Source organism: Bacillus sp. FJAT-29790, from assembly GCF_019039215.1.
In the GTDB taxonomy this organism is placed as follows: domain Bacteria; phylum Bacillota; class Bacilli; order Bacillales; family Cytobacillaceae; genus Cytobacillus.
The window spans coordinates 903,543-949,638 of sequence record NZ_JAHNZZ010000001.1; the positions used below are offsets into that span (position 1 = coordinate 903,543).

Sequence of the window (46,096 nt, forward strand, 5' to 3'; positions counted from 1 at the left end):
GCTATCATAAGACCTCATGAAAAAAGGTCAACCAGAAAAAACTGGCTGACCTTATATTACGAACGGGGTGTGATTGCTGAACAAGAGCAGTCGCTTTTTACTAACGAAGCAGGTTCGATAGTTTTCTATTGATAAGTCAATTTGAAGAGGGGGTAATTTGGAATAAAGAGCGGTCACAAATTTGGAACTGAATCGATTTAGTAAAAGGGGCATTAGTTGTGCCTAGCTTTATGGGCTTGTACTACTCCATATTATATATCAACGGTTACTCAAGAATATTTTACAGCCTTTTTTAAAAAAATAATATCAGTTTATTTTAAATTTTCTAATTTCATATTGCGGATTAAATAGAGCTAATGCTATATTATTCATAACAACTTGTCTGATGAGTTTATGAGTTTGTTGAAAAGGAGGTGGATGTAGGTAAGGAAGATGTTATCACGCTTTACAAAAGTAAAAGAGTTGGAGGTGAAAAAATAATGAAAGACTCTCATCAAGTTGATGAAGGTCAAAAAGGACTACAGGAATTAGGCTATATATAAGAACTTGACAGACATTTGTCATTAACAGGAAATGTAGTTCTATCCCTCTAATGTTGCTCTAGCGATGGCAGTGTTTCTTTTTGCATTAGCTCCAATCGCTCTAACGGGAACTACATCTGCATTTGGGTTAGTTATTCTAAAGCTTTGTTGTAATCAGTGTTGCCTTTATCATCCCGATCAAATCCAAGAACTCCTTATGGTGTATCAAAAGCGACTCCAGAAATGATGGCTACGGCATACAACAAATGTATGGCATGAATACAATAGCCTTGCGAGTTTGTCAACTTGGGGGGACGGGACAGGTCATGCAGGAATATTTCCAAGATGCTATAAAAGCTGCTGTAAATGATAAAACGTTTAAATTAGCCACGGCAAGTGATAAAAAGTGTCAGTTGGTTTATGTAACGTACGTAGTAAGAGCCTTATTAGCGGCTTGTTTTACAGAAAAGAAAAATGTGTTGGCCGTATATAACATTACAGGAGGCTAGCAGCAAACATTTAGGGAAGTAAATAGTTGTTGCAAGAGATTATCCCTGGTGCAAATTTGATGTTGGGCCGGGCGATTTGGGCTATGATCATCATGGCTTATTTGATATCCGTGTGCGGCCAAAAATGATTTAGGTTTTGTCCCTCAGGTGAACTTATTGGATGGACTAGAAATATATGTCAATTGGCTAAGATAAAATGAATTTTTCATTTTCTTTAATGGCCCATTTTAAATAGGTTGGAGAGAGGATTAGGAAATGAAAAAATATGCAGTTAATAATACCCCACTTTACCTGACCGTGAAAAATACTTTACTTGAAGCAATAAAGAATAAAGAAATTGGCGATAATGGAAGACTACCATCTGAGCAAGCCCTTTCAGAAAAATTTGGTGTAAGCCGAGCTACCATTCGTAGTGCATTGCAGTCACTGGAAACCGAGGGTGTAATTAATAAGAGGCATGGCAGCTCGACGGTAATTAATACTGAGGGTTTACAGGTAAAGATGCGTATTGACGAATTTAAAGGATTTTTCCACCTTATTAAGGAAAGCGGGCATCAACCATCTATTGCGCAAAAAAATCTAGTTACAGTTTCCCACGATTCGAGAATTGCAAATTTTTTAGGTATAGATTATAAAGAAGAGGTTTTACTAATCCAACGGTTGTTCACGGGAGACGATATACCTGTCATTTTGGCTTCCGAGTACATCCCACAACGTCTTCTTACTCAAGAACTAAAAATAGACGATATTCCTGAATCCATTTTTGACCTAGCAGATATGTTTTGCATAGACACAATTGCACACACCATTACTGAAATTCGTTCATCTATGGCAAATCCTGATCAGAAAAAAAAGTTGGGAATGGAAAAAAATGAAACACTTATTAAACTAGAAGAGACCCACTATGGCAAACAAGGAAAACCCCTTATATTTTCGGATATACTCGTAAGGGATAAAATAATCCGTTTTCATTCCATTAGGAAAAGATAAATTACTCTTATTAAGGATTGAACCTGAAAGTATTTGACAAGAACGACCCAGTACAGATGACTTTACTATTGAGGAGGGATACAACGATAACACAGCTATATAGAACCTTGAGGTAAGACAATACTAGTATCCTCTAAAGAACGAATTTAGATGTCCATGGGTAGCTGTATCCCAATTTTGTATGAGTCGCTAAATCCGAATACTTAATTCATTTCGAGAGAAAGCAAAAGTTAGAAGATTGCTCGGTTATTCATTACTCCTAAAATAGATGGTCAATAAAGAGTCATTTGGTAAGTTACAAGGGTTCTCACAGATAATCCTGATATCTAGGTTTGAACTTTCCGGATTATGTGGAAGAGAGAGTAAAAGAAACAATTGTGGTAACCAGTTTTCTCAATCGATGCGCAAATGGTAGGAAGAAATCTTTATTTACTTTAGCTGGTTCTGGGCATAGGATGCTGAGAACCGAGTTGAAGCTTTTCAATAACGACACTATTTATGGCATAACAGAAGCTGAGTTATTAATAGAATTTGCTCAAGTAATATTGAAACCGCTTACTCATTGAGATCATTTAGTAATTAATTTTGAAAAATTTAATGATAGCTAATTACAACCAAAATTATCTGACTATTATTAATAGGGGGACTATAATGTCTAATCAAAATATAAAGAAAAGCGGAAACTCAAATAATACCTTAAAGAGAAAGCTCAGTAGCTGGCACGTCCTTGGTATATCAATGGCAGACGCATCACCTGCCATGGCTGTACTCCTATTGAGTACAGGAGTATTTTCTATCGGAGGTACATTTGCCATCGGTGCATCCTTAATTTTAGCAGCTGTTATAATCATGATTTCATTGACTCTTGCAGAACTATCCTCTATGTACCCTTATAGCGGAGGTATGTACTCCATAATCAGTAATGTGCTTCCCAAACCTCTCGCATGGATAGCCATGTTTAACTTCCTTATTCAGGGAGTTATTCTGCCAGCAAGTTTTGTACTAGGGGTAGGCCAATTTCTTAAGGATTTGATTCCGAGTATACCAGTTTCAAGCCAGATAATAGGGCTGATTGCTTTGACTCTAATAATGGTTATAGCAATCATGAGTGTAGAATTAGGTGCTTGGGTTGTAATAGCCATGATTATTATACAGGCAGTTGTGGTGTTAGCTGTGGTAGGGGCTGCCATTGTTAATCCAAATCAGGCATTCATTGATATGACATTCAATCCCACTATGCTAAAGGATGGTGTTCTTGTTCCTGTTACTTTAGGAGTTATGATAACCACTTTAGCGCCAGCCTTTAGTGTAATTAACGGTTATGATGCTGTGTTAGGGTTTGCAGAAGAACTAAAGGGTGGTCCAAAGGTTTTGGCACATTCAGTGATTAAGGCTGCAATACTAGCATGTGTTTTCATTATAGTGCCACTCATTGCAGGCATAATTGCTGCCCCAAACTTAGTGGAATTCTTTAGTTCAAATTCCCCGATCGTATATTCGGTACAACAAGCCTTTGGATCTCAGATAGGAGGTTTGATCACTATTGGAGTAATCTTTGCCCTATTTAATGCTGGATTATCTATTTTTATGTACTTTAGCCGTGTTCTCTATTCTACAGGCCGTGATAAAGTCTGGACACCTAGCATTAATAAAGCATTATCAAGATTAAATAAGCATAGTGTTCCAGGATTAGGAGTTTTGGTATTATTTGTTCCCGCTACAGTTTTAATTTTTGTTTCACATCTTAACTGGCTTATTATTTTCGCTGGAACGATAATATCCTGTGTATATTTCTTTATCGGATTATCTGGTATTTTGAGTAGAATTAAAAATAAGGATGCAGAAAGGCCATTTAAAATGCCATTGTGGCCGTTGCCAAGTGTAATTGTTGTTCTTTTTGTTGGTTTTGCTATTGTGTCTCAAGAAACTCAATATTTGATAGGTGAATTAATTCTTGCAGCGGTAGCTTTTATATCTTATTTTGTCTTTTCAAAAATTAGTCAGAACAATCTTGTTAGTAAGAATAGTATTGAAAATGACAAATCAGTCTGAAATAGGAGGAGAAAATATGTCTAAAAAAGTTGTAGTTATTACTGGTGCAGGAAAAGGGATTGGTTTGGCAACTGCCAAAAGGTTCGCCTTAAGTGGAGATTTTCTTGCACTCAATTTCCACAAAACGGGTGATGAACTAGCTGAAATAGTAAAAATTGCAAAAGAAAATGGTGGGGACGGAATAATAATACAAGCAGATTTGAGTGAACATGATCAGGCTGTAAATTTTATTAAGAAAACGGAAGAATATTACGGAAGAATAGATGTGTTGATTAATAATGCTGGCATTCTTCAATCCAAAAGTGCTCACACGATTCAATGGCAGGAATGGCAGAAAATGATGGATACAAATTTAGGGAGTACATGGTCCTGTATCAGTACTACACTGCCTGGGATGATTGAACGAAAAAAAGGAAGGATTATAAATATTAGCTCGGAACTAGGGTTAGTTGGATTCCCAACATATGCATCTTACTGTGCTTCTAAAGGGGCAATCATTGCTTTAACCAAAGCTTTAGCTAAAGAATATGCTCCCCTTGGCATTCTTGTAAATTCTGTTGCACCTGGTCCAGTGGAAACGGATATGTTAATTCATGACACAATTGAATACAATGATGAGACTAGGGAACAAATTCCTTTAAAACGCTTTGGACAGCCAGATGAAATTGCATCCGTCATTGAATTCTTAGCCGGATCGGGTGGAACATTCCTAGTGGGGCAAATCATCAGCCCTAATGGAGGAACAGCAATATAATATTGGGAGAAGGGAAGGGGATAGATAGAATGAGAACTCGTATTATGGCAAACTTAACTTGGCCGGAGATTAAAGAAGCAGTTGATCGGAATACCGGAATAATCTTGCCCATAGGATCAACTGAACAACATGGATACCATTTACCTATTTGTACAGATACCGTTTTACCCTTTGAACTAGGAATGGCGATATCGGAAGAACTGGACATGATTGTCGCACCTCCACTAAGTTATGGGTATAGATCAAGGCCAACAACCGGTGGGGGACAAACATTTATTGCTACAACTTCAATTAAAGGTCAAACCTTGATGAACGTGGTAGAAGATATCCTACATGAATTTATTCGTCATGGCTTTAAGCGAATCGTCCTGTTGAATTGGCACTTTGAGAATGCTAACTTCATTTACGAGTCTGCTTTTCTTACAATGGAAAGAATTAAAAAAGAAAATCCTGATGTCAAAATCATGGTAATGGAATTGCCATTCCAATCCCTTTCGGAGGAAACCATGAATTTCATTTTTCCTGACGAATTCCCAGGGTGGGGAATCGAACACGCTTCTATTTTTGAAACCTCATTGATGCTGCATTTACATCCAGAGTTAGTGCTATTCGATAGAGCAGTGGATGACAAAGCCGAGGTTTACCCTTTCTACGATGTATTGCCTATTCCAGAGAAGATGGTAGCTAAAAGTGGAACTTTATGGAAAGCCACTCAAGCTAGTGCAGAAAAAGGGAGAGTCGCATGGGAAGAATTAGTCCCAATGCTTGAAGATATTATCCTAACGGAGCTTCCAAAAAAATAGGTTCAAAAAATGATACAAGAACACCATGGCGGGTGTATTCAGCACTCTCACCATTGATTATTCTCAATTACAGCCAAAGTAGGAGGAAAAATGAGCAACAATTTGTCTTTTTCTTTACCCAACGAAAGTAGAATTACCTTTAACGTTAAAAATGTATATTGTCTAGGTAATTCCGGACGAACCCAAGTAGACATTCAAAATCATATACTAGAACTAGAAAAACAGGGGATTTCAGCTCCAATGAACACTGACGCGACGATTCATCCAATCAGTGATTATTTAGTAACCCAAGATGGGAATATTCAAGTTTTGGGAAATAATACAACTGGCGAAATTGAATATTTATTACTCATAAATGAAGAAGGATCTTTCATTACTGTAGGCTCAGATCATGCTGATAGAGTATTAGAGGCACAATCTAGTAAATACTTTAAACAAATTTGTCAGAAGCCAATTGCAAAAGTATTATGGCCCCTGGAGGAAGTAATCGGGCATTGGGACGAGATTAAGTTAACGTGTGAGATCATGGTTCATGATCATTGGGAACTTTACCAAGAAGGAACCGTTGCTTCTCTTCTAGGGGTTGAGAAGGTTATAGAATTACTTCAAAAAAATAATGTGTATAGTACCGAGGGTATTGTTGTATACTGTGGAACAATCTGTCTATACAAAGGGAAATTTATGTATCCTACATGGTATAGAATGACAATGCATGATCCTATATTAAACCGTTCTATTATTCTTTGCTATAATATCGAAATTTTAAATGATATAAAGGATAAAATCGAAATTAGTACTTGACTGGGTGATTGATAAAAAAGGAACTCCCCTTCTAAAAGTGATAGGTGCGACTGTTCATCACAATGCCTGGCTTCAAAAAGAGCCAGCCGGATCTTAACATTGATATTGAATCGGTTTTAATTGCGTTAGCTCAATACCATGTTAATGAATTTGAGGGAAGTGGGAAAATAAATCAGGTTTTAGTGGAGGAATTCACAAAAGATGTAACAGTTACAGATAATCATCAAATTTTAGCTCAATTATCCATAAATACTTATTGGACAACTAACTATGATAAGCTAATTGAAACAAACTTAGAGGCTAAAAATAAAAGGGTTGACACAAAAATATTACCGGAAAGTTTAAGCCATAAAATGCCTAATACTGATGTCATTGTTTACAAAATGCATGGCGATAGTTCCTTATCACACGAAGCAGTTTTAACTAAAGATGATTACGAGGGATATTACCTTAAACGAAAATTATTTAGTACAGCACTTCAAGGTGATTTGGTTTCTAAAACCTTTCTATTTATTGGTTTTAGTTTCGATGATCCGAATTTATCATATGTTCTAAGCAGAATAAGAATCTTATTAGGCGAAAACTCGCGAAATCATAACTGTTTTATGAAAAAAGTTGATAAAATTGATTACAATACAGATGATGAGTTTCGTTATGCTGTGATAAAACAAGAGTTGAGAATTAAAGATTTGAAGAGATATAGAATTAATGTACTTTTAGTTGATAGTTATAGACAAATTACAGAAATACTTATCCGAATAACAAACATTGTGAAGCGAAGAAATGTTTTTATATCTGGAAGTGCTACTGATTTTGGAAAATGGGGAGAAACTACATCATTTAAATTTAGTACGGATCTGAGTAAAGAAGTTATTAAAAATAAAAATAATATAGTTTCAGGGTTTGGACTAAGAATAGGAAGTTGTATTATAGCAGGTGCGTTAGAAGAACTATATAAAAGTAAGGAAAGAAAAGTCGAAGATAGGCTGAAATCAAGACCGTTTCCACAGAATACATCAGGAGAAATGCACCTTAACGAATTATGGACTAAATATCGAAAAGTGATGCTTTTTAATGTTAGCATTTCAATTTTTATTTTTGGAAATAAAAAAGACGACAACGGTAATATAGTTTCAGCTAATGGTATGCTAGAGGAATTTGAAATTTCAATAGCTAGTGGTGCAATCCCTGTTCCAGTAGGGGCAACAGGTTTTATAGCCCAACATATTTGGGAAACAGTAATGGCGGATTTTGACAAGTTCGTTGTAAAACATAGGGACGGTTCTTGCGTTTTGGAAGGGGAAATCGATTAGCTACCATAAAATAATGGTGGAATATAAGGGGACAGCAGAGTCGTCCTAGTATATCTTGATTCATTCAAACTCAAATTCCTGATTTAAGAAGAACAGTCGCTCTTTTGACCTTTGAGGAGCATAAAGTGTTTTTTTCTATTCATTCCTAGCAATTTTAAAGAACAATTGTACTGTAAGTCTCTTCAAGTCTTGGGATTGGGTAGTACCTAGGTAACATTAGAACCGTCCCGTGATTTTACGGATATACATTGTAAAAGAAAACAAAATGAAAAAAGCCTAATTTCCAGCATACAGTACCTAGAAATTAGGTTTTAGTTCCAGAAGAAAAGCAATTTTTAGTAATAAAGATAAAGTTGGGTTATTACCTTTTGAAAAAGTCTCTCTTAAAAAACTACTTTTTTACTCTGCTACACGGTACGCTTTTTTTAGCCCTTTAATTATTCCCACGTGCAATCCTTCGTGATACATCGAGAAATTCAGAAGCTCACCTATTGTTGATAGTGATTTAAATGGTTCTGCCGCTTTTTCATCCAGATGTCCAGCTAAAGCTTCCTTTATTTTTGCTGGCTGTTCTTCTAGAAGTTGTTTCAACTCATCAAGTGTCGGTATCTCACCTTCCCAATCGTCTGGCTTTGTACCTGGGGCGAATAGTTCAAGGTATCGAGTTGGCGTTTCGAAATGTTTCCCTCCAAATTTTGAAAGTAAAATATTTTGAAACGTGTAAATGTGACCTAGATTCCAACGGATCGTATTGCGGAATCCTCTTGGCATTAGATCTGCCTGTTCTTCTAATAGATCTTCCATTTCATTTAATGTTTTTTCCCTGATTAAATCGATTTGCTGGAAAATCATTTCTTCATTCATTTTCACATCATGCCCCTTTCCTTTGTTTTCCATCATGCCTACAGTCCTCAACAATTTTAATCAGATAGTTGAATAATAAATATTTACAAAATAGCTTTATTTCAAGAATTTTTAGCTTATGATTTCTGCTTTTTGCTGGTGGGACCCCCAATAAGGAAGTTATATTCGCCCTTTTTCCCTAAATTGAGAAATATGAGCAATTTGGTTGAAATCTTTTATTCTCCATTGCTCTTGTTGAAAGCAAATATTGCTAATACTAGCATTTATTAGTTTTGTTTTTCCGGTTCCTATCTTGCCATTTGAAAATGAAAATAAAATAGCATTTCAACTCCTCCTTGAAAATTAATTTTCTACATTTGATTTAGAATTTCTTATTCTATTCTTCAGGTAGTTTAAGAGTGTGCTAAAATTTATCCTGGACATATAATATGACTATAAATAACACTAAATGTGTATATTCATATATTTAAAAGAGATAAGAAAATACCACAGTTTTAACTTTCTACTAATTATTATATTTTCACTGTTCTTTCTATAGTTGATTGACTTGAGTGTTGTTTTTTTATAAGAATGACAAATAAGCTTGCTAATAAACAGAAAACCCCTGCCCAGAAGAATGCCAATGTGTAAGTGTTGAAAAATTTATAGATCAGACCCCCGCCAAAAGCAGCTACTGCAGCACCTGCCTGATGAGATGCAAAAATCCAACCATAAATTATTCCACTTTTTTTAGTGCCGAAAATTTGTCTGGAGATGCTAATCGTTGGTGGAACAGTTGCAATCCAATCTAATCCATAGAATACAGTAAAGATCATTAGCATAGTAGTGGAACCTTCCATTAATGCATAAGGAAGTAGGACCAGTGAAGCCCCTCTCAAACCGTAGTACCAAAATAACAACCATCGATTATCGAAACGATCGGATAGCCAACCAGATAGAGTTGTTCCTACTAGATTAAAGATTCCCATAAACGAAAGAAACGAGGCTGCTGTAACTAAAGGTATTCCAAAACTTATACAAAAAGAAACAAAATGTGTACCAATTAAACCGCTAGTTGAAAGCCCACAAATAAAGAAACTACCAGATAATAACCAAAATTCCTTCACTTTCACAGCTTCGAGTAAACCTTTGAAGGCTATAATAATAGGGTTTTCCTTTTGTTCCTTATAGCTATCTTGTATTTCTTCTTCAAGTCCATATGGAAGAATACCAACATCCTTTGGTGTGTTTTTCATAAATAAAAGGATTATGATAAGCATGATGATACAAAGGATCATTATTAAACCAATTGCAGGGCGCCATGAATAATTTTCTATAATAGCTGCTAAGATAGGAAGTAGAATTAACTGACCTGTCGCTGTAGCTGCCATTAATATTCCTACAGCCAGACCTCTTCTTTTCTCAAACCAATGATTCGCTACATATGGACTTAATACCGTTAAAAAAAGGCTTGATCCCAGCCCAATAATAAAGCCCCAAATGATGATCATCTGCCATGATTGATTCATAATGAAGGTTAGCATGATACCTGTCAGCAAAGTTGCCATAGAAACGACCATCATTTTCTTTAAGCCAATCACATTAAGTAATGCTGCCATAAATGGGCCTGATATACCAAATAAGAACATACTTATGCCAAAACCGAGTGCAATAACAGATCGATCCCACCCAAATTCCTTTTCGAAAGGATCTATGAAAACCCCTGATGATGACATGACAATTCCGGCTGCAATAATGGAGAAAAATGTAATGGCAAGAATAAACCAGCTATAGTGTATACGTTTCAAGTCTAAATACCTCCGATGTTTTAATTAATCCCAAAAGTATATTTTCTTAATATTAACCCTTCGCGAATTATTAGTAAAATTGAAATATATGAAGTTATCCATTGATTTTTTTGATACTATTGAATTAAGAGAAAATAAAAGTGGGTGAAATAATGGAGATACGCCATTTTGTTACGTTTAAAAAGGTTATTGAAACGGGCAGCTTCACACAAGCTGCAGAACATTTAGGTTACACTCAATCCACGGTTACTTCTCATATTCAGGCGCTCGAAGAACATTTAGGCGGACCTCTGTTTGATCGGATGGGTCGCAAGGTAAGATTGACTGAAATTGGTAAGAAGCTGTTGCCCTATACTCAGGAAATTTTAGATATTTATGGAAAAATCGAAAGCGTTACAATTAATGGAAAGGAAATCAGAGGGGAAATAAAGATTGCAGCTCCAGAATCATTAACGGTATACCGTCTAGAACCAATATTGAGAGAATATAGAGAAAAATTTCCTCATGTAAGCATCAGTTTAAGTAATGCCCCATGCAGCGATAACAAGAAGGCAATAGTTGATGGTAGGGCAGATGTTGCGTTTGTCATGTTGCCACAGTTTGAGGATTCAGATTTAGTCATCCATCCGTTAATGAACGAACCAATTGTTCTCGTTGGAAGTCCTGAGTGTTCACTGAATATTTTACCTGGAAACTACGAAAATCAGAAGCTAAGTGAGTGTTTCATTACGAACGAGAAAGAGGGCAGTTATCAAAGAATTTTTGGAGAGTTTCTAAGCAATAGTGGGATAGTACCCTCTAACATCATGGAACTTTGGAGTATTGAGGCGATAAAGCGTTCTGTAATGAGTGGGCTTGGTATTGCTTATTTACCCATAATGACGGTGCAAGAAGAAATCAAAGCGGGAAAATTAAAAATGATTCCTTGTGAGGCTGATTTAAAACAGATATGCTCCCAAGTCGTTTATCATAAAAATAAATGGATTTCCCCTGCTTTATCAGGGTTTCTAGATATTACGTTAAGGCAATCAAGAGACTGGTCTTGTGCGGAGACTACTTTTTGATTAAATATGTTAAATTCCTTAAAAAGAGTTTTTAATAATGGAGTAGATTCTAAAATTAAATTTGTACTTAACCTATCGAGTGCTAGAGTTCAAAAAGTGCTAGCAATCTTCAGCAGCCACTGATCTTCTACAATCGGGGCGCTTTAATTGAACAACAAATTTCTTGTTTTATCGTAGTAAATCTTAATGCTGTGGTATTATATGAGGTCATTTGTTGTACAAAAAAAGGATAGATAGAGCATATTTTCAACTGCTCACCTATCCTTTTTCATTTACCCTTATAATCTCTGACATTACATATGAATTCAATGTTGATAAGAGCTTTAAGAAATATCTTGACTTTTAATAAAACAATTGAGTGGTTTTTTAATCGCGCATTGCTCCTGCTTCCCGGGAAGTCATCGCACCTTGTCCTTCACTTACATCTTTTATAATTTCTTGTTTTACTTTTTGTGGATCAGTTCCAGCAAATCCTGATTTCATATTAGAACTAGAACCCAAATTCACTTTTGCTTGTTGCTCCTGTTGCATACAAATCCTCCTCAATTTATGGTTTAACAATCATATTATTTACAAATACACCTAGTATATTCCAAGGATTTACGCTTTCACTCAAGTTACAGGTAAATTAAGATGGATGCATGCGCGAAAAGTGGATGCTGTTTTTCCGGAAATGAGATCGGCAAAGTCATCGATTACCATCTCTTTGCCAAAGGGAAGCAAGTTATCAGAAGATTGGACTCAGCAGTTATTAAATAGAGGAAAGCGAGTAAAATTAACCGTTATTTCGAATCAAAAATGTAGCCAGTGCGATGTCTGGCTGGATGAGAGCTTTCCCTTTCCGTTTGTGATCATTGACGAGAAAGTTTTGTGGCTCGGACTTTCGCTCGAAGGCGCTAGAGGAGTCCAGCCCCCGTATGTAGCGGCTAGGCTTCGTTCGAATAAAATGTGTGAATACTTTTTAAACAGATTTAGTGAAGCTGTTTGGCGATAAGGATAAGGTGCTTGTCCCCTAATGTTTTAAAACACTAGGGGGCGGGCACCTTTTTTCATGTGATTCAAACCTGCAGTTAACTTTTAATTGGAGGCTAGCCATTGCACTACTTGAGGTGATTGATTATGTAGTCGTTCACGAAATGTAACATATGTTTATCTGAATCATGACCGCTCTTTGTGGCGCCTTGTTGGAAAAATAGTGTCCGATTATAAGGAAAAGGGAAACGGGTTAGTAATCTGTGTTTCTATCATTTACACAATATTAACAAACATCTACATTATCCCCATATTTACTTAATATTGGGAATGTACCATTTACTCATTGATATGAATAAGAAATTATAGAAAGATAGGCTTTAATCTTTTGAATCCCTGTTTTTTATGGTTTTTTCGTTTGTATTATTTTTGAACGTATCAAGAAGATGTGGTATACCCGCGGAAAAATATAGCCTAATGCTTAGTAGAGTGTTAATTAAGTAGTAAGGGCGAAAGGGGAATATGTAGCTTGAAACGTGTTGAACTTGTTGGTGTAAGTAAATCTTATGATGGAAAATCCAGCGTCATTCAAGAGATTAATTTCGCAATAGAACCAGGTGAGTTTTTTGTATTAGTTGGTCCATCAGGATGTGGGAAAAGTACAATGCTCCGCATCATTGCTGGACTTGAAGAAGTTAGCGGTGGGTCACTATTCATAGGTGATGCAAAAGCAAATCATCTGCCACCTAGTCAACGCGACTTATCAATGGTTTTTCAAAACTATGCACTCTATCCGCATTTAACTGTTGAACAGAACATCCTATTTGGTCTACATACGAGAAAAGTATCCAAAAAGGAACAAAAAGAAAGATGTATAGAAGCAGCTGGCATGTTAGGTCTATCAGAGTTACTTAAGCGTAAACCTCGCGAGCTTTCAGGTGGACAGCGCCAAAGGGTAGCGTTAGCGCGAGCTATCGTTACGCAATCACCTATCTGTCTCATGGATGAGCCATTATCAAATTTAGATGCGAAATTACGTGCCAAAATGCGTTCTGAAATACGCCAACTCCAAAGGAAATTAGGAATAACGATGATCTATGTCACGCATGACCAGGTAGAAGCAATGACAATGTCGGACCGTATGATGATTCTTAATGAAGGAATTGTTCAACAAATTGGTCGTCCTCTTGAGATTTATAATCAACCTGAAAATTCATTTGTTGCCTCATTTATCGGTTCTCCACCTATGAATTTTGGGGATGGAGAAGTCGTTCGTCAGTTCTTAGAATTGGCATGTGAGCGATCAAATAAAACTAAAATACTTTTAAATCATAAAGAAATCACGGTAGGAGTGCGCCCTGAGCATATTCAGCTTACGAAAGCGGATCAGGCGGGATTCTCTGCAGAAGTTCTAAATGTAGAAGTCTTAGGGACAGAAACATTGTTAACTTTCGGCATTGGAAAGGGAGAGCAATGGATCGCAAAATGGAATGGTCAGTGGGATATACAAGTTGGTGAGAAGGTATCGATTTGTATAGACGAAAATGACCTTTGTTTTTTTGATATGAACGGTGGAAAGCGTATCAATAATAGAGTCACATTGACGGAAATGCAAGCTCCACTTAAAGGGGTTTCGGTATGAGTAGTTTACCAGAAACATACGCAAAGATCTTACCCGTGACTGTAAAAACAACGGGTATGAAACGTAGACGATTACATCATACAATTACTGGTCTGCTTTATTTGTTGCCATCGATCATTTTATTTGCCGTATTTCTTTTCTACCCCATGCTACGGACACTTTATTTAAGTTTTTATATAACAGATGGACAAGGTGTACCAATCACCTATGTGGGATTGGAAAACTTTATATACTTACTAGATTCATCTGCTTTTCACACAAGTATAAAAGCAACACTTTTATTTGTTTTTTATACAGTGCCAGTAGGAATTATTCTTGCCCTCATGTTAGCCTTACTTGCAAATGAAAAGCTGAACGGGATAGGCTTTTTCCGCACAATGTTCTCATCTACGATGGGGATGAGTGTAGCTGCCTCTTCTGTTATTTGGATGTTTATGTACAACCCATCAATCGGTATTTTAAGCAAAATTGCTGAATCTGTAGGACTCCCAGATATTCAATGGTTGTTAGATCCTAAATATGCACTTATGTCTGTATCAGTTGCAACAATTTGGATGAACGCAGGCTTTGCCTTTTTGATTTTGCTAGGAGGGCTTCAAAATATCGATGAGCAACTGTATGAGAATGCACGAATTGCTGGTGTGAGCTATTGGTACCAACTTCGAAAGATTACCCTGCCAATGCTTTCTCCAACATTGTTTTTTATCATTACGGTTTCATTCATCAATGCCTTCCAGACATTTGGTCAAATTGATATTTTAACGAAGGGTGGACCGATTGAATCAACCAATGTGATTGTTTATTCCATTTATAAGGATGCCTTCATTAACTATAATGTCGGTTCAGCAAGTGCCCAAGCGACAATTCTATTCTTCTGTATATTAATTGTTACTATTCTTCAATTTAAGCTAGGGGAAAGGAAGGTACATTATCAATGAGTATGACAAAAAAGGCCTTTCTCTACGGTTTGCTCATTATTTTCACGATTATAATGATGTTCCCAATCCTTTATGCGTTCATGATTAGTTTCATGAAAGGTGGGGAAGTGTTACAAGGAAATTTAATACCTGAATCGTTTACTCTAGATAATTATAAGTCAGCATTTATTAAAGTACCTCTCCTAAATTATTTATTTAATAGCTTTTTCGTTTCAATGGTCGTTATGCTTGGTCAACTTATTATTTCGAGCCTCGCAGCTTTTGCGTTTGTCTTTATTCCTTTTAAGGGCAGGGATGTTCTCTTTTTTATCTTCATTTCGACAATGATGATTCCCTGGGAGGCAACGATGGTCCCGAATTTCCTAACCGTGCAAAAACTAGGTTGGATCAATAATTATTTTGGATTAACCATTCCATTCTTTGCTCTTGCATTCGGGACATTTTTATTACGACAGCAATTTAAAACGATTCCTAAGGAACTTTTTGAAGCATCACAAGTTGCTGGGATCAGCCGATTTCGTTTTTTCTGGAACATTGTGTTGCCTGTCTCCAAAACTAGTTTAGTTACTTTAGGGATTTATAGTTTTCTCACAACATGGAATATGTATCTTTGGCCACTGTTAGTTACAAATAATGAGCGTGTTCGAACTGTGCAAATTGGCTTAAAGCAGATGCAAACGCAAGAAGTTTCAACCGAATGGGGGGTGGTCATGGCAGCGGTCATTGTTGTTATCCTCCCGACATTAATTCTCTTATTTTTAGGACAAAAACATCTGCAAAAAGGGTTAACTCAAGGTGCGATTAAATAGCAAAGGAGAGTTCGCAAAAATGAAGAAATTATTAGTTATCATATCGGGTCTATTTTTACTTATCATGAGTGCATGCTCCAGTTCAGGTACAACGTCAACAGATTCAAAAACAGAGGGAGATGCCTCTAAGAAGGATTCAAGTGGAAAGACAGAGGTTGTATTCTGGCATGCGATGAGTGGGGAACTAGAGACGGCATTAAATGAACTTGCAAAGGAATTTAATGAGTCACAGGATGAAATTGAAGTAAAACCAATATTTCAAGGTACATATGAAGAATCATTAACGAAATTTAATACAGTTGCAGGAACAGAAGATGCCCCTACTATTATGCAAGTCTTTGAAGTTGGAACAAAATATATGATTGATAGCGGGAAAATTCAACCTGTTCAAAAGTTCATCGATGAAGAAAATTACGACACTTCTCAATGGGAGAAAAATATCTCAAACTACTATTCTGTAGATGGAACACAGTATTCAATGCCGTTTAACTCATCAACCCCAGTGGTTGTTTACAATAAGGATGCTTTTAAAGAAGCGGGTCTAGATCCGGAAAAAGCTCCGATGACATATAGTGAGTTAAAGGAAACTGCAAAAAAGTTAACAAAAAAAGATGGGGACAAAACGACGCAATATGGATTCTCCATTCTTAATTATGGATGGTTCTTTGAAGAATTGCTAGCATCTCAAGGCGGACTATATGTTGATCAAGAAAACGGCCGTAAAGGCGATGCAGCAAAAGCAACATATAATGAAGAAAAAGGGTTAAAAGTATTTTCATTAATTAGTGATATGTACGAAGAGGGTACGTTTTATAATGTAGGGCAAAACTGGGATGATATGAGAGCTGCATTCCAATCTGGAAAAATTGCGATGTACTTAGACTCATCCGCGGGTGTTAGAGCGCTAGTTGATAATGCACCATTTGAAGTAGGTGTTTCTTATTTACCAGTTCCAGATGATGCAGAGCGTCAAGGGGTAATCATAGGTGGTGCATCTGTTTGGATGTCAAATGGAATTAGCGAGGAAAAACAAAAAGGTGCATGGGAGTTCATGAAATACTTAACTACTCCAGACGTGCAGGCAATGTGGCATGTTAAATCAGGTTATTTTGCCATTAACCCAGCAGCTTATGAAGAGGAGATTGTTAAACAAGAATGGGAAAAGTACCCACAATTAAAAGTAACAGTCGATCAGCTACGTGAAACAAAAGCGAATAAAGCTACCCAAGGTGCATTAATCTCTGTCTTCCCAGAATCAAGACAGAAGGTAGTAACGGCAATGGAAAGCCTCTATCAAGGTATGGACCCTAAGAAAGCTCTTGATCAAGCAGCAGAAGAAACCAATCGCGCTCTTGAAATGGCAAACAAGAAAAAAGGGAAGTAAGATTTAACTCAACTGACCCAAATCCAGAATGCGGGTCAGTTTTTTTATTTTGCTCTTTTCTAAAAGATTGTTGCTATTAAAAGAAAAACTGTTGAAGGTTGATTGGAGCGGAAGTGCGAGACTCCTGCGGGAGCAGCGGGACAGGTGAGACCCCACAGGCGTTTACGCCGAGGAGGCTCACCGCCCGCCCCGCGGAAAGCGAGCAACTGGAGCGGAAATCAACCACTTCGCACTACTTGGTAAATAACAACAAAGTTTGCGAAAACAGCCTATTATTTATACTTATAAGGAAGGATGGGATTAAATTGAGAAGTAATATGGGGATTTATGGGCACCGTGGTTTCAGTGGGTGTTATCCTGAAAATACGATGATTGCCTTTGAGGAAGCTGAATCCATTGGGGTAGATGGGATAGAGCTAGATGTGCAAATGACGAAGGATGGAGAACTGGTTGTCATTCATGATGAAAAGGTTGATCGTACGACAAATGGTACTGGTTATGTAAAAGATCTTTCCTATGAACAAATCCGCTTATTAGATGCAGGGAGCTGGTTCGATCCTAAATTTTCTAATCAGATCATCCCTTCTCTTTCAGAGGTGTTAGAGTGGGTAAAAGGATTAGATCGAAAATTAACCGTTAATATTGAATTAAAAACGGACCGATTCGATTACACAAACATAGAGAAGAATGTATTATCAAAGGTTTATGAATATCAATTGAACGATCAAGTGATTATCTCATCTTTTAATCAAAATAGTTTAAAACGGGTTAGAGAGATCGACCCATACATTCAGACTGCCCTACTATTTATAGGTGTTCCGTCAAATGTACTGGAAGACGCGAGAACTTTGAGAGTCAATGGTATTCATTGTGAACCACAATTTGCAAGTTCGATTGAAGGACAAAAAATGAGGGAAAACGGTTATCCCATTCGCGTATATACAGTCAATGATCAAAGCTATGTAAACGCATTAAAAAAAGCTAAAGCTTCAATTATTATGACAGATTTTCCAAATCGGTTTCTTTCACTTTAAAGAGCTAATTCGTGCTTGTTGTAAAGAATAGCGTTTTTGGGCATTTCCTTATTACTTGGAATGTTGAAGCTTACAGTTTGGAATATAGGGAGAGAAAGGCAACTACCCACCGCGCGTTGCCTTTTTATAATGGATGATGCGAATGATTTGAAACATATGAAGTCACACTTAAATGTCTAAAAATCCATATTCGAAAATATATGAACCCTTCACGTTTGGTAAATCGAGGCATTCATGGTTAAATAGAATGTAAGAAAATATCTGATAATTGCAAATCCATTCAAGGAAAGCACCCAAGCAGGAGGAAGTATATGATTAAGGAAAGGCTTTGGACGAAGGACTTTATTATCGTTTACTTGATCAATTTTTTATTAACGCTTGTATTTTTTTCATTGATTGTGACGATTGCTCCTTATGCTGTTGAAAAATTCGATGCCTCAACGAGTGTAGCAGGGCTAGTATCAAGCATTTTTATTATTGGCGTTTTGATTGGCCGGTTAGTAACAGGGCGTAAGATTCAAGATGCAGGAAGTAAGAAAATTTTATTTACGGGTTTGATATTATTTATTATCACAACCGCTTTATATTTTGTTGCCATTCATTTACCGATATTGTTACTGAATCGATTCCTTCATGGGTTCGCTCTTGGGGTTGCTAGTACTGCTACAGGAACAATTATTGCCCAAATTATTCCAAAAAATAGGCGTGGTGAGGGGATTGGCTATTATAGCTTAAGTGTTATTTTAGCTTCTGCAATTGGCCCGTTAGTGGGAATTCAACTTACACAAAATGGGGATTATTCAATAGTTTTTATATTTAATTTAATACTATCAATCCTTTGTCTATTAATATCCTTCACTTTGAAAATACCGGTTTTTCAATCAAAGAAGGAAAATCTCGAAAAAGCTGATCATGGCTTTAAAATTTCTAATTTCCTTGAACCAATGGCTATACCCATTTCTATTGTTGCCCTTGTAATTGGTTTTTGTTATTCAAGTGTTATGTCATTTCTAACTTTTTACACGAAGGAAATTCAATTAGTTGAGGCTGGGAGCTTCTTCTTTCTTGTATATGCCATAATTATTATTATTTCAAGACCTTTTACGGGACGATTAATGGATCTAAAAGGGGCAAATATTGTTGTCTATCCTTGTCTCATCATTTTTTCAGCAGGAATGGTTCTATTTAGTCAAGCGCACAGTGGATTCGTTTTACTATTGGCGGGTGCACTTATTGGCATAGGTTATGGAAACTTTAATTCTATTGCTCAAGCAACAGCTATAAAAGTCACTGCGTCTCATCGTTTAGGTTTAGCGACATCAACCTATTTTATTTTATTTGATTTAGGGCTTGGAGCAGGACCTTATTTGCTTGGATTACTTGTTCCGATAATTGGCTACCGTGGTCTTTTTTTGGCGATTGCCTTCGTAGCCTTATTATCTATTGTTCTTTATTACTATCTATATGGAAGAAAGGAAAGAGAGATCTACCAAAGCAATGCAGATAGAACTGCTTTGTGAGACTTCACTATTTAGAATCGACATAAAAGCTTTTAACTTTGTTTCCAGAACTTTCATTGTTAGTATAGTATTGAAAACTTCCAGAAGAAAGGATCATCTGAATGGCAAATATACAAATACCTGTCTCTGTTTTAAATCTTGCTCCGATTCGCGAAGGGCAAGTAGCGAAGGATGCTATAGATTCAATGATTGATTTGGCCCAAGCAACAGAAAAAATGGGTTATACACGATATTGGATTGCTGAACATCATAATACGCCGACGCTTGTCAGTTCAGCCACCTCAATATTAATAAAACATACATTAGAACATACAGAACATATACGTGTAGGGTCTGGGGGAATCATGTTACCAAACCATTCTCCTTTAGTTGTTGCTGAACAATTTGGAACGATGGCGGCTATTTATCCTGATCGGCTTGATTTGGGTCTTGGCAGGGCGCCGGGTACAGATATGATGACCGCGAGCGCATTAAGAAGATCCAAAAATGATTCGGTCTATACTTTTCCTGAGGACGTTAATGCATTGCTTACGTATTTTGGGCCGGAGGAGCGTCAAAGTTATGTGAAAGCATATCCTGGTGTTAATACGAATATCCCGATTTATATACTTGGTTCCTCCACTGATTCCGCTTATTTAGCGGCAAAATTAGGATTGCCATATGTGTTTGCTTCTCATTTTGCCCCTCGATTTATGGAAGAGGCCATTTCAATTTATCGAAATCGATTCCAACCATCTGAATACCTCGACTCTCCATATATGATGGTTTGCTTAAATGTCATTGCCGCTGAAAGTGATGAAGAGGCAAAATTCGAATCAACAACGATGCAGCAATTTTTCTTAAACGTCGTTCGCGGTACTCGAAACCCGTTAAGGCCACCAGTTGAAAGCATGGAACATATCTGGAGCCCGGAAGAAAAACATGCAGCTGCCTCTATGTCCAGTGTTACTTTATTAGGAAATAAAGCTTCCATTCGAAAGCAATTAACGAGTTTTCAGGAGAAATATAATGTAGATGAAATTATGGCTGTATCATATATTTTCGATCCTGACAAACAAAAGCGTTCTTATGAAATCTTCAAAGAAGTTGTTGATGGGAAATGAATCTCCTAATGCCACAATAGACTCGTGTAAACGAGATTTAATATATGAAAATGGAGCCTGAAGTATGGCTCCATTTGTCATTTTAACTAATATTTAATTAACAACAATGCATGAAAGAATATGAAAATTGTTAATTCAATGGGGGAGTTCAGCCATAATATTTTAAAAATTGGAGTGATTCTCTGTTTGCAATCTGTATAGACATGGGAACCGCCCCTTTGTTATTTAAAAAGAGTTCGTTTTAATACACTTATCAAAATGCGTGGCTCCATCAGGATAGTGATCGGTTGAACGAGATTCATGACTTTAATAAAAGTGTTATAGGCATGTTGATGATAACAGATAAATTTGCTTGGCATTCGATTGCTGAATTTTTAAGCCTGGAGGTTTCTTTCCCATTACTTGTTTATATTGCATGATAAGGTTCCTTTATCACGCAACCATTCAGTTGCTTATACTTGACAAGCAACCGTAGAGTTGCTTATACTCGAAATATGAATTGGGACAAAGACGCTATATTTAAAGCACTTGGCGACTCGACTCGGCGGCTTATTTTAGACGAACTTTCCGAACGCAACGAGCTGACGTTGTACGAACTTACGGTACGTCTTATTATGAAGCACAACCTTTCCATTTCGCGACAAGCGATAGCTAAACATCTTTCTGCATTGGAGGATGCAGGACTCGTAATATCAAAACGAAAGGGAAAATATCGAGTACTTATATTCAACAACGAACCACTTAAAAATTTGCTGAATAGATGGATAGAGTAATTTTATAAAATCGGAACAGGACTACTGACAAATGTGTGGGTTGTTTTGCTTGCAGCCAGATTGATAGCACAGCACCATGCGTCACAAATATCAAAGGAGGCAAAACAGTATGAAAATCATTGTTACCAGTATATTCGTACAAGATCAAGACAAGGCACTTGAGTTTTATTCAGAAAAGCTGGGGTTTGTAAAAAAGCTTGACGTTCCCATGGGGAAATTTAGGTGGATTACGCTTGTTTCTCCCGATGATCATGACGGTACCGAGCTTTTACTCGAACCGAATGAGCATCCTGCCGCAAAGGAGTATCAAAAGAAGATATTTGCCGATGGCATCCCAGCAACAATGTTTGGCGTTGCAGATATTCATAAAGAGTACCTACGATTATTGGAAAACGGCGTGAAGTTTACTATGGAGCCGACTAAAATGGGCGAAGTCACAATAGCTGTCTTCGACGATACATGCGGCAACCTTATTCAGATTGCGCAGAAGTAATTTCATGACGAAGTAACTTAGTTCTTAACGACTTAATTAGTAAGTTTTAAGTTTGGTGAAGTGTTTTTTATCAAGAATTAATCAACTTTATGTTAACCCTGTCCTAATTTTAGGACGAGGTTTTACATTTTTAAGGTTTGGAAATAAAAGACTTTGTTGTCATTCTCCAATAGAACTATAACAATGTGAATAACTTCAATCAAATTAACGGTACGTTAATTGAACAAGAATTATGTAGCTTAGAATTGGGGGAATATTTAAGTTATTCCATTAAAGGGCACTTTCCTGTAGCAAGGATCGGCGCTTATTTCGATTTTTGGGCCAGTTTGTTGAAAACTACCTAAACTATCGAGGCAGTTGAGGTGAAGATGATATTATTAAATAAAACTGATTTGAATTAAGGAGACTTATAATTTTGGATACAAAATGTATTAAATTTTATGAATTCGGTAGCCCTAAAGATGTGTTAAGAGTTGAGTCTAAAAGTATTGAACCGCCAAAAGATAATGAAGTCCTTGTTCGAATGTTAGCTCGCCCTATCAATCCCTCTGACTTAATACCGATTAGAGGGGCATATTCTCAGCGTATTTCTTTACCAAATATTCCAGGATATGAAGGAGTTGGTATAGTAGAAGATGTCGGTCCTTTAGTTTCTCAACATTTTATTGGTAAACGTGTTTTACCTTTGCGTGGGGAAGGTACATGGCAAGAGTTAGTTAAGACATCTTCAGAATTTGCAATTCCTATACCTAATTCGATTGATGATTTTACGGCAGCACAGATGTACATCAATCCAATTACAGCATGGGTAGTTTGTACGGAAGTTTTAAAATTAAAACCAAATGATGTTTTATTGGTTAACGCATGCGGTTCTTCTATTGGGCATGTTTTTGCTCAATTATCGAAAGTTTTAGGTTTTCGATTGATTGCAGTTACTAGAAATAATAAGTATACGGAGGAATTACTTCATCTTGGTGCTGCTTATGTGATTGATACATCTAAAAATTTCTTAAATAAAGTGGTTATGGAATTAACTAATGGAATGGGCGCTGATGCTGCTATTGACTCTGTTGGGGGTTCGGATGGTAATGAATTGGCTTATTGTATACGGCCTAACGGTAATTTTTTAACCATAGGTCTTTTATCAGGGATACAAGTAAATTGGGCAGAAATTATAAATAAAGCTAAAGTGAATGCTAATATGTTTCATTTACGAAATTGGAATAAAAATGTCTCAGCAGATAAATGGCAAGAAACCTTTAATCACATAATAAATCTAATAAGTGATAAAAAATTACGGTTGATGACGGTAGATTCTCAGTATGATTTAATGAATGTAAAAAGGGCTATTGAAGTTGTTCAATCTCCTAAAATGACCAAAGGGAAAGTGTTTTTAACGAGCTATTAAGTTAATAATCATCAACTAAACCTAGCAATAGAGAGTAGGAAAATTAATGAAGAAAGAATTTCCGATAATTGAAACTGAAAGATTAATTTAAGGAGACCTCAACATTATTTAAGGAATTTATTCAACTAATACCAGTTAATATGAGTTATATGATTATTCCAGAAAAGCTCATTTTTCATTTAAGGCCCAGATTGTTGAATAACCATAAAAAAGAAAATTGTGTATTTAGGTTAAATTATATAGAAAGAATGTGAAGCAATCTACTTAAAGTAACGGGGCATTTTAGTGCAATCATGAAATTACACTACCAGCCCGCGGTATTTTTTTAACCAGTTGTATAAACGTAAGTAATTGTCCCCCCATAACTAAAGAGTCTCCAACAGAATGTTGGAGATTCTTAAGATTATTTTATAAATTTATCAGGAAACTGCTTCACAACTCCCGTAGAAATAGTATCTGCCATTAGGATTATAAGTGTGATCCCTTCGTCAATTGAAACGATTCTTGCGTTCCAATCTTTTGCCAAGCTAGCAGATAAAACATTTGTCACTAATTTCAGATGCACGTAGAGTAAATTTTATAGATCTGCATTTTTAAAATAGGGGTTGGCACCGCTAAGGAAATCAGCTATTTCCTCAGCATTTCTATACCATTCTTTGTTTATCTGATTCACCAATATTTCATTTCCGCTTTTAGCCGCATCCACAATCTTTCCTGCAATAACAACGTTTAGTTCAAAGCAAATTCCTTCCGTTTTATACGTGCTTTGAAATTAATTCTGTCAAATTTAACAGCTGCTAATTTCGCAGATAATTCCTATACCACTGCTTATCTTTTGTTAGTAAAGCCAAATCGATTTGCCAATCACTTTTCATGCAGCTATTAAGTTCTTGAGCTCGAGTATACGTTGTTTTAACAGTGAAGTATAAACCTACCTCACGGATTAAGTTGAAAATCACCAATTAATGTATGAAATATAGGGATAGATATAAACTAAATTCATTGGAGGTGAAAAGATGGATCAAAAACATAATCATTATGATGGAAGTGTTTCATTTGACTACGTTGTAAACATTGAATCTAATTCAAATGAAACATCTCAAATTACCGATGAAATGCGAATGAGCATTGGCGGAAACCCTTATTTATTTGATGTGAATAAATAACGATTAATAGGGATTTGTACGAACTGACAAATTCTTTGAATCCTTTTTATTCATATATAGTCCAAAAAAACTTATTTTGTTTGTAAGTGCTAAGACAGATTACATAAAAATATTAAAGCAGAAGGTGAAAATAGCATGGCAAAAGTATTATACATTACAGCTCATCCAAATGATGAAACACAATCTTTCAGTATGGCAGCAGGAAAAGCGTTCATTGAGACATACAAAGAAGTAAATCCGAATGATGAAATCGTTCATATTGATTTATATAAAGAGAATATCCCTCATATAGATACGGATGTTTTCAGTGGATGGGGAAAACTTCAATCTGGTAAAGGATTTGAAGAGCTTTCAGCAGAAGAAAAAGCAAAAGTGGGACGTCTTAATGAACTAAGTGAACAGTTTATGTCAGGAGATAAATATGTATTTGTAACACCTTTATGGAATTTTTCATTCCCTCCAGTAATGAAAGCGTATGTTGATTCTGTCGCTGTTGCGGGTAAAACATTTAAATATACTGAACAAGGTCCAGTTGGTCTATTAACAGATAAAAAAGCACTTCATATTCAAGCTCGTGGAGGTGTTTATTCTGAAGGTCCAGCTGCTGATGTAGAAATGGGTCATCGCTTCTTAAGTGTGATCATGAGTTTCTTTGGTGTACCTTCTTTTGAAGGTTTATTTATCGAAGGACATAATGCAATGCCAGATAAAGCTCAAGAAATTAAAGAAAATGGTATTGCTCGTGCCAAAGACTTAGCCCATGCTTTTTAAATCATATAGTAAATTTGTCAAAAGAAAAGTCTTTGCACACAGCAAGGGCTTTTTTGGATAGTTGACAAAGGTAAATATTGAGTGTGTAATCTATCGTTTCAGAATAAATAATGTATTGAGGGCTTATTTTCAATTTCAAAGTGTTGGTTAATCTGTTTTTAAAAGGAGATGTGCAAAATTTCCGAGAATGACACAACTCCTTTAATAAAAAATTTATTACATATTGCTAACTATCTCTTCTGTAGTTATCATACGTTGTTTTCCCCTTAATAAACCTTTTCGAGGGTATATGTAAAAATATCTGATAATAAATTTAAACAGAAGGGGGATGACTATGGAGTCGGAATATATAAGGGACTATGTGATGTACACAGCCATTTTCGCTATGTTTAGTTTTGTTTGGTTCGGGTGGGCTCAGGAGAAACCCAGAGAAAATTGGCGCAAGTATATCGGGGCTGCTTCCGGAATTGCGGTGTTAGTATGCTTTATTGGCGTGTACTTAAGCGTGACGCACTGGGATGCGGCTACTACTTTGTCAGAAAAGGACACGTTTAATAACTACCTAATTGTTTTCTACACTGAATTTTTTATAGCGGGTCTCGGCGCTTTCTTGTTGATCCGAAGTAAAAAAAAGGATTATGTTGCTCCGTGGATTGCTTTGATCGTAGGTGTTCATTTTTTCTGGTTAGTAAACATCTTTAAAGACTCCAGTTTGTATATATTAGCGGTACTTATGATAGTAATTGCGGTAATATCACCATGGGGATCCAAAAAATTGGGCGTTGCCAGCAGTGTAATCACCGGCATAGGGTCTGGCATAGCTTTATTTTGTTTTGCCATATTGGGATTGATTCGCTACCTATTGGCATAAAAATTATTGCCAAAACATTAACTTATCACTCGGAAAACATTTGTCGCTTTCATGGTTTATGGATCTTCAATCATCGGGCGCATTCAACCAATTTTAGGGTAATCGCACTTTAACTAATGGATGTGTTAGGACGAAGAAGAGTTAAATGATTTTAGAGTTGAAAACTTATTATTAGTTTTTCCATTAAAGAGCGCTTATATCAATTTTATTATTTCCGTTGTCTACTTGACAGGGGGCAGTTCAAATAAAAATTGCGCTCTTATTTATGTATAGGCTTTAGTAAAGCTTAGTACATTCAATTGAGATTGTGAAAAAATGTGTTTAAACTAAAGCATGTAGTTTAGTTCAAAAAGAAGTTGATTTTTTTTTAGTAATTTCATCAAGAGCAAAAAAGATTATCGAGCAAATAATCGCAGGAATCAAAAAATTTGGGTCAATAAAGTATGTACCCAACCCAAACCCAATATGGATTAATCCAGATAACCAGATTCGAAAATTGAAAAACTTCATTGAGATAAATTCGGCAATTAGTGAGACAGGTAAGCCATAAACAAAATTTCCAATTAAACTATAAAAAAGCACAATAATAAAAAGAAATAAATCTCCACTAAAATTAAATGATTGTTCCTCAATCAAAGAGATTAGAAAAGAGATTAGAAAAAATCCAATTGTAAAGGTTAATGATGAATAGAAAGCCACTTTAATTTTTCTGAATTTGTCTTTAAATAGATTCTCTCTAATAATAGGAAATAGAAACCCAATCGTTATGATAACAAGTAAAGTTTTAATTATTATAGGTGTAGTTGATAGAAGTAGTATTATTGAAAAAACAAGCACGGAGAAAACAAGAATGTAAGAATTTCCTTTTATCATTAGATACCTCGGACCTTTTTAGTTTTATTGTACTATAACTCGAAGTTAGAAGAAATTAGATGTTTCTAGACAATAATTATTTCCACAGAGTAAAACCTTCTTGAATTACCGGGTGCGTTAGTTTAACAAGAATTATATAGTTTAGGATTGAGGAAAAAATAATTAAGTTATTCCATTAAAGAGCGTTTATCGGTAGCAAAGATAAGTGCTCTTTTTCAATTTTTGGGCGATACCGATGAATAAGGCATATAGAGATAAGTGGACAAGCAGAATAGTTCAATTATTTGCCGGCCTGAATATAAATGTAAATATAAAGGTGTAAAGGGCTTTTTTGCCGATGAACCGCCTTAAGTCCTTTGTTTACTTGCGATGATTACATTACTGTTTGTACCTGAGAAGGTCACGCTGGGGGAATATCAAATAAATGTATTTATGTCTGTAGCGGGATTGGGCTCCGCTTTGATCTTATGGGGAACAAGTCTGGTAATCTGGTTATTAGCCAGAAAAATGTTAAAAGTATCATAACGTAAGAAGTAGATCAAGTGTTAAGTACAAGTTCTTACACAAAGGGTCTTAGGACACTGTTGAGGTGATCGTTAGTGGATACGAATTTGTCGTCAAAACCACCGCAATCAAAATCGTCCTTTTGGGCGGGGATCGCTGTTTTTGTATGGTCCATTGCTTATATGTTGCCACACCTATATTGGGCTTTAGGCGGAAGAATGGGGCTGTTCCTACTAAAACCCAGCGTGGCTGTATCTTCTCAGTTTCAACTAATTAATTGGGTTGCTACACCAATCTTTATTGCTGCAGGACTCGTAGGTCTTGGTTTCATTTATTTAGGCAATAGGAAAATTCTGCGCTTATTGTTGCTTTCCATTTCCGTGTTAGGGTGTTCGATAGCCACTGCTCATGGTATTTTTGGCATTATCTATCGTGGCTTGCAAATCACAGGTGTGATTGGCTTGGAGAATGGGACATTTGATATCCATGATGATATGTACGTGGTGTGGGATCTGGTCATTTTCGAACCGTGGTTTTTGATTGAAGGCATTTTATTTGCTATTGCAGGATGGTCTCAACTGAAAAGAGCGCGGAGCAGGAAAGTTTGGCTTGCTGTGTGCATGCTTGGTACCACCGTTGGGTTGGTCACAGGGTTACTGGGTGTGCGATTTGCGTAGTTTATGTGTTATAGATAGACGAGTACAGCAAGGCGGTAAAGTAATTTTTGTAGAGAGACGGAAGATAAATCGTGGAATTCAGGCATGGGAAAGGAGTCCCCTAAGTATAGTGATAAGTTACTGAAACTGTTAATATCGAGAAAAACGGAAAGAAGGCCAAACAGGCGTATGAGTATTGATAATCTGAGATATATTATCAAACGCGTATCAAATCGAGCTGGGATAAAAAAGAGTATAAATCCTCATCAATTACGACACAGCTATGCTATACATATGATTAATAACGGTGCGCTACTTGAAGTGATTCAGAACTTGGTCATGAGAAGAGTGAGACCACAAAAATATATGCTCAACTAAGTGGAAATTGAGACACGATTTTTATAGTAAATATTTTTGAAAGATTTATAAATTAAACTTTATTCGAAATCGAGGCGCGCATATAAAAATGCGTGTCTTTTTGTTATCGGGCCAAATAATTGAATAACACTTGGAAGTTGATTTGGATATTAATATATTAATTGTTAGAGATCGTGAAAGAAAGTACTAAAAAGTAACTAGCAGATAACTTTAAAAATACGCAATTTTATCAGCATGATTGTCCCATACGAAAAATCTCCCGTAAGCATATAGTAATTTAGGTAAAAGCTAGTTTTTTACTTAAAATATGTTATTAAAAGGGTGATAAAATGGAAAATCAAAAAGAAGAAGACAGATGCTTCAAGTGCGATTTTCTCTACATTGGTGACGCCTTCGACGACACTGTGAAGACTTTCGACCCGGAAACTGGGAAGTTCCTTGGCACTTTTGTTCCGCCAAATAGTGGAAACTTGCATGGTCCCCGGGGACTTATCATTAACCATAAGGGCAATCTCGTTGTTTCGAACCAGAAGGTCGGGCAGCCAGAGAATGGTGACGTATTGAAATTTATTGGACAAACCGGGGCGTTATTGGGTGAACTCGTCCGTTCAGCCGAACCAGGATCTCCGTTAGCACCGCGGGGCATTGTCCTCTCTAATAATAATGTCCTGTTTGTGGCTGATATTGGTGACTTTTTTATTAAAGATGACGTGCCGGTAGACGTACCGGGAGCAGTACGGAAATATAATGGCACCTCGGGGGTGTTTCTTGGCAACCTCAACCACTCTGGCTTCAGCCCTTTCCACCCCCGCGGATTGGTCTTCGGTCCTGACGGCTTGCTTTATGTCTCCGTCGTAGACCTTTCAGATCCGAATAAAGGATGGGTGCTGCGCTTCAACTTGAAATCAGGGGGATACGATTTGTTCATTGTGAGCGATAACAAGAACAACCTCCATCGTCCCGAAGGCTTGGTCTTCGGTCCTGACGGCAACCTCTATGTCACCAGTTTTAAAAACCTTGATGATCCTAATGACACTGACAAAATTCTGATCTTTGACGGTAAAACGGGTAAGTTTCTCGACAAGATTGACCTCTATGCTCCGGGAAAACCGCGTGCCTTCGCACAGGCACTTCTTTTTGGACCGGATGGAAAATTGTTTGTCCCTATTACGGGCCCGTTCGACAATGTTACCGGGGCTCCTACTGGCAAATTTACCGGTTCAGTACGGCGTTACAATGTCCATACAAAGAAATTCAAGGAAATTGTGCTTCCTTATAAAAAGTGTGGACCATTAGGGGTGCCGTGGTACCTGACGTTTGGCAAAACGAATCCCAAGACGCTGGTTTACCAGCACGATCGGGATGACACGTGCTAATCATCAGACGGAAGCTCTTCTTAAGCTTCCGTTTGCACATTAGCCAAATCAGTGGCAACTATGTTGTGTAATAAGACTCTATATCAAAAGGTTAATCAGAGAAATAAAATCTGGCTGACCTTTTGGTTTATTAAATTATGCCTTTATGGTGTAGTTCAATTCGATACATAATCATCTATTGACGGAAATACTGCTATGGTTGGGTTATATGACTATGAAACGAGGAACAATTATATTAACATCTATGTTAGTAAATCCTTGCAGTTAATATACTTTTCTACTTCTAAATAACTTTGTGTTACTTTTTCGGAAGAAAGGATATTAGGCCTTCTTTGTAGATGGAAATTACTAATAATGAAAACAAAAAGGAGAAACATATGTGCCGAAACATTAGAACATTATTTAATTTCAACCCACCAGCTACCGATGAAGAGATTCATGCAGCATCTCTTCAGTACGTCAGAAAGATAACGGGCTATAACAAGCCCTCAAAGGCGAACGAGGAGGCGTTTAATCGTGCAGTTAATGAGATAGCAATGGTTTCTAGGAACTTAATGAATACGCTGGAAACCAGTGCCGAGCCTCGCAATCGTGAGGTCGAAGCTGAGCGTGCTCGTACCAGAGCAGCTAAAAGGTTTGGTACGAATTAGTGATGACTTAAGATTAGAAATGAAATTAAAGAAATTGTATTTATATTTTCAATTCATCATTGTTCATTAAACCAGCTAATTAGAATATGGATGCGTTAATGGTAATTTGACTTGAATCAGCAGTTTTAGTCGCTCTTTGCTAAAGGGGAAGGTTGGTTGAAGAAGGATTTTGTGTTTATTTCTTGAATTTCTATTTTAATCGAAAAATTAATGAAATTAGAGGAGTGAGGAAGAAAATTATGATGATAAAAGGTTTCGGGGGAATATTTTGGAGGACTAAAAATCTAGATGCTATAAAAAAATGGTACAGTGAAGTGTTGAAGATTGAAATAGAAAATTGGAATGGGACTATTATTAAACCCCATTCAGGAAATGAAACTATCTTTTCTTTCTTTACTGAAGATGATAGTTATTTCCCGACAGAACAGGAAGTGATGTTAAATTTCCAAGTTTATAATCTAAACGAAACTATTAAGCATCTTGAACAAATTGGTGTACCTCTTGTAAAGGAAAAAGAGATAAGTGAATTTGGTAATTTTATTTGGATTGAAGATCCTGAGGGTAGACTGGTTGAGCTATGGGAGAAATAACGAGCTGTAATTAATCATATTTTGTTGAACAAACAGGTGCGTTATCACAATAAGAAATAGTGTTGAAGTATTGATTCTTTATTTTAAGATCTTCAACAATCAGACGCTATCCTTGAGAAAGGGTAGCGTTCTTTTACGTATAAGGGCCGGATTACGGAACAAAACCTTTTAAGAAAAATGGGTATTTACGTTAATATTTAGAAGAGCTGGTGAGGAAATGTACTTAAAGTAACGGAGCGGAATAGTTGAATGAGAATAATGCTATAAGTATTATGGTTATAAGTATTGAGGTTGTGAATATTGAAAGATTTACTTTTTGGAAAATTGAAGATAAAAGTAAAAGATCCTTTATGAATGAGAGGGGGCTATTATAATTGTTAACAACAATTGAGCCATCATTTGTTGATGAATTAGTGTCATCTGCAGTATCAAAGAAAAACATATATGGTGCTGTATTATGTGTCGAAAATGGAGGTAACTCTTTATCGCTCTTATACGGAGCTGGGAATCTGACTACAGATAGACCATATTTTATCGCAAGTGTAACAAAATTATACGTCACGGCTGTCTTACTAAAATTAAGATCAGAAAGCTGTCTGAATCTCCAAGATAAAATCTCCGAATATTTTTCTGATGAAATTCTACATGAACTCCACCTATTTAAAGGCATAGAACACTCCAAAGATATAACAATCAAATATTTAATGTCCAATACATCAGGAATACCTGATTACTTTTCCTCTGTTGTGATTAGGGAATTAACAGCAGGAATAGATCAGAGTTGGGGCTTTGAAAGAACAATAGCAAGTGTAAAACAAAAGAAACCAAAATTTGCTCCTGGTAAAAAGGCTCAATACTCTGATACAAATTATCAGCTATTAGGAAAGATTATTGAAACGATAACAAAAAAAGATATCCATACGGTTTTCAAGGAATTTATTTTTTGATGAACTAAAATTAGATGATACGTACTTATATGAAGACGTGAATGATAAACGACCAGCCTCTATCTATTACAAAGATAAGGAAATCTACTTACCCAAATATATGTCATCAATAGGACTAGAAGGAGGCATTGTATCGACAGCGAAGGAATCTATGATATTTTTAAAGGCATTTATCAATGGACATTTCTTTCCAAAAGAATATTTCAATGAGCTTAAAGATTGGAAATTTCTTTTTGGTCCGGGATTATTCTTTTATGGTGTTGGGATTGCAAATCAACCCATATCTATTAAAGAATTAAAAAATGGATTAATTGGATATTGGGGGCAGACAGGTGCTTTTTCATTTTACCATCCAAAGACTGATCTATATCTTACAGGAACGGTCAATCAGTTTTACGGGCATAGTGTCGCAGCAAAGATGATGGTGAAAATAATCAAAAATGTAAAAATAACAGAATAAGTCTATTTTCGGAAAAACAGACGAAATTTGGGGATAGGTTGTGAAGTATTGTACTTAAAGTAACGTTGCAGGTTTATCTAAGAAGGATAAAGCAGACTGCTTAAATAGCAGTCTACTTTTTTGAAGAAAGGAATTCATAAACTATAAACCTTCTGCAGCAATTGCTTTTCCAACGGTATTTGCATCTTATTTTCTTTAAAGATTCGTATATTTCCGGGTTTAAAAGGATTCGATGTTCTGTTTACTAGGAAACTTGAGAAACACCAGCCATCTTAGCTTCCAATTCCCCGCTCTCTGCCATCATCAAGTCGTTCTTGTAGGCAGCTATTGCCAGTTCATACCTCACTTTTTTGCCTGCTTCCGTGAAATCCGCTTCCTTCACAAGACCTGATATTGAATACCGGTGACCCCTGAAATCCACGTTCAGTTCAGTGATTTGGTTGAATTTGAAACTCTCCACGGGAACGCCGTTCTCATCCTTCAACAGGTATTCACCGTATTTCTCGTTGCATGTTTGTTCCACTTCCTCCATAACCTTGAAGGCATCGTCCGGATTTTGCATATAGTTAAGGACAAGGCTTTCGTTCACCCGGCGCATTCTCCGGTTCCCGTTCTGAAGTTCCGTGATGCTACTATATGAGATCGTATAAAGGTATCCGTCATACTGGCGGATCTTCAGGTGGCGTATGCTGATTTCCTCGATTTTCCCCTGACGATTTCCATTGATAATGACATAATCCCCGTGTTGGATCTGGCGCTCAAACAAGTAGGTCATCCCCATAATGTAATCCCGGATGATATGCTGGAGGATCAATGCAAAGGCACCTGCCAAAACGACCGAACCAGTGAAAAGCTTTGCCAGGTTGAAGAAATGGCTAAGCACATAAATAAAGAAGAACACCAGTCCCAATACCTTTGTCACCTGGCTAGCGAATTGCTTAAATGTCTCTTCCCGCTTTTCGTCCAAGATGTTCGTTTTTGCAAAGAAAAGATTGATGGATTTGCGGATTAAATAAACCGTGAGTATAATCAGCACTGCCACCGTTATAATTTTTATGGGCAACTGCTGGAACATCCCCGAGAAAAACATCCTATCAACTCCCACTTTTATTACACTATACAAAAGGAATGTGGATAAGGAGAAAAACCTTACCTTCCCAACAAACCTTAACAATAGCATGATTCCATAATTAAAAAAACCCTCTTTGTGCTTATTGAGGAACGATTATATTGCCAATAATGTTTTTCCGCTGCTAAATGGATATTAAAAGATATAGCGATAACGGTCAATGAGGGAATTGAAACTTAATATTACTAAAAGCGTAATAAAGATACAAATAAAGAATTTGAAGAAATGTACTTAAAGTAAGGGCTGATTAGTTGAAGATGGAGTGTTGAAATTGTTAAATTTTAACTAACTGATAGTTGGCTAATGAGAGGAATGGAGTAAATGACTAAAGACATGTTTGTGAAAATAAGTGATTGTAAACTATATGCTAAATTGGTGGGAGAAAATAACGGAAAACCAACAGTCATAATGGACGCAGGATATGGGGATTTTTCCAAGGCGTGGGATTCAGTAATTGGGGATATTTCAAAGCTCTCTAATGTTCTAATTTATGATAGAGCAGGACTTGGTAAAAGTGAAACAAGTTCTAACCCCAGAATCAGCCGTGAGATGGTAAAAGAATTAAAGGAACTTCTTATTGAAGCCAATATTAAACCTCCTTACATATTAGTCGGTCATTCATTTGGTGGAGTTAATATGCGGATGTATGCAACTGAATATCATAATGAAGTTTGTGGACTTGTCTTGGTTGACTCTACGCCTGAAGATTACAGAGAAAGATTTCTCCCAACAATGTCACAGGATTTTCAACAAGCATACAACAAGCAATTCGTTTATGAAGGCAATTATGATGAATTTATGAAAAGCCTAAAGCAGTTAAAAGAAACCAGACTTAAATTAAATGTCCCATTAATTGTTCTTTCAGCTGGTAAGAAAGCTCATTATTCAAAGGAATCACAAGAGTTATGGAATGAAATGCAGAGGGAGATTCTTGAAATATCCTCAAATGGTGAATTGGTGATTGCTAAAAACAGTGCTCATTATATACAAAATGATGAACCAGAAGTGGTAGTCAGTGCGATAAAAAAGCTGATTGACATTATTTAAGATTAGATTGTGAAGGATTATTCTTAAACTATGGTGTGTTAGTTTATTAAGTGATTTTATGAGAGAGGTCAGAATTAATTATTCCAATAAAGGGCCATTTTGTTGAATAAGTAGGGTAATACAGATGGGAATTTTCTTATGTTGAATTTTTAAGTAACATGATAGTTCGATGAAGGAACCATTACACCAGTAGGTATGATAATCGTAATAGTTACCGGACTTAAGCGTGTTTTTGTAAAGAATGATCTCCATTCAGAATTAGGATCTTAATCTTCAAATATTTTAACAGGAAAATAGGATGTTGTAGTCTTGAAGAATATGGTTTGCCATGAGGTGAACAAGAAACAATGAACATGGGATTATAGCATAGTTTGACATCAAGTTTCTATACATTAAATCAAAATTCAGCAATGCAAAACAATGGAATAGAATCAATTATCAAAAAGATAGGTAGTGCAACAAAAAAAATTTCTCATTCGTTCGTTTCCGATGTCACAAATCAGAGTCTTACATTGTTATATGTATGAAACATAAAAAAGGAGCTGAGGAATGATGAACGACTTGACATGTATCATTATCGGAGGCGGCTATGCAGGGCTTCAAGCGCTTAAATCAATACAAAAAACGACCCAAGGAATGGCGAATGAACGGCGGATTCGGTTTGTTCTGTTAGACAAACAGCCCAGTCATTTGCGCAAATTGAGGTTGTTCCGGCCGACCGCGGTCGAGGAAGAGATTGTAATCCCCTGGAATAATTTGGTTTTAAAAGGATTTGAATTCGTACAAGGTGCGGTTACGTCTGTGGATAGTGGGGAAAAACAGGCTCGATATACGGATGCGCAAGGAAATGATGCACAAATTCACTATGACCTTTTAGTCGTGACGGTTGGTAGCATCGTTCGACGTCCAGATACTGACCAAGGTGGCATCGCCTTGACCGACCCTCAAGCTGCGGCAGACATCCGGGAGCGCTGGTGTACCAACCTGCGGCGGGCTGCTCACGAGACGAACCCTAAAGAACGAAATCGGCTGACAACAATCGCGATTGTGGGAGCGGGGATCAGTGGCATTGAGACGTCTGCAGAACTAGCTCTCGCCATGAAGAAGGAAGCAACGGCACTCGGACTAAATTCATCCGATACCTCTGTCTATTTACTGAATTCACAGGAACGCCTGCTCCCGGAAGTGTCGGAGAAATTTAGACGGAAGCTGGATCAGGAGCTCAGTAAATGTGGAGTGACAGTGCTTAACAATCGCAAGGTGTTACGGGAGGAAGAAGGAGTAGTGACGTTTAGCAATGGCGACAGTCTGCCAGTCGGCCTCTGTATATGGATGATTGGTCTGATACCGAATCCGGGCCTGCTCGGTATGGGCTTGCCGCTTACTCCTGATGGGAAGGTACTGGTGGATGAATGTTATCGCGTCCAAGGGATGTCAAACGTTTACAGCATTGGCGACTGTGCGGGAATCGTCGATCCGAGAGACGGCAGAGCAACTCAGATGACGTGCTTTGAAGCTGGGGAGCAGGGGTTACGACTGGGGAAAATCGTGATGGCAGATTTGGAGGGCCGTCCGGCTCCAAGTCATCATTCAGCCAAATCGAATATGGATGCTTTCACCATCGCACTGGGGCAAAAAGGGTTGTTCTGGATACGCACATGGGGACTCGATATGGTCATGACAGGAAGGATTCCGGGAAAAATCAAGAAGCTGGTAGAGGATCAAGCCAGTTACCTTCGATAGAAACGAAGAGACCAAGATTGCAATAGTTCTAACAGCCCAGAAAAGGAGAAACAGCGAATGGAAGAATTGTACAATCAATATAAAGCGTTGATGTTTACGCTGGCTTATCAGTTGACAGGCTCTGCGGCAGACGCGGAGGATGTGGTGCAGGACGTGTTTTTTAAGGCGCTCGACGTACATCCCGAACGTTTGGAGGAGCCAAAGGCGTATTTGTGTAAAATGGTAACCAATCGCTGTCTCAATCTGCAGAAGTCGGCACGAAAGAGGCGGGAAGTGTACGTCGGTCCGTGGCTCCCCGAACCAATTCGGACGCCAAAGGAGGATACACTCGAGGTAACGGTCGTCCGCCGCGATTTACTGTCTTACGCCATGCTCGTACTGTTGGAGCGTCTGACGCCGACAGAGCGGGTGGTTTTCGTCCTTCGTGAGGCGCTTGGCTTCGATTATCCCGAAATATCCGAACTGCTTGGCAAGCAAGAGACTAATTGCCGCAAGCTGATGAGCCGGGCAAGAAGCAAGATGGAAATATCAGAGGAGGAGACAGTCGCAGCCGAAGCGGTCGAATTGGAATGGGTTAGCCGGTTCCTCACATCCCTCGAGCAAGGTAACGTCGATCATGTGTTGTCCCTGCTGACGGAAGACGTCATGCTCGTCACCGACGGAGGTGGAAAAGTAATCGCGTCTACGCGTCCAGTACAAACACGTGATCGTGTGGCCCAATTCCTGCTTGGGTACAAGGGCATAGCGTCTTATTATCAGGGAAGTCTCCACTTTGAGATAGTTTCTTTGAATGGTGAGATCGGTATCGTACTCCGTGCGGGAGACGAAACTGTAGCCGCTATATTTATACAACCTCTCCATGGAAAGTGTGACAGAGTTTACATCGTACGAAACCCGGATAAGCTTACCAGGGTATAGGTAGGTGGTACCCATTATTGAACTATCGATTCCCGTTAGCTTAATAATAACTCATCATCATTTGGTAAATTTACCCAGCCGACTTCTTTGATAATGAGTAAATGGTACTTGTATTATTTATGTCGCGGTTTCTTTTATAAGATTCGCTTCTCTTGCCAGAAGTAGAGTATAGGAGGAGTAGTTGGAAATATATTCCAGTGGCTACAGCCATGTCACAGGAGATTTGGATTAACCTGCTGGTCAAAGATGTTGAGAGGTCAACTGTCTTTTTCAATGAGATTGGATTCCATGCGGTGAGCGTTGGTAACGAGAGAGCCAAGCTTGCCATAGGACAAACAACGATTCTACTTTTCCCGGATGCGGCGTTTGAGAAAAAGACATACCTTGTTGTTCCACAAAACCAGCCAATAGTTGTCAACATTTTTCAATAAAAATATTAAAAATATCATGTTATACTAAACTTGTGCATACTAAATAACTGTCCAAATACTATGTTTGGAAAGTTATGGTTCACTTGGTCAAATTGTTAAATCAAGCTAAATCTAGGAAAGAAGTTTTGTTTATTAAAAGTGCATAAATCCAATGTAAGAGTTTGTTTGCACAAGCTATCACAGCTACTCTAAAAGGTTTTCCTTCTTCCCGTTTTTTATCATAAAACGCTCGTAATTTCTTATTACGAGGAAGGATTTCATCCGTTGTTTTTTGTTTGCGACAGTCACGAATAGCCCATTTAACAGCCATATACAAAGCTTGCCGTAGTCTGCTTGAGCCTCTTTTGGTAATTCGATTGTAAGTACCTTTGAATGTTCCAGATTCAAAGATACTTGGATCAAGTCCGGCAAATGCGACTAGTTTCTTAGGGTGATTAAACCTTTCAATTTCCCCAATTTCAGAAATAATCGTGGCTGCGATTTTTTCACCGATACCGGGAATTGATCGGATAATCTTAGATTCTTTAATACTTTTTGCTAAAGCATCTATCTCATTTTCAAGCATGGATAGATGTTTTTTGTATTCAAAGAGCATATTAATATACATGTCTAAGCTCAGGGCAAGACTAGAGTATAAAGCCTTCTGAAAAGGGTTTCGAGCTGCGGCAGTCTTTAGCTTTTCAGCCTGTTTGTTTGCCCATTGTAGTGAACGAGTATTACAGAATTCTTTTATTTTAGTTGTTAATGTTTCAGTATCAACTTTCAAGACATCTTCTGAATTAGGAAATACTTGTAATGTTTTTAAAGAAACATCCGAATATAAGTCTCCAAAAACCTTACTATATTCAGGAAAAACTTGATCTAAAACGGCCTGAAATTGTAGTTTGGTTTGTACAAACATGCCTGTAATATTATCGTGCTGTCTCGTAAGATGACGTAAGTTCATAAGCTGAATACCACGCTTTTTATAAGGCTCTAAATCCTCTTTATAATACAGCTCGCAGAGGTGATTGGCATCAATGATATCTGTTTTTACCTTTCGCAAACTAGAACTTTTTGCTTTATAAGAGATAAGTGGATTTACGATAATGATTAAATAGCCTTTGTCCTCAAAGTATTGAACAACAGGTGTATGATAATGACCCGTTGATTCCATTATAATAGGGGGACGCTCTCCTGAAATATCTTCTATCTCTTTAATAAAATCTAATAAACTAGCTAACCCATCAAGATCATGTTTTACTTTAAAACTTTTCTTGTAGGGCTTCTTTCTTTCCAAGTATGCTTGAATCTGACTTTCACCTTTTGCTACATCCAGACCAACGACTGGATTCATTCAAATTCCTCCTTCAAAAATATAATTGCCGGTAACCCCTAAATCCTCCTCATAGTGTCATAGCTTCGCTTGTTATACGAGATCTACGTCCCAACCAGCCTCAAACATGTTTCTACAAGTAGGGGGCGAACCGTTTTGCGGACGGGGTCTTAGCCCCACGGGCGCTTACGTTCTACCCCGGCTACCGTTATCATATATCGATATAAAAAATGGTCAACCAGAAATATTTTCTGGCTGACCTTATAATACAAAAGGGCGCTTTTCTGAAATAAGGAAAGCGTCTTTCCTCATGAAAAGGGCCATATTCTTGTATAAGGAATACCTTGAGGAAGCCCTAAGATAATTTAATTAACAGTGCTGGATAACTAAACAAGAAGTAATAAAAGAGCCAAGGAATATTTTTTTCCTTGGCCTTTGTCATAATATACGGTTATTTGCAAAGAATAATCTAGCATTGAATTATTATTTGGAGGTAACTAATTCTTATGACTGAACATCACACTCAACTTACATCAGCTGAAATAGCTTGTATTTGGACTGCTTACATGAATGATAGTATGTCTAAATGTATTTTAGGTTATTTTCTAAAAGATGTAGAAGATCAAGAAATCCGTCCTATTATTCAACATGCTTATGACCTTTCATCTACCCATATCGAAAAACTTACTCATATATTTCAAAAGGAAAAACTCTCGTTACCGACAGGGTTTACAATTGATGATGTCAATATGAATGCCCCTCGTTTATATACTGATACGTTTATGCTTGAATATATTGGCCACATATCGAGAGCAGGTTTACTAGCATACGGTGGTTTTATTGCTATGAGTGCTAGAAAGGATATAAGAGCATATTTTATTGAGGGTCTTACCGAAGTATCTAACTTATACGACACTGGTGCTGATATATCCCTTTCAAAAGGACTCTTTGTTAGACCGCCCTATATCGCTTATCCGACTAAAACAGACTTTATAGACAGCAAAAAATATTTAAGTGGATTGAATCCATTTACCAACAAAAGACCACTAAATGCAATAGAAATATCATACTTACATATGAATACCCAAACCAACGTTATAGGGGGAAGCTTGGCACTGAGCTTTGCGCAAACATCACCGAGAGAAAATATACAAAAATGGATGTTAAGAGGAAGGGATATTTCAAATAAACATGTTCAAATCTTTACAAAAGTTCTTATGGATGATGATATACAACCACCTACCTCATCAGAAGTGGCTATTACTGATTCAACAACTCCGCCATTTTCGGATAAATTAACAATGTTTTTCATGGGATTATTAGGTGCAGTGGGACTAGGAAATTACGCAACATCAGCTGCTGCAAGTCAGCGAAGTGATATAGCCATGAATTATGAACGTTTATCAATTGAAATCGGTCAATATGCCAAAGATGGTGCTGATATTATGATTCAACATGGATGGTTAGAACAGCCACCCGGAACGATGGATAAAGAGAAACTTGCAAAAAATAAAAACCAAAATAGTTAAATTCATCTCAAGCTGAATTAAGATCGGTTAGCCATAGGAAGTGAATGAATGACAAAGGAAGGACGAGTGGAGAAAGTCCTTTGGAGTATTGCATTACCTGGATTTGGACAACTTTTAAATGGCAAGTTTCCCAAGGGATTACTTTTGATTTTATTAGAGGTTTTAATCAACGTTTTATCAAACTTTAACCAAGTAATTATTTACAGTTTTCAAGGTGAAATACAATTAGCTATTGACCAAACAAATTATCAATGGCTGATGTTTTATCCATGCCTTTATATGTTTTCTATATGGGATGCTTATCGGGATGCTGGATGTGGTGCAAATGTACCTTATTCCTTTCTTCCTTTTGTCTTTAGTGCTTATTTCGTAACCGTAGGGCTGATCTATTCCTCAAGTTTAAAAATATTTGGGGTGTTATTCGGTCCTGTTTTTTTACCTATGTTGTTTTTGATTCCCGGCATAAGTATTGGCTTCTTAATACAAATTGTATTAAGAAATTTGAAAGTAAAATATGGTAACTAACTCGCAGTAAAAGGAGATAGCTTTGTTTAAATAATCCTTGATTATAATTGCAACATATTGATATTATGTGGGGTATTCTTCGCGTTTCGCTTTATTTATACAAAAGAAATATACGTACAGATAAACGGATATTCGATTAATACGCTTATTTTACTTCTACATACTATTGTTCTTGTTGGCTATCACGTAGTTAAATCAAGCACGCCTTTTTCATATTTCGATATTCCACAATCGGGCGCGATTATGGAATATCGCCTTAAGGCGAGCTGTTGCCTTGAAGGCAACAAAATCATTTAACAGGGGGCATGCTGCTGATTTCGGCCAGGGGTCCCGTCAGGAAAATGCGGATTTACAACGCTAAACCCATTTTCTTGACGATTCCCCAGATTTTAACATCGTTAAGAAAGTTTTGGAAACAATAAGCTGATTTTTCCTACGCTAGGGAAGAACCATCTTTTCTACATTTATTGAACTATCGATTCTCGTTAGCTTAATAATAACTCATCATCATTTGGTAAACCTACCCAGCCGACTTCTTTGATAATGAGTATATGGTACTTGTATTATTTATGTTGCGGTTTCTTTTATAAGATTCGCTTCTCTTGCCAGAAGTAGAGTATAGTAGGAGTAGTTGAAAATATATTCCAGGAGGCTACAGCCATGTCACAGGAGATTTGGATTAACCTGCCGGTCAAAGATGTTGAGAGGTCAACTGCCTTTTTCAATGAGATTGGATTCCATGCGGTGAGCGTTGGTAACGAGAGAGCCAAGCTTGCCATAGGACAAACAACGATTCTACTGTTCCCGGATGCGGCGTTTGAGAAATTTACAGGTTCAAAAACCGCAGATACTTCCCATAGCGCAGAAGTAATATTTTCCATTGGCGCTGAAAGCAAAGAAGAAGTAGATGCATTTATTCAAAAAGTAGAGTTTGCCGGAGGAAGCATCTTTGGCAAGCCGAGTGAAATTGATGGCTGGATGTACGGCGCAGGATTTGCCGACCTGGACGGTCACCGCTGGAACCTGTTGTACATGGATGAGAGCAAAATGCCGAAACGCTAATATGGAAACGCCGGTCACCTACTTAAGGTCACCGGCGTTTTTCTACTCCCCGTATAATCTCATATCTGTCATTCAATCCAAAATCGTTGCTTAGAAGGAAAAATTCGTGAGTTAAACTAATACAAATCAACTGTATTAGCCCGTGTTAATTTATTGGTCTTACAATAAATTATATTAACACATATTGGAACTAGCCTATGCACAATAAATGGAAACCTCATTTATATGCATGACGGTGAACCGTTTCACAAGATAAAGACATGGATTTTTTACTAAAACAACCTTTAGTTTAACAATGAGGGACCTTTTCCATTGGAACAGCCCCGATATGGCGACTGTCTTTACTGTATCTCCTGTTATCCTCCATCCGTTACTTCTTGTTTATATTTATCTAAATACGGTTCATCGTAAGGGTTTCCATTTATATACAATGTATCGTCTTTATACTCAATACTGTCTCCGGGTAATCCAATTACACGTTTTATTTAATCTTTGTTCTCTGATGCTTATTTTCACCTTATGATATAATAGAAAGCTCCTTTTTTTCGCTACGGAATATTCCGGTATAACTTAATGCCCCTATGAATGGGAATAACACTAAAAATAACATGGCTGCTGTATAGTTTCCCCCTGTGACATCAACTATATAACCCATAATAACAGTCGTAAATCCGCCAGCAATATTTAATACTCCCATAATTCCGGCTGCCTTACCAGTATTTTTTGGACTTGAATACTTTACAATCAATAGCTGACTTATTAATAATTGACTAGCAACACAAGAAAGCGCAATCCCTAACATTATAGCGGCGATAATTGGGCTAGATACAAATGAAACGAGTAGCAAAGAAATGGCACAGATGATAAAAATGACTGAGCCCATGAATGCAGGTCGACGTGTTTTATCCGCTAAATATCCAGTTATAAAAACAGCGATAATTGCCATGATCCATGATAAAGATGTTAAGGTGCCCATCTCTGAAGACGAAAACCCCCGGGCTTTTTCTAAATAAGTCGGCATCCAAAAACTAATTCCATAAAATAGTACTGCAATCATTAGAAAAGCTGAACAGATTAACCAATACCTTTTATCCTTAAGGAAGTTATGGTTCATATTTGATTCTTGTGCTTTAACCTTTTGTCCACCTTCAATATGGTCTAACTCTAAACGATTAACAGCAAAATGTTGCGAAGGCTTATCCCGAGTAAGGAAGAAGATAAGTGGTATGTTAATAACTAAGGTGATGGCTGCTAGAGTAAAAAAGGAGATTTTCCAACTGGAAACAGCAATAATCCATACAAGCATCGGAATACCTAAGGCTGGACCTAAGTATTGCCCATAAACCCATGTGGATTGTGCTTTCCCTAATTCCTTTGGGTGAAACCAATGTGCAATAAATTTGTTCGTCATTGGAAACATGATACCTTCACCGAATCCTAAAATAATGCGAGAAACCAGTACCGATCCGAAACTTCCCGCTAAGCCGCCCAAAATTAAACTGACACTCCAGAGGCTCAAACCAATGATGGCAGTATACCGTGGCCCAATACGATCGACAACGTACCCCCAGAACACACTGGAGAGTCCATAAAAAAGAGTAAATCCAGTCATCAATAAACCAATCTCTGCAAATTTACCATTAAGTCCCATTTGATTTAAAAAGTTTTCGTTTGTAACAATAACTGATATTCCTACCTTATCCAAATTTCCAACAGCCCACAACAAAAATAGAGCAGGAGCCACATAAAGCCATCTTGTCCGCGAACGTTTCATTTTTTGTCCTCCTTATTGTTAAATAAATTGAACAGATAAAATCTAATTTACTCTAGATATGTATGATAATAAATGATAACTTATCCATGAGTAGATTGATTACTCACGCTATTCAAAAAAATTATGATACCACTTGCGCAAAAGGGAGCAAGTACATATTTGCAAAGATTTTAATAGAGAAAATGGAAGAGCTTGTAGAAGAAAATGAAAGAGAAGGAATTACTTTAACATGTAAACAAGAATTAGTTTCTTTTTATGAAAAATTTGGATTTGTTAGTCATGGCATGTCTGAATCAGAACATGGTGGAGTAAGCTGGTATAACATGATCAAATTAAGAGAGGGATGAATTGATTCTTGTTCCGCAATCGGACGCTGTTCTAGAGTTGGATCTACGCTCTTTTTCATTAAAGGGCCATTTTCTGGAATAATAAATTGTAAAAGTATATAAACTTGAAATATTTGTTATTAAGATTCAGAGAGAAGGGTGTAGTTATTATGATAATCCTTAATGAAACTGATTTTGATAATGTTATTAATTTAATAGAAGGCAACGTAGAGACCGTTCCAACTTTTTCTTATTCAGTGTTGAATCATTATATTAATGGATTTGTTTATGCGGATTCTAAAATTCCTGAGACGGTACTAATTGGAATAGAATCCGGTATTTATTTCGTTACGGGAAAAGAAGACAATCAAGAATTTAATGATTTTCTTTTTGAATTGTATTGTCAAAGAAAAAGTGAGAAATTACGATTCACATTATTTTCATCAAATGAAAACTGGGACCGTGTAATTAATGAGCGATTTAAAGATTGTATAAAACAGATGAGCAGGTATTCTTTTGTATACGGTAATAAGCAGAAAACTCCTGACAAGAATCAATTTTCTGGTGATTATCTTATTAGGAGATTAAACGAAGAATTAATAACAAATTGCTCGGAATTTAATGCGGATTACTATAAGGAATATTGGGGATCTGTCTCCAATTTTATGGAGAAGAGTTTCGGTTTTTGTATTCTTCACAAAGGAAAAGTGGTTAGTGAATGTACTTCAATTTTTTCTTCACTTAAATTCTCAGAAATTGATATTACAACTAACGAAGATTATAGGGGACAAGGATTAGCATCTATCATTGCAAAAACATTTATAGATCACTGTCTCGAAAATAATATAACGCCGCGATGGGATTGTGACATTATAAATAAGTCATCTATCAAATTAGCCGAAAAATTAGGATTTGGAAACCCTATGAAATATTCAATATTTGTATGAAAACATCTATTCAATTATATTGAACATTTTGTTTCAGATAAGTACGAAACAACAATTGATAAATAAATATTGGTATCTTCAACAACCGGGTGCATTTCCAGAGCATGGATCTGTGCTTTTTTTGCATTAAAGGGCCATATTTTTGAATAACACCTAGATATCTAGGTTCAAATTTAGGCGAGTTTGTGAAACTTTGTACTTAAAGTAACGGAGCAGGTTTCTTCAAGAAGAAGTATAATTATTTTTAAAATGAGAGTAAGTTAAATCAAGACAATCTGAGTTTTGGTTGGGGTTAATAATGGATGCTACTAAGGAATTTTCCTCTTGAACTCCCATGAAAATTAAAAAAGCTCAAAACCGAGAAAAACGCATAACAAAATAGATCCAGTAAAAACGCTTTTAAAAAAAAGCTGAGCCTTCTGAGTGTCTTATTGAGTTGACAGATAATCAAGAAACTTCCTTCTATAAAAAGTATAGAATTGGCTGACGCAACGACCAAAATAAGGATTAATCTCCCATGAGTGCTACCCATATAGGGCGCGACAGTCGGTGGTACACCGTGATCCTTGGAGTC

Annotated in this window: 44 protein-coding genes and 3 pseudogenes; 39 read left to right on the top strand and 8 right to left on the bottom strand. The window is 36.9% G+C overall.

The genetic code is table 11. From position 1 onward, the window contains the following. Positions 1–847 precede the first annotated feature (847 nt). The 7 genes from BGM26_RS04190 (at position 848) to BGM26_RS04220 (ending at position 7,743) form a co-directional block, all read left to right on the top strand. A complete protein-coding gene (locus BGM26_RS04190) occupies positions 848–1,030 on the top strand; it encodes a hypothetical protein (RefSeq protein ID WP_217038478.1) in 183 nt (60 codons plus the stop codon). A 255-nt stretch (positions 1,031–1,285) separates the two neighbouring features. Next, positions 1,286–2,020, top strand: a complete 735-nt coding sequence (locus tag BGM26_RS04195) for a GntR family transcriptional regulator (protein ID WP_217038479.1) — start codon at positions 1,286–1,288, stop codon at positions 2,018–2,020. Positions 2,021–2,671: 651 nt separating this feature from the next. After that, a complete protein-coding gene (locus tag BGM26_RS04200) occupies positions 2,672–4,072 on the top strand; it encodes an APC family permease (RefSeq protein WP_217038480.1) in 1,401 nt (466 codons plus the stop codon). Between the two features lie 16 nt (positions 4,073–4,088). Further along, complete coding sequence (locus BGM26_RS04205) at positions 4,089–4,826, top strand: SDR family NAD(P)-dependent oxidoreductase (protein WP_217038481.1); 738 nt, start codon at positions 4,089–4,091, stop codon at positions 4,824–4,826. A 29-nt stretch (positions 4,827–4,855) separates the two neighbouring features. Next, positions 4,856–5,629, top strand: coding sequence for a creatininase (locus BGM26_RS04210; protein WP_217038482.1), 774 nt, complete (start codon positions 4,856–4,858; stop codon positions 5,627–5,629). Between the two features lie 90 nt (positions 5,630–5,719). Beyond that, positions 5,720–6,430 carry a DUF2848 family protein gene (locus tag BGM26_RS04215; protein ID WP_217038483.1) on the top strand — a complete coding sequence of 237 codons (711 nt, stop codon included), beginning with the start codon at positions 5,720–5,722 and terminating at the stop codon, positions 6,428–6,430. 62 nt (positions 6,431–6,492) lie between these two features. Next, complete coding sequence (locus BGM26_RS04220) at positions 6,493–7,743, top strand: SIR2 family protein (RefSeq protein ID WP_217038484.1); 1,251 nt, start codon at positions 6,493–6,495, stop codon at positions 7,741–7,743. A 399-nt stretch (positions 7,744–8,142) separates the two neighbouring features. On the opposite strand, the gene BGM26_RS04225 is transcribed toward BGM26_RS04220, so the two are convergent. Both BGM26_RS04225 and BGM26_RS04230 read right to left on the bottom strand, forming a co-directional pair. Next, the gene (locus BGM26_RS04225) at positions 8,143–8,643 is read right to left on the bottom strand and encodes a DinB family protein (RefSeq protein ID WP_254118989.1); all 501 of its coding nucleotides are present in this window, start codon (positions 8,641–8,643) and stop codon (positions 8,143–8,145) included. Between the two features lie 476 nt (positions 8,644–9,119). Beyond that, a complete protein-coding gene (locus BGM26_RS04230) occupies positions 9,120–10,394 on the bottom strand; it encodes an MFS transporter (protein WP_217038485.1) in 1,275 nt (424 codons plus the stop codon). Positions 10,395–10,546: 152 nt separating this feature from the next. On the opposite strand from BGM26_RS04230, the gene BGM26_RS04235 reads away from it, so the two are divergent. After that, positions 10,547–11,458 carry a LysR family transcriptional regulator gene (locus BGM26_RS04235; RefSeq protein WP_254118992.1) on the top strand — a complete coding sequence of 304 codons (912 nt, stop codon included), beginning with the start codon at positions 10,547–10,549 and terminating at the stop codon, positions 11,456–11,458. Between the two features lie 366 nt (positions 11,459–11,824). On the opposite strand, the gene BGM26_RS04240 is transcribed toward BGM26_RS04235, so the two are convergent. Then, positions 11,825–11,989, bottom strand: a complete 165-nt coding sequence (locus BGM26_RS04240) for a hypothetical protein (protein WP_217038486.1) — start codon at positions 11,987–11,989, stop codon at positions 11,825–11,827. A 106-nt stretch (positions 11,990–12,095) separates the two neighbouring features. Between BGM26_RS04240 and BGM26_RS04245 the strand changes: the two genes are divergently transcribed. From BGM26_RS04245 to BGM26_RS04315, 15 genes and pseudogenes are all read left to right on the top strand, one after another. Continuing rightward, the gene (locus tag BGM26_RS04245) at positions 12,096–12,452 is read left to right on the top strand and encodes a phospholipase D-like domain-containing protein (protein ID WP_217038487.1); all 357 of its coding nucleotides are present in this window, start codon (positions 12,096–12,098) and stop codon (positions 12,450–12,452) included. A gap of 55 nt (positions 12,453–12,507) precedes the next feature. After that, positions 12,508–12,752, top strand: a pseudogene (locus BGM26_RS04250) (M48 metallopeptidase family protein); the annotation flags it as partial. A gap of 207 nt (positions 12,753–12,959) precedes the next feature. After that, entirely contained in the window at positions 12,960–14,072 is a 1,113-nt protein-coding gene (locus BGM26_RS04255) for an ABC transporter ATP-binding protein (protein WP_217038488.1), read from the top strand. Between the two features lie 56 nt (positions 14,073–14,128). Further along, positions 14,129–15,010 (top strand): carbohydrate ABC transporter permease, encoded by an 882-nt coding sequence (locus BGM26_RS04260; protein ID WP_483297791.1) that lies wholly within the window; start codon positions 14,129–14,131, stop codon positions 15,008–15,010. Continuing rightward, on the top strand, positions 15,007–15,819 hold the full coding sequence (locus BGM26_RS04265; RefSeq protein WP_217038490.1) for a carbohydrate ABC transporter permease: 813 nt from the start codon (positions 15,007–15,009) through the stop codon (positions 15,817–15,819). Before BGM26_RS04260 ends, BGM26_RS04265 begins: the two co-directional genes overlap by 4 nt. Before the next feature lie 19 nt (positions 15,820–15,838). Further along, entirely contained in the window at positions 15,839–17,203 is a 1,365-nt protein-coding gene (locus tag BGM26_RS04270; protein ID WP_217038491.1) for an ABC transporter substrate-binding protein, read from the top strand. Between the two features lie 305 nt (positions 17,204–17,508). Next, positions 17,509–18,237: a glycerophosphodiester phosphodiesterase gene (locus BGM26_RS04275; protein WP_254118994.1), complete on the top strand. Its 729-nt coding sequence runs from the start codon at positions 17,509–17,511 to the stop codon at positions 18,235–18,237. A gap of 311 nt (positions 18,238–18,548) precedes the next feature. Continuing rightward, entirely contained in the window at positions 18,549–19,757 is a 1,209-nt protein-coding gene (locus BGM26_RS04280; protein ID WP_217038492.1) for an MFS transporter, read from the top strand. Between the two features lie 101 nt (positions 19,758–19,858). Further along, complete coding sequence (locus tag BGM26_RS04285; protein WP_217038493.1) at positions 19,859–20,860, top strand: LLM class flavin-dependent oxidoreductase; 1,002 nt, start codon at positions 19,859–19,861, stop codon at positions 20,858–20,860. Positions 20,861–21,354: 494 nt separating this feature from the next. After that, positions 21,355–21,633, top strand: a complete 279-nt coding sequence (locus BGM26_RS04290) for an ArsR/SmtB family transcription factor (RefSeq protein ID WP_217040644.1) — start codon at positions 21,355–21,357, stop codon at positions 21,631–21,633. Positions 21,634–21,742: 109 nt separating this feature from the next. Next, a complete protein-coding gene (locus BGM26_RS04295) occupies positions 21,743–22,126 on the top strand; it encodes a VOC family protein (protein WP_217038494.1) in 384 nt (127 codons plus the stop codon). A 412-nt stretch (positions 22,127–22,538) separates the two neighbouring features. Next, positions 22,539–23,534 (top strand): zinc-dependent alcohol dehydrogenase family protein, encoded by a 996-nt coding sequence (locus tag BGM26_RS04300; RefSeq protein WP_483297792.1) that lies wholly within the window; start codon positions 22,539–22,541, stop codon positions 23,532–23,534. A gap of 1,016 nt (positions 23,535–24,550) precedes the next feature. Further along, complete coding sequence (locus BGM26_RS04305) at positions 24,551–24,700, top strand: hypothetical protein (protein ID WP_217038496.1); 150 nt, start codon at positions 24,551–24,553, stop codon at positions 24,698–24,700. A 135-nt stretch (positions 24,701–24,835) separates the two neighbouring features. Continuing rightward, positions 24,836–25,471, top strand: coding sequence for an FMN-dependent NADH-azoreductase (locus BGM26_RS04310; protein ID WP_217038497.1), 636 nt, complete (start codon positions 24,836–24,838; stop codon positions 25,469–25,471). A gap of 334 nt (positions 25,472–25,805) precedes the next feature. Beyond that, entirely contained in the window at positions 25,806–26,342 is a 537-nt protein-coding gene (locus tag BGM26_RS04315) for a hypothetical protein (protein WP_217038498.1), read from the top strand. 345 nt (positions 26,343–26,687) lie between these two features. Here BGM26_RS04315 and BGM26_RS04320 read toward each other — a convergent pair whose 3' ends face one another. Then, a complete protein-coding gene (locus BGM26_RS04320; RefSeq protein WP_217038499.1) occupies positions 26,688–27,215 on the bottom strand; it encodes a hypothetical protein in 528 nt (175 codons plus the stop codon). Positions 27,216–27,826: 611 nt separating this feature from the next. Between BGM26_RS04320 and BGM26_RS04325 the strand changes: the two genes are divergently transcribed. From BGM26_RS04325 to BGM26_RS21370, 7 genes and pseudogenes are all read left to right on the top strand, one after another. Then, complete coding sequence (locus BGM26_RS04325) at positions 27,827–28,396, top strand: DUF3995 domain-containing protein (RefSeq protein ID WP_254118996.1); 570 nt, start codon at positions 27,827–27,829, stop codon at positions 28,394–28,396. A 144-nt stretch (positions 28,397–28,540) separates the two neighbouring features. Beyond that, positions 28,541–28,793, top strand: a pseudogene (locus tag BGM26_RS04330) (tyrosine-type recombinase/integrase); the annotation flags it as partial. Positions 28,794–29,082: 289 nt separating this feature from the next. Beyond that, positions 29,083–30,129 (top strand): Vgb family protein, encoded by a 1,047-nt coding sequence (locus BGM26_RS04335; protein WP_217038500.1) that lies wholly within the window; start codon positions 29,083–29,085, stop codon positions 30,127–30,129. Positions 30,130–30,506: 377 nt separating this feature from the next. Beyond that, the gene (locus BGM26_RS04340; RefSeq protein WP_217040646.1) at positions 30,507–30,779 is read left to right on the top strand and encodes a DUF2277 domain-containing protein; all 273 of its coding nucleotides are present in this window, start codon (positions 30,507–30,509) and stop codon (positions 30,777–30,779) included. A gap of 242 nt (positions 30,780–31,021) precedes the next feature. Next, entirely contained in the window at positions 31,022–31,369 is a 348-nt protein-coding gene (locus tag BGM26_RS04345) for a VOC family protein (RefSeq protein ID WP_217040647.1), read from the top strand. A 374-nt stretch (positions 31,370–31,743) separates the two neighbouring features. After that, positions 31,744–32,316, top strand: a complete 573-nt coding sequence (locus tag BGM26_RS21365; protein WP_254118998.1) for a serine hydrolase domain-containing protein — start codon at positions 31,744–31,746, stop codon at positions 32,314–32,316. A gap of 37 nt (positions 32,317–32,353) precedes the next feature. Next, positions 32,354–32,776 (top strand): hypothetical protein, encoded by a 423-nt coding sequence (locus BGM26_RS21370; RefSeq protein ID WP_254119000.1) that lies wholly within the window; start codon positions 32,354–32,356, stop codon positions 32,774–32,776. A gap of 244 nt (positions 32,777–33,020) precedes the next feature. On the opposite strand, the gene BGM26_RS04355 is transcribed toward BGM26_RS21370, so the two are convergent. Then, positions 33,021–33,866, bottom strand: coding sequence for a mechanosensitive ion channel family protein (locus BGM26_RS04355; RefSeq protein WP_217038501.1), 846 nt, complete (start codon positions 33,864–33,866; stop codon positions 33,021–33,023). A 360-nt stretch (positions 33,867–34,226) separates the two neighbouring features. Here BGM26_RS04355 and BGM26_RS04360 point away from each other — a divergent pair, with 360 nt between their 5' ends. The 4 genes from BGM26_RS04360 (at position 34,227) to BGM26_RS04375 (ending at position 38,044) form a co-directional block, all read left to right on the top strand. After that, positions 34,227–34,952, top strand: coding sequence for an alpha/beta fold hydrolase (locus tag BGM26_RS04360; protein ID WP_217038502.1), 726 nt, complete (start codon positions 34,227–34,229; stop codon positions 34,950–34,952). Positions 34,953–35,501: 549 nt separating this feature from the next. Continuing rightward, the gene (locus BGM26_RS04365) at positions 35,502–36,695 is read left to right on the top strand and encodes an NAD(P)/FAD-dependent oxidoreductase (RefSeq protein WP_254119002.1); all 1,194 of its coding nucleotides are present in this window, start codon (positions 35,502–35,504) and stop codon (positions 36,693–36,695) included. 57 nt (positions 36,696–36,752) lie between these two features. Further along, entirely contained in the window at positions 36,753–37,613 is an 861-nt protein-coding gene (sigJ, locus tag BGM26_RS04370; RefSeq protein ID WP_217038503.1) for an RNA polymerase sigma factor SigJ, read from the top strand. A 152-nt stretch (positions 37,614–37,765) separates the two neighbouring features. Then, the gene (locus BGM26_RS04375) at positions 37,766–38,044 is read left to right on the top strand and encodes a hypothetical protein (RefSeq protein WP_217038504.1); all 279 of its coding nucleotides are present in this window, start codon (positions 37,766–37,768) and stop codon (positions 38,042–38,044) included. A gap of 100 nt (positions 38,045–38,144) precedes the next feature. On the opposite strand, the gene BGM26_RS04380 is transcribed toward BGM26_RS04375, so the two are convergent. Continuing rightward, positions 38,145–39,380, bottom strand: coding sequence for an IS110 family RNA-guided transposase (locus BGM26_RS04380; protein ID WP_217038505.1), 1,236 nt, complete (start codon positions 39,378–39,380; stop codon positions 38,145–38,147). A 485-nt stretch (positions 39,381–39,865) separates the two neighbouring features. Between BGM26_RS04380 and BGM26_RS04385 the strand changes: the two genes are divergently transcribed. The 3 genes from BGM26_RS04385 to BGM26_RS04395 all read left to right on the top strand — a co-directional run bounded on the left by BGM26_RS04385 (position 39,866) and on the right by BGM26_RS04395 (position 42,475). Further along, complete coding sequence (locus tag BGM26_RS04385) at positions 39,866–40,888, top strand: DUF3231 family protein (RefSeq protein ID WP_217038506.1); 1,023 nt, start codon at positions 39,866–39,868, stop codon at positions 40,886–40,888. 48 nt (positions 40,889–40,936) lie between these two features. After that, a complete protein-coding gene (locus tag BGM26_RS04390) occupies positions 40,937–41,413 on the top strand; it encodes a hypothetical protein (protein WP_217038507.1) in 477 nt (158 codons plus the stop codon). Between the two features lie 660 nt (positions 41,414–42,073). Then, positions 42,074–42,475: a VOC family protein gene (locus BGM26_RS04395; RefSeq protein WP_217038508.1), complete on the top strand. Its 402-nt coding sequence runs from the start codon at positions 42,074–42,076 to the stop codon at positions 42,473–42,475. Between the two features lie 289 nt (positions 42,476–42,764). On the opposite strand, the pseudogene lepB reads toward BGM26_RS04395, so the two are convergent. After that, positions 42,765–42,960, bottom strand: a pseudogene (gene lepB / locus BGM26_RS21375) (signal peptidase I); the annotation flags it as partial. A 32-nt stretch (positions 42,961–42,992) separates the two neighbouring features. Beyond that, positions 42,993–44,249, bottom strand: coding sequence for an MFS transporter (locus BGM26_RS04400; protein ID WP_217038509.1), 1,257 nt, complete (start codon positions 44,247–44,249; stop codon positions 42,993–42,995). 86 nt (positions 44,250–44,335) lie between these two features. On the opposite strand from BGM26_RS04400, the gene BGM26_RS04405 reads away from it, so the two are divergent. Together BGM26_RS04405 and BGM26_RS04410 are read left to right on the top strand one after the other, a co-directional pair. After that, positions 44,336–44,596, top strand: coding sequence for a GNAT family N-acetyltransferase (locus tag BGM26_RS04405; RefSeq protein WP_254119004.1), 261 nt, complete (start codon positions 44,336–44,338; stop codon positions 44,594–44,596). A 149-nt stretch (positions 44,597–44,745) separates the two neighbouring features. Then, on the top strand, positions 44,746–45,522 hold the full coding sequence (locus BGM26_RS04410; protein WP_217038510.1) for a GNAT family N-acetyltransferase: 777 nt from the start codon (positions 44,746–44,748) through the stop codon (positions 45,520–45,522). The last annotated feature ends 574 nt before the right edge of the window (positions 45,523–46,096 follow it).

Excerpts from the sequence above, each read along its gene's own strand:
- BGM26_RS04245 (WP_217038487.1), top strand. The coding sequence starts at position 12,096 with ATGCATGCGCGAAAAGTGGATGCTGTTTTTCCGGAAATGAGATCGGCA.
- BGM26_RS04395 (WP_217038508.1), top strand. The coding sequence starts at position 42,074 with ATGTCACAGGAGATTTGGATTAACCTGCCGGTCAAAGATGTTGAGAGG.
- BGM26_RS04400 (WP_217038509.1), bottom strand. The coding sequence starts at position 44,249 with ATGAAACGTTCGCGGACAAGATGGCTTTATGTGGCTCCTGCTCTATTT.
- BGM26_RS04295 (WP_217038494.1), top strand. The coding sequence starts at position 21,743 with ATGAAAATCATTGTTACCAGTATATTCGTACAAGATCAAGACAAGGCA.
- BGM26_RS04360 (WP_217038502.1), top strand. The coding sequence starts at position 34,227 with ATGACTAAAGACATGTTTGTGAAAATAAGTGATTGTAAACTATATGCT.
- BGM26_RS04200 (WP_217038480.1), top strand. The coding sequence starts at position 2,672 with ATGTCTAATCAAAATATAAAGAAAAGCGGAAACTCAAATAATACCTTA.
- BGM26_RS04260 (WP_483297791.1), top strand. The coding sequence starts at position 14,129 with ATGAAACGTAGACGATTACATCATACAATTACTGGTCTGCTTTATTTG.
- BGM26_RS04195 (WP_217038479.1), top strand. The coding sequence starts at position 1,286 with ATGAAAAAATATGCAGTTAATAATACCCCACTTTACCTGACCGTGAAA.
- BGM26_RS04270 (WP_217038491.1), top strand. The coding sequence starts at position 15,839 with ATGAAGAAATTATTAGTTATCATATCGGGTCTATTTTTACTTATCATG.
- BGM26_RS04305 (WP_217038496.1), top strand. The coding sequence starts at position 24,551 with ATGGATCAAAAACATAATCATTATGATGGAAGTGTTTCATTTGACTAC.
- BGM26_RS04345 (WP_217040647.1), top strand. The coding sequence starts at position 31,022 with ATGATAAAAGGTTTCGGGGGAATATTTTGGAGGACTAAAAATCTAGAT.
- BGM26_RS04205 (WP_217038481.1), top strand. The coding sequence starts at position 4,089 with ATGTCTAAAAAAGTTGTAGTTATTACTGGTGCAGGAAAAGGGATTGGT.
- BGM26_RS04240 (WP_217038486.1), bottom strand. The coding sequence starts at position 11,989 with ATGCAACAGGAGCAACAAGCAAAAGTGAATTTGGGTTCTAGTTCTAAT.
- BGM26_RS04355 (WP_217038501.1), bottom strand. The coding sequence starts at position 33,866 with ATGTTTTTCTCGGGGATGTTCCAGCAGTTGCCCATAAAAATTATAACG.
- BGM26_RS04235 (WP_254118992.1), top strand. The coding sequence starts at position 10,547 with ATGGAGATACGCCATTTTGTTACGTTTAAAAAGGTTATTGAAACGGGC.
- BGM26_RS04210 (WP_217038482.1), top strand. The coding sequence starts at position 4,856 with ATGAGAACTCGTATTATGGCAAACTTAACTTGGCCGGAGATTAAAGAA.
- BGM26_RS04410 (WP_217038510.1), top strand. The coding sequence starts at position 44,746 with ATGATAATCCTTAATGAAACTGATTTTGATAATGTTATTAATTTAATA.
- BGM26_RS04405 (WP_254119004.1), top strand. The coding sequence starts at position 44,336 with ATGAGTAGATTGATTACTCACGCTATTCAAAAAAATTATGATACCACT.
- BGM26_RS04380 (WP_217038505.1), bottom strand. The coding sequence starts at position 39,380 with ATGAATCCAGTCGTTGGTCTGGATGTAGCAAAAGGTGAAAGTCAGATT.
- BGM26_RS04290 (WP_217040644.1), top strand. The coding sequence starts at position 21,355 with ATGAATTGGGACAAAGACGCTATATTTAAAGCACTTGGCGACTCGACT.
- BGM26_RS04190 (WP_217038478.1), top strand. The coding sequence starts at position 848 with ATGCAGGAATATTTCCAAGATGCTATAAAAGCTGCTGTAAATGATAAA.
- BGM26_RS04310 (WP_217038497.1), top strand. The coding sequence starts at position 24,836 with ATGGCAAAAGTATTATACATTACAGCTCATCCAAATGATGAAACACAA.
- BGM26_RS04390 (WP_217038507.1), top strand. The coding sequence starts at position 40,937 with ATGACAAAGGAAGGACGAGTGGAGAAAGTCCTTTGGAGTATTGCATTA.
- BGM26_RS04385 (WP_217038506.1), top strand. The coding sequence starts at position 39,866 with ATGACTGAACATCACACTCAACTTACATCAGCTGAAATAGCTTGTATT.
- BGM26_RS04215 (WP_217038483.1), top strand. The coding sequence starts at position 5,720 with ATGAGCAACAATTTGTCTTTTTCTTTACCCAACGAAAGTAGAATTACC.
- BGM26_RS04340 (WP_217040646.1), top strand. The coding sequence starts at position 30,507 with ATGTGCCGAAACATTAGAACATTATTTAATTTCAACCCACCAGCTACC.
- BGM26_RS04320 (WP_217038499.1), bottom strand. The coding sequence starts at position 27,215 with ATGATAAAAGGAAATTCTTACATTCTTGTTTTCTCCGTGCTTGTTTTT.
- BGM26_RS04285 (WP_217038493.1), top strand. The coding sequence starts at position 19,859 with ATGGCAAATATACAAATACCTGTCTCTGTTTTAAATCTTGCTCCGATT.
- BGM26_RS04280 (WP_217038492.1), top strand. The coding sequence starts at position 18,549 with ATGATTAAGGAAAGGCTTTGGACGAAGGACTTTATTATCGTTTACTTG.
- BGM26_RS04220 (WP_217038484.1), top strand. The coding sequence starts at position 6,493 with ATGCCTGGCTTCAAAAAGAGCCAGCCGGATCTTAACATTGATATTGAA.
- BGM26_RS04265 (WP_217038490.1), top strand. The coding sequence starts at position 15,007 with ATGAGTATGACAAAAAAGGCCTTTCTCTACGGTTTGCTCATTATTTTC.
- BGM26_RS04225 (WP_254118989.1), bottom strand. The coding sequence starts at position 8,643 with ATGATGGAAAACAAAGGAAAGGGGCATGATGTGAAAATGAATGAAGAA.
- sigJ (WP_217038503.1), top strand. The coding sequence starts at position 36,753 with ATGGAAGAATTGTACAATCAATATAAAGCGTTGATGTTTACGCTGGCT.
- BGM26_RS04315 (WP_217038498.1), top strand. The coding sequence starts at position 25,806 with ATGGAGTCGGAATATATAAGGGACTATGTGATGTACACAGCCATTTTC.
- BGM26_RS04365 (WP_254119002.1), top strand. The coding sequence starts at position 35,502 with ATGATGAACGACTTGACATGTATCATTATCGGAGGCGGCTATGCAGGG.
- BGM26_RS04335 (WP_217038500.1), top strand. The coding sequence starts at position 29,083 with ATGGAAAATCAAAAAGAAGAAGACAGATGCTTCAAGTGCGATTTTCTC.